This is a genomic window from Cupriavidus sp. GW822-FHT02D05 (assembly GCF_058802485.1).
This window is the reverse complement of sequence record NZ_JBXAOE010000011.1, coordinates 112,504-168,225: the sequence shown is the minus strand read 5'-3', so window position 1 is coordinate 168,225 and position 55,722 is coordinate 112,504. Positions and strand designations below refer to the sequence as shown.

The following is a 55,722-nucleotide window of genomic DNA, read 5'->3' as shown; positions in this document are numbered from 1 at the left end:
CATGGCTGACAGCATTGAGGCCGAGCAAGGAAACGGCCAACAGGATGCCAGCCACCGAGTCGCGCAGGAGGGTGCGGGGGAGCATGCGGAATCCCAGTATCCTGTCGCGTGGTGAGGTTGTTCGAGATATGGGTTCATGGTACGCACGCGTCTTCGGTGCGCCTATGCTAAAGCCGTTACCGGTGTAACGGATTGTTTCTCCACTGTCCTGGGGGCCGGGCTGTATCCGGCGCGCGGCAAGGGCTCAGGGTGCGTAGCGGATGCGATAGACCGCGCCCGCCATGTCGTCGCTGACCAGCAGCGAACCGTCCGGGGCAACCTGGACATCGGCAGGCCGGCCCCAGGGTTTGTCGCCCTGCAGCCAGCCTCGCGCGAACACCTCCTGGCGCACCGCCTGGCCGCGCTCATTCAGTACCACCCGGACGACGCGGTAGCCGACCGGCTTGGTCCGGTTCCAGCTGCCGTGTTCGGCAATGAAAATGCTGTTGCGGTACTCGGCGGGGAATTGCGTGCCGGTATAAAAGCGCATGCCGAGCGCGGCGACATGCGCGCCCAGCTTTGCGGCCGGCGGCTCGAACTCGGAGCAGGCGCGCTGCTTGCCGAACTCGGGGTCGGGGACGCTGCCGGCGTGGCAGTACGGGTAGCCGAAATGCTGGCCCGCCCGGGTAAGGTGGTTGAGCTCGTCGTCGGGCACATCGTCCCCCAACATGTCGCGCCCGTTGTCGGTGAACCAGAGCTGCCGGGTGGCCGGGTGCCAGTCAAAGCCTACCGAGTTGCGCACCCCCCTGGCCACGACCTGCAAGTCGGTGCCGTCCGGCTTCATCTTCATGATGTTGGCGTAACGGTTCTCGTCGGGCGCGCAGATATTGCACGGCGCGCCGACCGGCACGTACAGATATCCATCCGGGCCAAAGGCGATAAACTTCCACCCGTGGTGCGTTTCGGAGGGAAAGCGATCACTTACCACGATGGGTTTGGGCGGGTTGTCCAGGCGGGCATCGATATCATCCAGCCGGACGATCTGCGAGGTCGAGGAGGCGTACAGCGCGCCGTTGCGGAAGGCCACGCCCACCGGCATGGTCAGGCCGGTGGCGATAGTCTTCACCTTCGGGGCGGGCGCCAGCGGGTTGCGGATCGCATACACCTTGCCTTCGCTGCGGGTGCCGATGAAGAGCGTGCCTGCCGGCGACAGGGTCATGCCACGGGCTTCCGGCACCTCCGCGCTCAGCAATTCGATGTGAAAGCCTGGGGGCAGCTGGATCTGATCCAGCGGCAGGGCGGCGTTGGCATTGGGGCTGAACCAGATCGCGGCTGCGAACGCCGAGAAAGTGCTCGCGAGCAGGGTTCGGAAGCTGCGAATGTGAAGATGAAATCGCATGGCGCGCGCTCCTGTCGGGGTTTTCACCACGATGCCTGCGGCCGGGTGTCGCGTCAATCGCTCTAAGTGTTTGTTTGGCCTCGGAATTTGGTCTATACTCTTGCGTTTCGTGTTCGAACATCAAGTTTTCTGAGGAATCAAACCCATGGTCGTAATCCGTCTGGCTCGCGGTGGCAGCAAGAAGCGCCCCTTCTTCAATATCGTCGCTGCTGACTCGCGTAATCGTCGCGATGGCCGTTTCATCGAGCGTATTGGTTTCTACAACCCCCTGGCTTCGGCAAGCGAAGAAGGCCTGCGTCTGGTGCAAGACCGCCTGACGTACTGGACCGGCGTTGGCGCCCAGCTGTCGCCGACGGTTGCCCGTCTGGTCAAGCAAAACGCCGCCAAGGCTGCAGCCTGATTGTTGTGACGCGCGTTTCGCGACGCGTGGCAAACGACACGTGACAGAACGCAAGCAAGGCGCCCCGGCGCGGCGGCCACTCAATGTGCCGCTCGAGCCCTCGGCCCGGCGCGAGGCCGGTGAGCAGGAAAAGCCCAGTCTCAAGCGCGGTGCAACCGGGTTGCCGGCTGCGCTGGCGTATACCGATAAGCTGCCGGACGACCTGATCGAGGTCGGTTATATCGGTGCGGCTTATGGGATACGGGGCTGGATCAAGGTCCAGCCGCATGCCGACGATGCAAGCGCGCTGTTGCACGCGCGCCGCTGGTGGCTGCTCAAACCGCCGCCAACCGGCCTGGTTGGCGCGGCAGATGCCGTGGCCTCCGAGGCCTTGTGCGTGAAGATCGTGCAGTCCCGCGAGCACAGCGGTACCGTAGTGGCCCAGGCGAGCGGCGTGTCCGAGCGCAACCACTCGGAGGCGCTCAAGGGGCGCCGTGTCTGGATTCGTCGCGAGGACTTCCCCGCGCCGGATGAGAACGAATTCTACTGGGTCGATCTGATTGGCTGTGCCGTGTTCAATGAGCAGGGCGAGTCGCTGGGCGAAGTGTCCGGGCTGATCGACAACGGTGCGCACCAGATCCTGCAGGTGGCGCATGCCTTGCCCGATGGCAAGGCGGGTGAGCGCCTGATTCCCTTTGTCGACGCATTCCTGCGCTCGGTCGATATCTCGGCCCGGCGCGTGGTGGTGGACTGGGGCCTGGATTACTGAGCGGCCCGAGCTGCTGAAGGCAAGGGTGCTTGGCCGGCGATAGCCGGTGGGCGAGTGGTGGGCAAGTAAAGGGAGAGGCGGATGCAGTTCGACGTGATCACGCTGTTTCCCGAGATGTTTCGCGCGCTGACCGACTGGGGCATTACCAGTCGGGCGGCAAAGCAGCAGCGCTACACGTTGCGCACCTGGAATCCACGCGACTTCACCAGCGACAACTACCGTACCATCGACGATCGCCCCTACGGCGGCGGCCCTGGCATGGTGATGCTGGCCAAGCCGCTGGAAGATGCCATCGACGCGGCGTGTTCCGCCCAGCAGGCGGCGCAGGCCAAGCCGGAGGGCCAGGAGGCGCCGGTGCGGCCGCACGTGGTGCTGATGTCGCCGCAAGGCGCGCCGCTGACGCACCAAAAGGTGATGTCACTGGCACAGCGTCCAGGCCTGGTGATGCTGTGCGGACGCTACGAAGCGATTGACCAGCGGTTGATCGAGCGTCGGGTCGATGAGGAAATCAGCCTCGGCGATTTCGTGCTATCCGGTGGCGAGCTGCCGGCCATGGCCGTGATCGACGCGGTGGTCAGGCATTTGCCGGGTGTGTTGGGCGATGCCCAGTCGGCGGTTCAGGACAGCTTCGTCAACGGGCTGCTGGATTGTCCGCACTACACGCGGCCAGAAGAATACGAAGGTGTGCGGGTGCCCGATATCTTGCTCGGGGGCCATCATGCCGAGATCGAGAAGTGGCGGCGCCAGCAGGCGCTGGCCAATACTGCGAAGAAGCGCCCCGATCTGATCGAGGCAGCGCGCAGTCAAGGGTTGCTGAGCCGGGTCGACGAGAAATTCCTGTCGACATGGCTGGCGAAAGAAGGGCGGGAGCTCGCTCCCGCCAAGTGAAACCCCATCCTCTGCCGGGGCCCAGGCCATGCCTGGGGCATACAACGTCGGCATGATGGACAAGGAGAAGAAACGATGAACATCATCGAGCTGATCGAGAAAGACGAAATCGCGCGTCTGACCGCGAACAAGACCATCCCCGCATTCGCACCCGGCGACACCGTGATCGTCAGCGTGAACGTGGTGGAAGGTAACCGCAAGCGCGTCCAGGCTTATGAAGGCGTCGTGATTGCCAAGCGCAATCGTGGCCTGAATTCGTCCTTCATCGTGCGCAAGATTTCGTCGGGTGAAGGCGTGGAACGTACGTTCCAGCTGTACTCGCCGCTGATCGCAGCGATCGAAGTGAAGCGCCGTGGCGACGTCCGCCGCGCCAAGCTGTACTACCTGCGTCAGCGTTCGGGCAAGTCCGCGCGGATCAAGGAAAAGCTGGCATACAAGTCGGCACCGGCCAAGGCTGCTGCCAAGGCTGCTGCTGCTCAGTAAGCCGCCAGTCGCCTCGATCGGCTTGCCGGTCGAGGCTGCGCAAAAAGGGCACCTTCGGGTGCCCTTTTTGCATCTCCGCGTGCCACGTTTGCCGCGTCGCAGCACAAACGGTTTGGCCGGCTTCTGTCATACTCGCAACGATTATGCGTCCTGCCTTTGATCCCGAATCCCTCCCCATCGTCGCCACCGACACGCGGCACCCGCCGCTGGCCGACGTGCGCCTGCGCCCGGAATTCATCCGCCATCGGCTCCAGTCGCCCCCTGCCTGGGACCCCGAGCTGACCGATGAGTCGCGCGCCTATGACCGCAGCCTGAAGCTGCGCGATGCAGCCGTGCTGGTACCGTTGGTGGAGCGTGAGGATGGGCTGACCGTGCTGCTGACCGAGCGCAACGCCAACCTGAGCGCGCACGCCGGGCAAATCAGTTTCCCCGGCGGCCGCCACGAAGCGTTCGATATCGACCGGACGGCGACGGCACTGCGCGAAACGGAGGAAGAGGTGGGGCTGGCGCGCGATTATGTGGAGGTGCTGGGCAGCTTGCCCGACTACATCACCGGCACCGGCTTCCATGTGAGCCCGGTGGTGGGCCTGGTCCGCGACGGCTTCACGCTGCGGCCCGATGCGCGCGAGGTTGCCGATGTGTTTGAAGTGCCGCTAGGTTTCCTGATGGACCCGTCGCATCACGAGCAGCGCCTGTTTCGCTGGGTGGACGGCGAGCGGCTGTTCTACGCCATGCCGTTCCCGCGCGAGGATGGCGGCCACCGGTTTATCTGGGGCGCCACCGCCGGCATGCTGCGCAACCTCTACCACTTGCTGGCCGCCTGAGGGACGCCAGCGCGCTCAGGCGGCCGCCGCTGCCGTCCCGGTGCCTTCCCCGATGCAGTGCGGGCAGCTCTGGCCCACCACGTAGTGCGGGCTTTGCTGCTCTTCGGCGGTGACCACGGCGCGGCAGGCAAAACACTGCTTGGGGCCAGCCGGCTCCAGGTTGGGGTTCAGCGCGGTGCGGTAGTCGAAGACAAAGCAGTCGCCCTGATAGTGGCTGCCACCCACTTCCTCGAAATACTTCAGGATGCCCCCCTCTAGCTGGTAGACATGCTCGATGCCGGCTTCCTGCATGTGGATGGCGGCCTTCTCGCAGCGAATGCCGCCGGTGCAGAACGACACGATGGTCTTGCCCGCGAACTCCGCCTTGTGCGCGGCAATGGCTGGCGGAAAATCGCTGAACTTGGCGATGTCGTAATCGACCGCCTGCTCGAACGTGCCGACGGCGACCTCAAAGGCGTTGCGTGTATCCAGCATCACCACAGGGCGGCCGGCATCGTCGTGGCCCTGGTCCAGCCAGCGCTTGAGCTCGACTGGCGTCACCGCCGGCGCCCGACCGGCTTCGGGGCGGATCAGCGGCATCTTCATGGTGATGATTTCCTTCTTCTCACGCACCAGCATGCGCTTGAAGGGCTGGTTTTCCGACAGGCTCTCCTTGGGCTCGATATCGGCAAAGCGCGGGTCGGCATGCAGCCAGGCGAGGAAGCCGTCGATGGCCTCGCGCACGCCGGCGAGGAACAGGTTGATGCCTTCCGGCGCGAGCAGGATCGTGCCCTTGAGCCCGTGTGCTTCACAGCGCGCGCGCATTTCCGGGCGCAAGACCGGGATATCGTCCAGTGAGACGAACTTGTAAGCGGAGATGTTTACGATCTGCATAGGTGGCGCGCGACGGGACCGCGCCTTGCGAGCGCGCGGTAACTGCCTGATTGGAAAGGCGAAATTATAGCGCCTCGCAGGCCTCCTGCCGGGCTTTTCCGAGCGCCTGGCTCAGTCTTGCCGTCGGGCTCGTAGCGCAAAGAAGGCAGGCGCGGACATGCCGAGCCGGTACAATTACGGCCATGTCTGCACCTCGCTTCGTTCATCTCCGTCTTCATTCCGAATACTCCGTCGTCGACGGCATCGTGCGCCTGGACGATGCCGTCAAGGCTGCGGCCGCCGATGGCATGGGCGCGCTCGCCCTGACTGACCTGGCCAATGCCTTCGGCCTGATCCGCTTCTACAAGGAAGCGCGCGGCGGCGGCGTCAAGCCCGTGGTTGGCGCCGACGTCTGGCTGACCAACGCCGACGATCGCGACAAGCCGACGCGCTTGCTGCTGTTGGTCCGGGACCGGATTGGCTACCTCAATCTCTGCGTGCTGCTGTCGCGCGCGTGGCTTTCCAACCAGTACCGCGGCCGCGCCGAGATCGACCCCGCCTGGTTCGACGAAGCCGGCGAAGAGGGCCAGCCGCTGGCCACCGGCCTGATTGCGCTGTCTGGCGCGATGGGCGGTGACATCGGCATGGCGCTGGCCAATGGCAACGATGCGGCCGCGGCGCAGGCCGCCGCGCATTGGGCAAAGGTGTTCCCGCAGCGCTTCTATATCGAGCTGCAGCGTGCAGGCCTGCCCGGCACTGATGCCTATGTGCAGCAGGCGGTGCAGTTGGCGGCCAGGCTGGGCTTGCCGGTGGTGGCGACGCACCCGGTGCAGTTCATGACGCCTGACGATTTCACGGCGCACGAGGCTCGCACCTGCATCGCCGAAGGGGAGCTGCTGGCTAACCCCCGCCGCGTGCGGCGCTTCACCACCGACCAGTATTTCAAGACCCAGGACGAGATGTGCGCGCTGTTCGCCGACATCCCGTCCGCGCTGGAAAACGCGGTGCAGATCGCGCGCCGCTGCAACCTCACGCTGGAACTGGGCAAGCCGCGCCTGCCGCTGTTTCCGACGCCCGACGGCATGTCGCTCGACGATTACCTTGTGCACCTGGCCAAGGAAGGCCTGGAAAAGCGCATGGTGGTGCTGTTCCCCGACGAAGCCGTGCGCGAGGCCAAGCGCCCCGAGTACTACGCGAGGCTGGAGTTCGAGACCGGTACCATCATCAAGATGGGCTTCCCCGGCTACTTCCTGATCGTGGCGGACTTTATCAACTGGGCTAAGAACAACGGCGTGCCGGTCGGGCCGGGACGGGGCTCCGGCGCTGGTTCGCTGGTGGCCTATGCGCTCGGTATTACCGATCTGGATCCGCTCAAGTACGCGCTGCTGTTCGAGCGGTTCCTGAACCCGGAACGGGTTTCAATGCCCGACTTCGACATCGACTTCTGCCAGCAGGGGCGCGATCGCGTTATCACGTACGTGAAGGAGAAGTACGGCCACGCCGCGGTATCGCAGATCGCCACCTTCGGCACCATGGCCGCCAAGGCCGCGGTGCGCGACGTGGGCCGCGTGCTCGACCTGGGCTATGGCTTTGTCGACGGCATCGCCAAGCTGATTCCTTTCAAGCCGGGCAAGCTCGTCACCATCGAGGAAGCCAAGAAGGAAGAGCCGCTCCTGACCGAGCGCGAGAAGAACGAAGAAGAAGTGCGCCAGCTGCTGGAGCTGGCGCAGCGCGTGGAAGGCATGACGCGTAACGTCGGCATGCACGCCGGCGGCGTGCTGATCGCCCCGGGCAAGCTGACGGATTTCTGCCCGCTCTATACCCAGGGCGCGCAGAACGACGGCATGAGCGGTGTGGTCAGCCAGTACGACAAGGACGACGTGGAAGCCGCCGGCCTGGTCAAGTTCGACTTCTTGGGCCTGACCACGCTGACCATCCTGGACTGGGCCGAGCGCTATATCCGCAGGCTCGATCCGTCCATGGCGGACTGGAACTGCAGCCACATCCCGCTCGACGACAGCAAGGCATTCGACATCCTCAAGACGGCCAACACGGTCGCCGTGTTCCAGCTGGAAAGCCGCGGCATGCAGGGCATGCTGAAGGACGCCAAGCCTGACCGCTTTGAGGACATCATCGCGCTGGTGGCACTCTACCGCCCAGGCCCGATGGACCTGATCCCCAGCTTCTGCGCCCGTAAGCACGGCCGCGAGAAGGTGGAGTACCCGGACCCGCGCGTCGAGCCGGTGCTCAAGGAGACCTATGGCATCATGGTCTACCAGGAGCAGGTGATGCAGATGGCGCAGATCATCGGCGGCTACTCGCTGGGCGGCGCCGACTTGCTGCGCCGCGCCATGGGCAAGAAGAAGGCCGAGGAAATGGCCCAGCACCGCGAGCTGTTCCGCGAGGGTGCGGCCAAGAACGGCCTGACCGCCGAGAAGGCGGACGACACCTTCGACCTGATGGAAAAGTTCGCGGGCTACGGCTTCAACAAATCGCACGCGGCCGCTTACGCGTTGCTGGCCTACTACACGGCCTGGCTCAAGGCGCACCATCCAGCCGCGTTCATGGCTGCGAATATGTCGCTCGCCATGGACGACACCGACAAGGTCAAGATCCTCTTTGACGATTGCAAGCTCAACAAGCTCCAGGTGCTGCCGCCTGACGTCAACGCCAGCGAATACCGCTTCGCGCCGACCGACGCCAAGACCATCCGCTACGGCCTTGGCGGAATCAAGGGCTCGGGGCAGGGTGCCATCGAGGACATCCTGCGCGCCCGCGAGGAAAAGCCCTTTGCCGACCTGTTCGATTTCTGCGAGCGCGTCGACCGCCGCCAGGTCAACCGCCGCACCATCGAGGCGCTGATTCGCGCCGGCGCCTTCGACAGCCTCAACGCCAATCGCGGCCAGTTGCTGGCCTCGGTGTCGCGTGCCATGGAAGCCGCCGAGCAGAAGGCCGAGTCAGCCAACCAGGTGTCGCTGTTCGACCTGATGGCTGACGCCGGCGAATCGCACCGCCCCTCGCTGGTCGACGAACCGGCCTGGGCGCCCAAGCGCATGCTGCAGGAAGAAAAGCAGGCGCTGGGCTATTACTTCTCCGGCCACCTGTTCGACGCCTATCGGGACGAAGTCGGCCGCTTCCTCAAGGGCACGCTGGCCGGCCTGGAAAAGGAAGTGCAAGGCAATGGCGGCGGCTACGGCCGCGACGTGCGTGGCAAAGTCATCGCTGGTGTCATCACCGGCATGCGCACCCAGATGACGCAGCGCGGCAAGATGCTGATTGTCTTGCTTGACGACGGTACCGGACAGGTCGAGATGACGGTGTTCAACGAATTGTTCGATGCCAACCGCCATATGTTCCGCGAGGACGAGATGGTGATCGTGCAAGGCAACGCCCGTCACGACACCTTTACCGGTGGCGTGCGCTTCACCGCTGAATCGGTGATGGACCTGGTGGCGGCGCGCGCCAAGTACGCCGAGGCGGTCGGCCTGGCGTTCAACGGCAATGCCTCCACGGAACTGCTGCGCGAGTTGCTCACGCCCTACTTGGCGAGTGTGGCCAATGCGCCAGGCGTGCCGGTGCGCGTGAGCTACGCCACCACCGGCGCGCGCTGCGAGGCGGAACTGGGGCGGCAGTGGCTGGTCACGCCATCCGACGATGCCCTGGCAAGCTTCCGCGCGGCCCTGTCGGGCGAGAACGTCCGCATGCTCTACGGCTGACCCGGGGCTTGCCGGCGGGGCGGTACCGGCATAGCGCCGCCCTGACCGGCATTGCTGCCGTCCATCCCGTCTTTTCATGGATCACACAAGCCCCGCATGGCCAAGCAACGCATCCTCTTCCACCTGACCCACTTCCTGCGCGGCGGCATCGAGACCTCGCTGGTGTCGCTGCTGGCCTCGCTGGATCGAGAGCGCTTCGAGATCGGCCTGACGCTGACCTATCCGACCGAAGCGCTGGAGACGCATTTCCGCGCTATGTTGCCGCCGGACGTCAAGATCCATATCCTCGCGCCGGAGGCCTGGCTCTCGCGCTGCCGGCAATTGAAAAAAGCCGGCAAGCTGGGCCCGTTGGGCAAGATCTATGAAGAAGTGTTGTTGCCGCCGCTGCGCAAGCCGCTGGTCAACCGGCGCTTTCGCGGTATCGCGCGGGACTATGACCTGGTGATCGACTACGACATGTCGCTGTCGCGGCTGACCGGTCGCCTGCCGGTGCCGATGATCGGCTACCAGCATTTCAGCGTGGCACACCTGGAGCGCGAGAACCGCCGCAAGCTGCGCAAGCTGCGACGCCAGTGCCGTGAGCACTATGACCGCATCGTGGTGCTCAACGACAGCATGCTGGCCGATGCGCGGGCGCTGATTCCCGAGGCCGCCGACAAATTCATCCGCCTGTACAACGCCACTGACCTCGATCGCATCCGTGCGCTCGGCAAGGCGCCGTTCAAGCCGCCGGCGCATCCCTACATTGTTTCGGTGGGGCGGCTGGAAGAAAGCCAGAAGGATTTCACCACGCTGCTGCGGGCCTACGCGGCGCTGGTCAGGGGCACGGGCTTGTGCGAGCGGCTTGTGCTGGTGGGCGACGGCGCTTCGCGCGGCCGGCTCGAAGCGCTCGCGCGCGAGCTCGGCATCAGCGAGCGCGTCAGCTTTGCCGGTTTCCAGGCCAATCCCTATGCATGGATCCACCATGCGCGGCTGATGGCGTTCAGCTCCAAGATGGAGGGGCTGCCCAATGTGCTTCTTGAAGGCATGGCGCTGGGCCAGTTGGTGGTGAGTACCGATTGCCCGGTGGGCCCGCGCGAGATCCTGGCCGAGGGCAAGGCTGGCCTGCTGACGCCGGTTGGCGATGTGCCCGCGCTGGCGGAGGCGATCCGCCGCGGGCTCGAGGACGCGCCGCTGCGCGCCCGGCTGCTGGCCTATGCGGCTGTGCACATCGAGCAGATGGGCTTTGGCCCCACCTCGGCGGCCTTCAGCGCTTGCGTTGAGGACTTGCTGGGCGTGCCTCAGGCAGGCGCGGCAGCCCCTACCGTGGGGGCGCCTGCTGCTCGCTCTTCTGCTGCAGGTACCATAGCTTGATGTACTTGTAGTAGCTGGCCTGGCCATTCATCAGCGCCACACCGAGCCCCTGCGCGCCGTCCAGGAAACCGCGGCGCAGCAGGTAGGTGCGCAGGAACGCCCAGGCGCCATGCAGCAAGGCGCTGGCGGGCGACGCCGTCTTGCCGCGCGCGAAGCCCTGCTGGGCGCCGAGGCTGGAGTATTTGTCGATCTTTTGCAGCACCTGCGAGAAATCGTCATAGGTGTAATGCAGCAATGGCGAATTGAGCCTGCCGACTGGTGCATCGGCTATCACGCGCTCATGCACGAGATCGTCGGTGAAGCGGGCGTGGCCACGGCGGAACAGCCGTGTGACGTAGTCGGGGTACCAGCCGCCGTGGCGGATGAAGCGGCCGCAAAAGCGCGACAGCCTAGGTACCTCGTACGCATCGGACTGGCCGGACGCCACTGCGGCGAGAATTTCGTCGCGCAGCTCGGGGGTGACCCGTTCGTCCGCGTCGATGGAGAAGATCCAGTCGCCGTCGGCCTTGGATACCGCCAGGTTTTTCTGGACGCCGAAGCCAGGCCAGTGCTCGGTTTCGAAGACCTCCGCGCCCAGGCTCCGGGCCAGCTCGACCGTGCCGTCCCGGCTACCTGAATCCACTATAATCGCGCGGTCGCACCAGGACACGCTTTCCAGGCACTCCCGGATGTTGTGTGCCTCGTTTTTTGTAATCAGTACGACTGAGATTTTCATAGAGCTTGTTTATGATGTTTCGTGCCGGAAAAGTGACCGCTTTTACCAATGCGCTAGTTCTGGCATTTCCAATCCTGCTGCTCTGCGTGCCGAAAGGCGCCGGTATTTTCCTGGGCGCCATCTTGCTGCTGGCGCTGGTTGTCCATCGCGGCTTGAGGCCCATGTTTGCGCAGTATCGCGCCACGCTGTACCCCATCGGGCTCGCTATTCTAGCTTTGGTGCTTGTCTTTCTGGGTTCCAAGCTCTATTTCCACGTTCCCTGGAACGTGATGGATAACCCTTCTCGCATTCTCCTGTTGTTGGTGACATGCCTGGTTATCCTCAAGATCGCGCCAGACCCGCGGCGGCTCTGGAGTGGCATCACAATCGCTTTGGCGATGAGCCTGGTGATTGTCCTGTTCCAGCGCTGGGTTCTCGACGATCCACGGCCGTCGGCCTGGACCCAGGCCATCGCGTTTGGGAACATGGTTGCCGCATTGGGGTTGATTGGTTTCGTGCGGCCAGGGATCAGCCGCAAGGCGCATCTGCTTGCCTGGCTGGATCTGGCGCTCGCCGGTTCGGTGCTGATTGTGAATGGCACGCGCGGAGCGTGGCTGGCATTGTGTATCACGATGATCCTGCTGCTCTTTGTTCGTTACCCGAGCATGAGGCCGGCGAAGTTCTTTGGCGCCGTGGCGCTTATCGCGGCCTTGGCTGCGGGACTCTATCTGGCGCCTGGCAGCCCCGTCGCGCAGCGGGTTGACCTTGTGCGGGGACAGTGGGAGCAGTTCCAGCAGGGGAATACCGAGACTTCGGTAGGGGCACGGCTGAAGCTTTGGCAAATGGCGGTGGAATCGATCCACTTGCATCCCTGGCTCGGCGTCGGGGTCGGACAGTTCGCGCGGATTCCCCAAGCTTCCATCTTCTGCAAGGAGCATGGGTCGTCTGACGTTTGCACTCTTGAGCATGCGCACAACGATGTGCTCGAGGCGGCAGCGACAATGGGCATGCCGGGCATGCTGGCATTGCTGGGCTTGTTCCTGGTTCCTGGTGTCCTGTTCTGGCGGCTGCTGCGCGTATGCTGCCGCAATGCCAATTCACTTGGCGTCAGCGTGTGCGCTTCCGGCATCGGCGTCGTCATGGCCAGCCTGATCAGCGGCCTGACACAGGTGACGATGGCGCACCAGGCAAATATTGTTTTTTATGCCGGCATCATCGGGCTGTTGCTCGGGCTGGCCGCGGTACAAGCAAAGTATCCCCGCGCCGACGGGGTGGAGAAAACGTGAAAGTCCAAGAACAAAATGCGCCCCCGGCACAGGAAGCCGACACCCTGAAGCGAGTCTGGTCCTACCTGCGTCCGGAAATGCGCGTCTTCATCGTTGCCATTATCGCGATGGCGGCTGTGGCTGGCGCCGAAGGGATCATGCCCAAGGTCGTCAATGACCTGCTCGACAACGGTTTCGGCGGCGCATATGCCGGCAAGCTCTGGCACGTGCCGGCCCTGCTGATTGGCGTGGCGCTGGTACGCGGGGTGGCGCAGTTCGCCTCCGGCTACCTGCTCGCCCTGATCTCCAACCGGGTGCTGCTGAAAATGCGTATGCAGATGTTCGAGCGCATGCTGCATGCGCCCGCGCTGTTCTACCACCGCAATACCGCGGCCTCGCTGATCAATGCGGTGATCTTCGAGGTCAACCAGGTCATGCAGATCCTGACCGGCGTGCTGATCACCCTGGTGCGCGATTCGCTCACCGTGTTGGCGCTGCTGGTCTACCTGTTCTATACCAACTGGAGCCTGACGCTGGTGGTGGCGGTGATCCTGCCGGTGATCGGTTTCGTCATGGCCAAGGTCAATCGCCGCCTGCGGCGCCTTAATCGCGATCACCAGGCGCTGACCAACACCGCGGCCTACGTGGTCGAGGAAGCCGCTGGTGGCTACAAGGTGGTCAAGCTGCATGGCGGCGAGGCTTATGAGACGTCGCGTTTTGCGGCCATGGCCGAGCGCCTGCGTGGCTATTCCATGCGCATGGCAGTGGCAGGCGGGCTGAACCAGCCCGTCACGGCATTCCTGGCGGCGCTGGCGCTGTCTGTCATCCTCACCATAGCGATGATCCAGTCGCAGACCAACCACACCACGGTGGGCAGCTTCACCGGCTTTGTGATGGCGATGCTGCTGCTGGTCTCGCCGCTCAAGCACCTGACCGACCTGAACCAGCCGCTGCAGCGCGGCCTGACCGCGGCCGAGATGATCTTCGGCCTGATCGATGAGCCGATCGAGCCGCAAGATGGCGGCCTGCCGCTCGAGCGCGCGCGTGGCGAACTGGTGTTCGAGAAGGTGGGCTTTCGCTACGGCGAGGCCGCCCGCCCGGCATTGGACAACATCAACTTCAACGTCAGCGCCGGTGAAGTCGTGGCGCTGGTGGGGCCGTCGGGCAGCGGCAAGACCACGCTGGTCAACCTGGTGCCGCGCTTCTTCGACCCGACCGAGGGCCGCATCTTGCTGGACGGCAAGACCATCGACGCGTTCTCGCTGCATGACCTGCGCCGCCAGATTGCCTTTGTCAGCCAGGACGTGGTGCTGTTCAACGACACGGTTGCCGCCAATGTGGCCTATGGCGTGCATCCGGCGGCGCAGATCGACATGGCGCGTGTCGAGCGCGCGCTGGCCGCCGCTTACCTGACCGATGTGATCAAGGGCCTGCCGCAAGGGCTCGAGACCAATATCGGCGACAACGGCATGAAGTTGTCTGGTGGCCAGCGCCAGCGCATGGCGATCGCGCGCGCGCTGTACAAGGACGCGCCGATCCTGATTCTCGATGAAGCCACCTCGGCGCTCGACTCCGAATCGGAGCGCCAGGTGCAGGCCGCGCTGGAAGCCCTGATGGTTGGCCGCACAACGCTGGTCATCGCGCACCGCCTGTCCACCATCGAGAACGCCGATCGCATCGTGGTGCTAGACCACGGGCGGGTGGCGGAGCATGGCACCCACGACGAACTGCTCTCGGCCGAGGGACTCTACGCCGGGCTGCACAGGATCCAGTTCGCCACCCAGTAAGCCGGCGCAGCCGGCCAGATTCCCGCTGCCCGCGGCAGCTAGCGCGGGCGGTTCATGCGCAGTGCAAAGAGGGGAACACCCCGAAGGAGACCACCATGACCGCATCGCCGCCACTGAGCCGTTACCCGGTTCCCGCCATCGCCGACCTGCCCGAGGACATCCGGGCTCGCATCGTGGAAGTCCAGGACAAGGCCGGCTTCGTGCCGAACGTGTTCCTGACGCTGGCCCACCGGCCGGATGAGTTCCGCGCCTTCTTTGCCTACCACGATGCGCTGATGCTCAAGGAGGGCGGCCTCTCCAAGGGCGAGCGCGAGATGATCGTGGTGGCCACTTCGGGCGCCAACCAGTGCCTGTACTGCGTGGTGGCGCACGGCGCCATCCTGCGCATCTACGAGAAAAAGCCGACGCTGGCCGACCAGGTGGCCGTCAATTACCGCAAGGCCGACATCACGCCGCGCCAGCGCGCCATGCTCGACTTCGCCCTCAAGGTCTGCGAGGCCTCGGCCGAGGTTGGCGATGCCGATTTCGCGGCATTGGCCAAGCATGGGTTCAGCCACGAGGACGCCTGGGATATCGCTGCCATCACCGCCTTCTTCGGCCTGTCCAACCGCATGGCGAATACCATCAGCATGCGGCCGAACGAAGAGTTCTACCTGATGGGGCGCGTGCCGAAGGCTAAGTAGCGCCTCTGGATGCACGCTCGGTGGGCGCCTGGCGCGCCCGCCTCCTTGTTCCACTTCTCTCGATCCGCCCGTCGCCTTGAATCCCGTCTCGCTCTTCTTTGCCCAGGCCTGCCTGGTGGTCGGTACACCGTTCATCCTGTGGCGCGGGCTGCGCATCGGCAGCATTGTGCCGCTGGTGGCCATGCAGATCGTGGGTGGTATCCTGCTCGGGCCATCCCTGCTTGGCGCGCTGTGGCCGCAAGGCTGGCAGGCCCTGTTCGGGCCGGCGCAGCTATCCGCGCTCTCCGGGCTGCAATGGCTGGCGGTGGTGCTGTTTGCCTTTCTCTCTGGCTTGCACATCGGTGGCGCGCAGCAGCCAGGGATACGGCGCATAGCGATGGCGGCCGCGCTGGGCAGCGTGCTGGTGCCGTTCGCGCTCGGCACGGCAGCCGGCGCCTGGCTGGCCTACGCCACGCCGGGTGCCGTGGGGCATGCGGCATCCGCCTGGCAATTCGCTTTCGCCGTGGGGGTTTCCATGGCGGTGACGGCGCTGCCGGTGCTGGGGGCCATCCTGCGGGAAATGAAGCTGTCCGACTCCGTGCCGGGCCAGCTTGCGGTCGGCTGCGCCGCCTTCAGCGATGCGGCCATCTGGCTGGTGCTGTCGGGCATCCTTGCCAGCGCGGGCCGTTCCTCTACCTATGACTTCCTGCGGCTGGCTTGCCTGGGCCTTGCCTACGTTGGTGCGATGCTGTGGCTGGTACGCCCGCTGCTGGCGCGCATGCTGCCGCGGATGGCCACCAACGACGCGCGCCTGGCGCTGGTCGCGGTGCTGATCTTCGGCTCGGCGCTGATTTCCGAATCGATCGGCCTGCACTACATCCTCGGTGGCTTTCTCGCTGGCGTCGTGCTGCCGCGCGATGCGGCCGGCGAGCTCCGGCGCCAGCTCGAGCCCGCCACCGTGGTGGTCCTGATGCCGTTCTTTTTCCTGATGACCGGGCTGCGTACCGACATCGCCATCGGCGGTCAGGCGACGCTTTTGGTGTTCGGCCTGAGTACCATGGTCGCGGTGGCCGGCAAGGTGGTCGGAACCGCATTGCCGGCGCGCCTGGCCGGCCTGCCGCGGCGCGAGGCCTGGATGCTGGGCGCGCTGGTCCAGACCAAGGGGCTGATGGAAGTGGTTGTGCTGGGAATCTTGTTCGAAGCCGGGCTGATCGGCATGACGGCCTTCTCCGGCCTGCTGCTGATGGCGCTGGCCACCACCGTACTGGCCAAGCCGCTGACGCGCACGGCGGCGCGCTTGCGCGAGCGCTGAGCCGCGCTTGCCGTCAACAGCCCGGCAGCGCTAGCGGATCTGCGCGCATGTGCCGCTGCGCGGATCGAACAGCACCGGCCACGCCTGTTCGTAGATACCCGGGGTGCAATGCTGCTCGCAATGCGCATGCGCCAGCGTGACGCGCCGCGGGTCCTGCCAGACCATTAGCGTGCAACCGCTGCCATCGATCGCCTGCAGTTCGATATGCGGGGTCTTGCGCACCTGGCGGAACTCGGTGAGATCGAAGTGGCAGGAACCATGCCGGCCCACCCACAGCTTCCAGCTCAGGCTGCGCACATCGTTGCTGGCCACCCGCATATGGGCATCCTCGCGAAAGCCGTCTTCCTCCGTGCGCTGGCAATCGGCGGCGATATCGATGTCGTGCGGGGGAATGGGCGTGGCGCGTTCCCGCGCCACGGGGGCGGGGGCCTTTTTTGTCTCGGGTACGCGCGCAGCCGGCGGGGAGGGGGGAGGCAATGTCACCGTGCATGCCGCCAATGCGGCAGCTAACGGCCACAACAGCAAGCGCTTCTTCTTCATGGTGACTCCTTGCGCCCGGTGCCCGCGAGGAAATCTGAATGCGGCCACCTGTCTCCATATTTATAGAGGATGGGGCAAGGAAGGCGAGAGGAAAGCGTGCGCACGCGCACCGCTCTCGCTACTTCGGCGAGGCGCCGCTGCCCTTCGAGGCAAGCGGGCGGACAAGCGTGAGCTGACGGCGAAGCGCTTCGGTGGTGTGGCCCTGTCCGTCGGGGCGCCAGCCGGGCGGCAGGAAGAGAAAGCCGAGCATCGCCCCCAGGCTGCGTGCTTGCGCGAGGTCCCGTCCAAGGTCGAGCCACTGCTGGAACTCGACACGCAGCGGATTGCGCGAGCGCATCGGGGTGACCAGCCCATAGCGGCACGGCACCTCGTCGCGCTCGGCCACGTAGGTGCCGAAGAGCCTGTCGAAGACGATCAGCACGCCGCCGAAGTTGGCATCCAGGTATTCGATATTGGCGGCGTGATGAACCCGATGCGCGGACGGCGTATTCAGGACATATTCCAACCAGCCGAGCCGCGGGATCCAGGTCGCGTGAATCCAGAATTGATAGAGCAGGTTCAGCGACAAGGTCGCGATCACCACCTCGGGCGGAAAGCCCAGCCACACCAGGGGCGTGAAAAACAGCGTGGTGCCTGTCAGCTTGCCGGTCCAGCCAAGGCGGTAAGCCGTCGACAAGGTGAGCTGGTTAGGCGAGTGATGGACGGCGTGCGTAGCCCAGAAGAAGCGCACGCGGTGCGCCGCGCGGTGGTACCAGTAGTAGCAGAACTCCTGGCCGATGAACAAGACCAAACCCAGCAGCCAGCTGTTGAGCACGATGGTTTGCAGGCGGTGCTCCCAGGCTAGCGCGAATATGGGCGCCGCCAGCGACAAGGGCAGGAAGACCAGGATCTTGCGCCCGGCCAGGTCTACCAGCGACAGCCACGCCTCATGCCAGTCGAACGTGCCGGGCTTGCGCCAGTGCAGCACCAGCGCTTCCATCAGGGACGCGCCGATCACCACCGGCAAGGCATAGAGCTGAAGGATTTCCAGACGGGTCATGACCGCTCCCGGAGCATGAAGGGGATAGTATGCGGACGATTATATGAGCTAGTATCATGTTTGCTTACTCGCGTTCCGGAGTCCACGCCATGACCCTGCAAACCCCTGTAGACAACGGCCCGAAGCGGCGCCGGCCGATGCAAGCGCGGTCCCTGGAGAAGCTGGAACTCATATTTGAGTCGACCATCCGCCTCCTGGACAAGGAGGGGCTGGAGGGGGTGAGCACCAACCGGATTGCCGAGGTGGCCGGCATCAGCATCGGTACGCTTTACCAGTATTTCTCGAACAAGCAGGAAGTGATGGAAGCACTGGGGCGTCGGGAGATCGAGAGCGTGATGGGGCGCCTGGGCCTCTTGCTCAGCACGCCCGGCACGCCCGATCCGACGGCGCGCGCCAGGCTGTTGGTGCGTGCATTGCTAAGTGCGTTTGGCGGCCGTCACCGCGTGCGCAAGCTCTTGCTGGAGGTAGCGCTGGCCTCGGGCAGCAGGCAGGCGCTGGAAGGCTCCGCGGCGCAGGTCGCGCAGTGGCTCAGTTCGGGCCACGCCGTGGACGCCGAGAACCGCGCGCTTGTCATGCGGCCGATGGCCGCCTTCGTCCTGACGCAGGCCGTCATGGGCGTGATGCGCAGCGCGCTGGCGGCGGACGAAACCCTGCTGGCCGATCCTGAACTGGAGGACAACCTGGTGCGCTTGATCCGGGGATTCCTGAATGAGGGTGCCGCGCAGCATCAGGCAGCCGCGAGGGGTGCCTGATGCCGTTCCTGATCACATCAAAATGATGTCGTACTGTTCCTGGTGGAACGTCGATTCCACCTGCAGCGAGATTGGCTTGCCGATGAAGTCGCCGAGCATGGCCAGATGCTGGCTTTCTTCCTCCAGGAACAAATCGATCACGTGCTGCGAGCCAAGGATGCGGAACTCGCGCGGGTTGAACTGGCGTGATTCGCGCATGATCTCGCGCAGGATGTCGTAGCAGACCGTGCGCGGCGTCTTGACCTGGCCCTTGCCCGTGCACACGGGGCACTGCTCGCACAGCACGTGCGCGAGAGACTCGCGCGTGCGCTTGCGGGTCATCTCCACCAGCCCGAGCTGCGAGAAGCTGTTGACTGTGATGCGGGTGCGGTCGCGCGACAGCGCGCGCTTGAGTTCCGAGAGCACCTGGTCGCGGTGCTCGGTGTTTTCCATATCGATGAAATCGATGATGATGATGCCGCCCAGGTTGCGCAGCCGCAGCTGGCGCGCAATCGTATGCGCCGCTTCCAGGTTGGTCTTGAAGATCGTGTCGTCGAAGTTGCGCGCGCCGACGTAGCCACCGGTGTTGACGTCGATGGTGGTCATGGCTTCCGTCTGGTCGATCATCAGGTAGCCGCCGGACTTCAGGTCGACCCGGCGCGACAGCGCCTTCTCGATCTCGGCGTCGATATTGAAGAGGTCGAAGACGGGGCGCTCGCCGGTGTAGTGCGACAGGCGTGGCAGCACCGCGGGGGTGTACTCCTGGGCGAACTCGACCAGCTTCTGGAAGTTCTCGCGCGAGTCCACCTGGATCACGTTGGTGGCATCGTTGACGAAGTCGCGCAACACGCGCTGGGCCAGGTTGAGGTCCTGGTAAAGCAGGTTGGGCGCGGGCAGCGTGGTGGCGTTCTGGCGGATCGAAGCCCAGATCTTGCGCAGGTAGGCAATGTCGTTGCCGAGTTCTTCGTTGCTGGATTCCTCGGCGATGGTGCGCACGATGAAGCCGCCGCGCTCATCCGCCGGTACCAGCCCTTGCACGCGGGCGCGCAGGGCTTCGCGGTCGACCTCGCCCTCGATGCGCTGGGAGATGCCGATGTGCGGGTCCTGCGGCAGGTAGACCAGGGTGCGCCCGGCAATGCTGACCTGTGTGGACAGCCGCGCGCCCTTGGTGCCGATCGGGTCCTTGATGACCTGGACCATCAGGGCCTGGCCTTCGTAGAGTGTCTTCTCGATGGCAAGTGGCGCGGCGTTGGCGTTCTTGTCCGGATCGCGCGGGTGCCAGATGTCGGCGACGTGGAGGAAGGCGGCGCGCTCCAGCCCGATATCGATGAAGGCGGATTGCATGCCGGGCAGCACGCGCACGACCTTGCCAAGGTAGATATTGCCGACGAGCCCGCGCGACAGCGTGCGCTCGACGTGGAGTTCCTGCACGGCGGCCTGCTGCACGATGGCCACGCGTGTTTCCTGCGGTGTGATGTTGACGAGGATGTCTTCAGTCATAGTGGATGAAACTCGTCGCCGGCTGACCGGCCAGGTGGTTGTCCGCAGTGTGCTGCCATGCTTCCCGCGGGCGCTGCCGTGGCCAGGGTGGCAGCAGCTTGAAGCGCGAACGGATGGGCGGCGGCGGGGTTCTCAGAACCGCAGATGGGCCTGTCTGAGCAGCGAAGCCGTCTCGAACAGGGGCAAACCCATGATACCCGAATAGCTGCCGTCGATTCGCTCGACGAACTCGGCGGCGCGGCCCTGGATGCCATAGGCGCCGGCCTTGCCGGCCGGTTCACCACTGGCGACGTAGGCGGCAATCTCGTCGGCGGCCATGGTGCGAAAGCTCACCTCGGAAACCGACAGCGCGTGGCGCTGGCCGAGCGCGGAAACCACGGTTACCGCGGTCAGCACGCGGTGGGTGCGCCCGGACAGGGCGCCCAGCATGCGGGCGGCATCGGCATTGTCGGCGGGCTTGCCGAGGATTTCGCCGTCCAGGCAGACGGTGGTGTCCGAGGTCAGGATGGGGGCATCGGCCAGGGCGCGCCGCTCGCGCCGGCGCAGCGCGGCTTCGGCCTTGAGCGCGCATACGCGCTGCACGTAGTCGTCCGGGCTCTCACCCGGCAAAACAACTTCCAGCGCCTCGGCGTCTTCGTCGCCGTCGGCCAGCAGCAGTTCGTAGGCAACGCCAAGCTGGGTCAGCAGCTCGCGCCGGCGCGGGCTCTGGGAGGCGAGATAGAGGAAGGTATGGGTCACGGCAGGGCAGTGGGGGGTAGGGCACGCCAAATGCGGCTGCAGCGCATGCGCCGCTTCGGTCGCATTGTACCCTCGGCCTCGCCCGGTGCGCGACACGGGCGCGCGCCTGGTTTCAGGCGCGGTGGTAGGGGTGGTTCTGCGTGACCGACCAGGCGCGATAGAGCTGCTCAGCCAGCAGCACGCGCACCATGCCGTGCGGCATGGTCAGGCTGGACAGCCGCAGCAGGGTCTGAGCGCGAGCCTTCAGGGCGGGATCGAGGCCGTCGGCGCCGCCGATCAGGAAGGCGACATCGCCGCCTTCACGCTGCCAGTCGCCCAGCTGGGCGGCGAGCTGCACCGTGGTGAGGTCGCGCCCGCGCTCGTCCAGCGCCACAATGCGGCATTGCTTGGGCAGTGCTGCCTCGATGCGGGCCGCCTCGCGTTGCATCACGGTGGTGGCGTTATTGCTCGACGAGCGTGTCTCGGGCTTGATCTCGCGCAGCTCGATGCGCAGCTCGGGCGGCATGCGCTTCGCGTACTCCGCGAATCCGGTTTCGATCCAGCCGGGCATCTTGTGGCCAACGGCCACGATCAGCAACTGCATGGCGGGAAGCGGACCGGTCCGGCTCAGGCCGAGCGGGTGGTGCGCTTGCGCGCGACCGGAGCCTTGGCGGCCGCCGTCTTGGCCGGCGCCTTGGCGGCAGTCTTGGTCGCAGCCGTCTTGGTGGCGGTCTTGCGTGCCACGCCGGTGCCGGCTGCGGTCTTGCGCGGCGCGGCCGTCTTGGCCGGCGCCTTGCGTGCCGGTGCCGAGCCCAGCGCGCTGGTCAGGCGTTTTTGCACGGTCGGGGCGCGGTTGGTGGCGATGGCGTCCGGGTCGGTATCTTCGTGGCCAAGCGGCGGCGAAGGCTCTTTCATGCCTTCGGGCAGACGGGCCAATGCCGGGCGCAGGCCGGTGGCGCGGCGCGCGGTGCGCACGACCGGGGCGTCGTCTTCATCTTCGCCGTCGATCGGCTCGCTGGCCTTGGCCAGGCCCTTCTTGGCCGTGGACAGCTTCAGGCGTACCGGCTTGTCACCCCAGAGTTCTTCCAGGTTGTAGTACATGCGCAGCTGCGGCTGCATGATGTGGACGACGGCGTCGCCGCAGTCGACCAGCACCCATTCGCCCGTTTCCAGCCCTTCCACCGCAACGATATGGCCGCCGGCTTCCTTGACGGTATCGCGGACCGAGGCGGCCAGCGCCTTGGTCTGGCGGTTCGAGCTCCCGCTGGCGATCACCACCCGGTCGAACAGCTCGGTCAGGTGGGTGGTGTCGTACACCTTGATGTCCTGCGCTTTGACATCTTCGAGGCCGTCGACGATGGCGCGTTGCAGTTTGCGAATATCCATGGTGCTTTTTTTCAGTTCAGCTGAGATCGGTTTGGGGGCGGGCCGGGATGGGCAGATCCGACTGCGTCGGCCGATACAGGCCGCGGCTCGCGATGTAGTGTGCCACGCCGGACGGCAGCTGGTCATCTGCCGGTTGTCCGGCAGCCAGGCGTTGGCGTAGGGCGGTGGAGGAGAGGTCGACGGCGAGCGTCTGGTCGATCCACATGCGGCCGGAGGGCATGGATTGTATCAGGTCGGTGGACGCACGCCGTTGCGCGAGCTCCTGGCGCACCGGACCGTCCAGTTCCGCGAGGTCGAAACCGGGCCGCGTCGCCACGCAAAGATGGACGTGCGCGAACAGTTCTTGCCAGCCATGCCAGGTGTGCAGGCGCAGCAACTGGTCGGCGCCCATGAGCCACGCCAGCGAGGCATCGGGGCCATAGTGCTCGCGCAGTTCATGCACGGTATCCACGGTGTAGCTGGGGCCGGCGCGGTCGACTTCCATGCGGCTGGCATGGACCAGCGCGCGGGTGTCGGACAATGCCTGCGCGGCCAGTTCGGTCATGGCGAGGCGGTCGGCCGCAGGGGTGACGTCGTCGCCTTTTTGCCACGATTGGCCGGTCGGGATCCAGACCAGCTCGTCGAGTTCGAGATGTTCGATGCACAGGCGGGCGAGCGCCACGTGGCCGATGTGGGGCGGATCGAAGGTGCCGCCGAGAATGCCGAGGCGGTAGGGGCGGTGGCTCTTGGTCGAGCCTGCTGCGTCTGCCGCGTTGGCGGTGAGCGATCGTGCGATGTCGTGTGCCATGGGGTTGCCGTCAGGCCCACTCGCGCACGGGCAGGAAGTCCGTGTACAGCGCTGCCTCCGCGCTGCCCGGTTCCGGTTGCCAGTCATAGCGCCAGCTGGCCAGCGGCGGCATCGACATCAGGATCGACTCGCTGCGGCCGCCCGATTGCAGCCCGAAGTGCGTGCCGCGGTCGAACACCAGGTTGAACTCGACATAGCGGCCGCGCCGGTAGGCCTGGAACTCGCGCTCGCGCTCGCCGTAGGCCGTGTCCTTGCGCGCCTGCAGGATCGGCAGGTAGGCGTCCAGGAAGGCGTCGCCAACCGATTGCATCATGGCAAAGCTGCGCTCGAAGCCGAGCGCGGAGAAGTCATCGAAGAAGATGCCGCCAATGCCGCGCGCTTCGCCGCGGTGCTTGAGGAAGAAATACTCGTCGCACCATTGCTTGAAACGCGGGTAGAGGTCATCGCCATAGGGGGCGAGGGCGTCGCGGCAGGTGGCGTGGAAGTGTGCGCAGTCACCAGTGTTGCCGTAGTACGGCGTCAGGTCCATGCCGCCGCCGAACCACCACACCGGCTCGGCGCCTTCCTTCACCGCCATCAGGCAGCGCACGTTCATATGCACGGTGGGGACAAAGGGGTTGCGCGGGTGGAACACCAGCGACACGCCCATTGCCTCGAAGCCCCGCCCGGCGAGCTCCGGCCGGTTGGCGGTAGCCGATGGCGGCAGCGCATCGCCCCGCACATGCGAGAAGCCCACGCCGGCCCGCTCCATCACGGCGCCGCCTTCCAGGATCCGGGTGCGGCCGCTGCCGCGCAGGCGCTCGGTGGGCGGCTTCTCCCAGGCATCGGTCGAAAACGCCTTGCCGTCGATGGCGGCAACAGCGTCGGTGATACGGTCTTGCAGACCGAGCAGATAGGCACGGACTGCCTGGGAATCGATCATGGTATGCGGGCGGGTGAGCCGGAGCGGTGACGGCCGGGCAGGTCAGTCAACCTGCCCGGCCGTCATAGCGATGTCATGATTGTACTGGCTGAGGCAACGCCTGGCCGGATTCGGCAAATTCAGCACGAACCATCGTAAAGGGCGAAGAAATCGTAGTGGGCGGCCCATGGCGGGCACCGCAGGGCTCGCCATGGGTCGTGCAGTAGATTTATCGTCCGTTACCGCTTGATGGCTCGGTAGCCGATGTCGGTACGGTACTGCATGCCGTCGAAGTGGATCTTCTCGGCCGCGCCATAAGCCGCGCGCTGTGCCGCCTTGACGGTATCGGCCAGCCCGACCACGCACAATACGCGCCCGCCCGTGGTCAGCAGCGTGCCATCCGTGAGTGTGGTGCCGGCGTGGAAGGTCACGCTGTCGTCGGTCTCGGCCGGGATGCCTGTAATGGCATCGCCCTTGCGCGGCGCATCGGGATAGCCAAAGGCGGCCATCACCACGCCCAGCGCGGTGCGGCGGTCCCAGTCCAGTTCGATCTCGTCGAGCTTGCCGTTGACGGCGTGCTCCATCACGTCGACCAGGTCGGTCTTCAGGCGCGCCAGGATCGGCTGGGTTTCCGGGTCGCCCATGCGGCAGTTGAACTCCAGCGTCTTCAGGTTGCTTTCGCTGTCGATCATCAGGCCGGCATAGAGGAAACCGGTGTAGGTGATGCCGTCTTTTTCCATGCCGCGCACGGTCGGCATGATGATCTCGCGCAGCGCGCGGGCATGCAGCGCGGGCGTGACCACCGGGGCCGGCGAGTACGCGCCCATGCCGCCGGTATTGGGGCCGGCGTCGTGATCGAGCAGGCGCTTGTGGTCCTGGCTGGTGGCGAGTGCCAGGACGTTCTTGCCGTCTACCAGCACGATGAAGCTGGCTTCCTCGCCCTCAAGGAATTCCTCGATCACCACGCGTGCGCCGGCGTCGCCGAGGCGGTTGTCGGCCAGCATCATGTCGACCGCGGCGTGCGCTTCTTCCAGCGTGGCGGCAACCACCACGCCCTTGCCGGCGGCCAGGCCGTCGGCCTTGATCACGATCGGCGCGCCTTGCGCATCGATATACGCGTGCGCGGCGGCGGCGTCGTTGAAGGTCTGGTAGGCGGCGGTCGGGATGCCGTGGCGCTGCATGAAGGCCTTGGCGAAATCCTTGGAGGATTCCAGCTGGGCTGCCGCCTGCGTCGGGCCGAAGATGCGCAGGCCCTTGGCACGGAAGATATCGACGATGCCGGCCGCCAGCGGCGCCTCGGGGCCGACCACCGTGAAGCTCACGCCTTCGCGCTCGGCGAAGGCGGCGAGCACTTCCGGATCGGTCAGGGGAACGTTCTGCAGCCGCTTGTCGAGCGCGGTGCCGCCATTGCCCGGCGCCACGTACACCACCTGCACCTTGGGCGACTGGGCCAATTTCCAGGCCATCGCGTGTTCACGACCACCCGAGCCGACAACCAATACTTTCATGATCTACTGCCAGAAAAAATGACGCATGCGAAATGCGAAAAGCGGCAGCCATGGCTCATCGAACCGCGCTGCCGCCGTGAGGCGAGGTCTTACCCGATCCGCGCCTTACTCCTCGATCACCGCGTTGGTGAAGACTTCCTGCACGTCGTCCAGGTTTTCCAGGGCGTCGAGCAGCTTTTGCATCTTGATGGCGTCGTCGCCGACGAAGCTGACTTCGTTCTGCGGCTTCATCGTGACGTCGGCCATCTCGGCCTTGAAGCCCGCGGCTTCCAGCGCGGCCTTGACCGTGCCGAAATCATTGGGCGGGCACAGCACTTCGATCGAGCCGTCGTCGTTGGTGACCACGTCGTCGGCGCCGGCTTCCAGCGCGGCTTCCATCAGCTTGTCCTCGGGCGTGCCGGGGGCGAACAGGAACTGGCCGCAATGGGTGAACATGAACGCCACGGAGCCTTCCGCCCCCATGTTGCCGCCATTCTTGGAGAAGGCATGGCGCACTTCGGCGACGGTACGGGTACGGTTGTCGGTCAGGCAGTCGACGATGATCGCCGCGCCGGCAAGGCCGTAGCCCTCGTAGCGGATTTCTTCGTAGTTGACGCCTTCCAGGCCACCCACGCCGCGCTGGATGGCGCGCTGGATGTTGTCCTTGGGCATGTTCGCATCCATTGCCTTGTCCATGGACAGGCGCAGGCGCGGGTTGGAGTCGGGGTCAGCGCCGCCGAGCTTCGCGGCGACGGTGATTTCCTTGATCAGGCGGGTCCAGACCTTGCCGCGCTTGGAGTCAGCCGCGGCCTTCTTGTGTTTGATATTGGCCCATTTTGAGTGACCGGCCATGATTCTCTCCGAAGCGGAAAATGTTTGACGCGCGCGCCTTGGCTTTGCGCGCCGGCTGTGCCGGGCGGGCAACGGGTGCTCGCTGGCGGCGCGCCGGGTGGTTTATGTGTCTGTGAGCCGGCCTTGGGGGCTGGCATAATCAGCCCAGCATTTTATCACGCGGCCCCGCCGCCGCTGGCCTCCCGATCACGGGAGCCGCCGGGAAGGGCGGGGACGGTCGCGGCGAAAGCGCCGCGCGGCTTGCCAACCAGAGAGACCATGGCCGAACCCATCATCATCGCCAAGAACGCCGAGCTGGAACTTGCCCTGCTGCCCGAGATGGGCAACCGGCACGGCCTGATCACCGGCGCCACCGGCACCGGCAAGACCGTGACCCTGCAAAGCCTGGCCCAGGGTTTCTCCCGGCTGGGCGTGCCGGTCTTCATGGCCGACGTCAAAGGTGACCTGACCGGCATTTCCCAGCCGGGCAAGCTCTCCGACAAGCTCAAGGCCCGGCTGGCCGAGCTCGGCCTGCCCGAGCCGGTGTGGGGCGCCTGCCCCACCACCCTGTGGGATGTGTTCGGGCAAAAGGGCCATCCCGTGCGCGCCACGGTCTCCCATATGGGGCCGCTGCTGCTGTCGCGCATGCTGGAACTCAACGACACCCAGCAGGGCGTGCTCAACCTGGTTTTCCGCATCGCCGACGCCAACGGGCTGCTGCTGCTCGACGCCAAGGACCTGCGCGCCATGCTGCAGTACGTGGGCGACAACGCGGGCCAGTTCACCACCGAATACGGCAATATCTCCGCGGCCTCGATCGGGGCCATCCAGCGCGGGCTGATGGCGCTGGAGTCACAAGGCGCAGACGTGTTCTTCGGCGAACCCATGCTCAACCTGGACGACTTCATCCAGACCGAGAACGGGCAGGGCGTGGTGAATATCCTGGCCGCCGACAAGCTGCTGAATTCGCCCAAGCTCTACGCCACTTTCCTGCTTTGGCTGTTGTCGGAGCTGTTCGAGAAACTGCCCGAGGCGGGCGATCTTGACAAGCCCAAGCTGGTGTTCTTTTTCGACGAGGCGCACCTGCTGTTCAACGACGCGCCCAAGGCCCTGCTCGACAAGATCGAGCAGGTGGTGCGGCTGATCCGCTCCAAGGGCGTTGGCGTGTATTTCGTTACGCAGAATCCTGTCGACATCCCCGATACCGTGCTGGGCCAGCTCGGCAACCGCGTGCAGCACGCGCTGCGCGCCTTCACGCCGCGTGACCAGAAGGCCGTCAAGGTGGCGGCCACCACCATGCGGGCCAAGCCGGGGCTGGACCTGGAAAAGGCCATCGGGGAGCTCGGTGTGGGCGAAGCGCTGGTGTCGTTGTTGGACGCCAAGGGCATCCCCGGCATCACGGAACGCGCCTGGGTGCTGGCGCCCGGCAGCCGGATCGGCCCGATCACCGACGACGAGCGCAAGCAATTGCTGGCGAACTCGCTGGTGGCCGGCACCTATGAGCAGACCATCGATCGCGAGTCGGCCTACGAGAAGCTCAAGGGCCGCGCCGCCGCGCCTGGGTCTGCCCCCGCCGCTGGCGGCGGCGCACCCGCGCCCGCGCCTACGGCTGGCCAGCCCGAAGCGCCGCCCGCGCAGGGCGGCGGCTGGCTGGACCAGGCGGGCGAGATCTTCGGCGGGCTGACCAAGGGCACGGGCAAGACCGGGCGCGGCGATTCCATCCTGGAGTCGATGGCCAAGTCGGCCGCGCGCACGGTGGGCTCGCAGGTCGGGCGCGAGCTGATTCGCGGCGTGCTGGGCAGCTTGCTGGGCTCGGGCAAGAAGAAGTAGGAGGCGCCGGCCGTCGGCCGCTCCGGTGTGCCACGTCCGGCGAGATCGGCGGGCGCGGCGCATAGCCATGGCGTGGTATCGGCCAGCCGGTCCGTCGGCGATAACGCCAGCGGGCGGGACTTGCGTCTTAGCGGCGTTGCGCCGCTGCCTCGTCTTCCCGCATCTTGCGCAGGAACAGCCGGGTGAAGAACCAGCCCATGCCGATGATGAAGGCGATGACGGCCAGGCTCATCAGCCCGGTGGGGGTCGAAAACAGGATCTTCAAGGCTGCCATGTGGGTCTCCCAGGTCAGGCGAGGCACACCGGACGGTGTGCCGCTGCCGATAGTCTAGGGAGCGCCGCGGCCGGCGGGATTGAGGCCGGTCAAGCCGGGCGCAGACAGTGCCCGGCTTGCCAGGAAAACTCAGTTCTTGGTGCCGAACAGCCGGTCGCCCGCGTCGCCGAGGCCGGGGATGATGTACGCGTGCTCGTCCAGGTGGCTGTCCAGGGAGGCGACGAACAGTTTCACGCCGGGATGTGCCTTCTGGAATACTTCGACGCCTTCCGGCGCTGCCACCAGCGCCACGAACGTAATCGCATCATCCTTGACGCCGCGGCGCTTGAGCACATCCACCGCATGCGCGGCGGAGTAGCCGGTGGCGACCATCGGGTCGCACAGGATAAAGCTGCGGTCTTCCACGTCGGGCAGGCGCACCAGGTATTCCACCGGGCGGTGCTGGTCGTCGCGGTAGACGCCGATATGGCCGATGCGGGCCGAGGGAATCAGCTCGACCAGGCCGTCGCTCATGCCCACGCCGGCGCGCAGCACCGGCACGATGGTGAGTTTCTTGCCGGCGATCACCGGCGCGTCCAGCTCCACCAAGGGCGTCTCGATGCGGCGCGTGGTCAGCGGCAGGTCGCGCGTGATTTCATAGCCCATCAGCAGCGTGATTTCCCGCAGCAGCTCGCGGAACGTGCGCGTGGAGGTGTCCTTGTCGCGCATATGGGAGAGCTTGTGCTGGATCAGCGGGTGATCGAGGATGTACAGCTTGGGGAAACGCGGATCTTGCTTCATGGCGGGTAGTCGGCAGGAGTGGGCGCGAGGGCCCGTTGCAGCCGGATTGTAATGGATGCGGGGCTGCGCGCCCCCGGCGATCCTCCCGCCGCAAGCGCGCAGCCCCGCCTGCGCTCAATCCACCGAGATGCTGGCGCTCTTGGCGACCTTGCCGAATTTCTCGTACTCGGACAGCGTCAGCGACTGCAGGTCAGCCGCGCTCGAGCCCTTGGGGTTGAAGCCTGCCTGCCCGAGTTTGTCCTTCACGTCCGCATTGCCCAGCGCCGCGATGAAGGCGGCATTGAGTGCCTGCACCACCGGCGCGGGTAGCCCGGCCGGGCCGTACACGCCGAACCACGGCTCGACGGCGTAGCCCGCCAGGCCGGCCTCGGCCAGCGTCGGCACGTTCGGCAGCGCTGGCGAGCGGCTCTTGCCGGCCACCGCCAGCGCGCGCAGCTTGCCGCCCTGGATGTGCGGCAGCGAGGCGGGCAGGTTGTCGAACATCACCTGCACGTGGCCGCCCAGCATGTCGTTGATGGCCGGGCTGCTGCCCTTGTATGGCACATGGGTCAGGCCCGTTTGCGTCATCTGCGCGAACATCGCGCCCGCCAGGTGCATGGACGTGCCGGTGCCCGCGGTGGCGTAGGTCAGGCCGGGATGGGCCTTGGCGTAGCTGACCAGCTCGGCCACATTCTTTACCGGCAGGCTGTTGCTGACTTCCAGCACAATGGTGGAGGTGCCAAGCAGGCTGACCGCGGTGAAATCCTTGCGCGGGTCGAACGGCACGTGCTTGTAGATATGCGGGTTCAACGCATTGGTCGAGATGGCGCCGAAGCCGATGGTGTAGCCGTCAGGCGCGGCCTTGGCGACCGCCTCCATGCCGATATTGCCGCCAGCGCCGGGGCGGTTCTCCACGACCACGGGCTGGCCGAGCTTCTCCGCCACCTTCTGGCCGACCGTGCGCGCCACGAGGTCAGTGGTGCCGCCAGCAGCGTAAGGCACGATGAAGCGGATTGGCTTGACGGGGTAATCGGCCGCGCTGGCGGCCGAGGGCAGCCAGCCGCTTGCGAGCATGGCAACCGCGGCGGCGATCAGCAGCGGGCGGGCGGCGGTCTGCTTTTTGACTGGAACGGGAATGCGCGAGGAAAGAATAGCGAGGGGTGCTGCCGTCATGAATGCTCCTGGTTTTTCTTATGCGGCGCGCGTTTGACGCGCCGACCGGCGAGCTTACGGCAGTTTCAGGCTGGCTGCCAGGGTTGCCAGCCAGCCAGGCAGGCTGGCTAGCCAGGCAACGGCATGGCGGCTAGATATTCTGCCCGCGCTGCGCCGCTGGCAGCGCCGGGTGCCCGAGCAGGCCGCGCACCCGCTGGGTATTGCGTTCGAACACCCAGTAGACGGCAAAGGCGTAGGCATAGCAGCCCAGCAGGATCAGCGCGGCCAGGCCCAGGCTGCCGGCGCTGACAGGCAGGCGGACCTTGACCAGGGTCGCGGCGATGAACAGGGTCAGCGGGAAATGCGTCAGGTAGAGCGAGTACGAAAACCCGGACGCCAACGTAGCCAGGCGCGACAAGCCGGCGTGGCCGATGCGGATGCGGGTCGACAGCACGGCCAGCAACAGCACGAAGAAGCCCAGCGCGACAGCGGCATCGGCGTACGGCTTGTGCTTGGTCAGTGCAATGGCGGCCAGGAACACCAGCAGCGCCGGCAGCACCAGCCACTTGCGCCGCGCGATCGCTGCGATCTGCGCCAGCCGCGCTTCCAGGGCTTGCGCCAGCACGCCCAGCAGCCAGAAGAGGAAGCCTTCGACCAGGCCGTGGAACAGGCCCATCGTGACCAGCACCGCCAATACGCACAGCAACGCCTGCGGCGTGCGGCGCAGGTGCCAGGCACCGTATAGCGCAGGGAACCAGAGGTAGTACCAGAATTCGTTGGCCAGGCTCCACAACGGCCCGTTGGAGCCATAGGTATCGCAGGCAAGGGTTTGCAGGAACGCCGCGTTGCAAACCAATCCCGCGACACCGAGGTTATGCGAGATATCGATCTGCTGGGCCGCGTTGCCCTCGGTGCCCTGGTAGAACGGCCCCCACGCCAGGTGGATCCCGGCACTGTCCCAGAACAGACCGAGCAGCAGCGCGGGCAGCAGTACGATCCATAGCCGCGTCATGCGGTCGGCCAGATAACTGCGCCAGGACCAGTCGCCACGCGTCATCTTGCGGCGCACGGTGCCGCCTACCAGGTAGCCCGAGAGCAGGAAGAACACGATTACGCATTCGTGGCCGACGCTGCACAGCGCATAGAACAACTGCAGCGCCACGCCGGCCGCGCCGCCATGCGGCCCGCTCGCCGCATAGTCGACGATGACCAGCGCGCGGACATGGCCAAGGCAGACCAGGCCCGCGGCCAGCGCCCGGATCAGGTCCAGTACATCGTATTGCTTGCTTCGGTCCGTGCCATCCACGACCAGTCTCCCGGTTCCGGCTCGCCAGGGCTGCGGTTGGCACAAGGCGGCACGCAGCGCGGGACTCTCCTTGGCAGAGCTTAGCCGGGCGGCTACGGCGTGAAGGTGCGCCGTCCCACATAGCGAAAGCCGAGGCACGGGAAGCAGGCACCGCCGCCATTGGCACTGCATGGGTTTGGCCACGCGGGTTGGGGTACGCCGCCCAACACCTGTGCGCAGCACAATGTGCCTCGGATGCAGTTGCCTCTTTTCGAATACAATGGCTCGCGTCCCTGGCGGGCCGCCCGCGTCCAGCGGCGCGCTGCCCCACTATCCGGCTTCTCCCTTGTCTGCATCCCAACTTTCCCGCACCGTGCCTGCCGCCGAGCCGGCAGCGCAGCGCGCCGGCCTGGCCGTGGCTGCCGTCGGCGCCATCCTTTTTTCCGGCAAGGCGATCGTCGCCAAGCTGATGTACCGCTACCAGGTCGATGCGGTCATGGTCATCAGCCTGCGCATGCTGTTTGCCGTGCCGCTGTTCATGGCGATCGGCTGGTGGCAGTCGCGGCGCCTGCCGGCGCTGTCCTGGGCTGATCGCGGCCGCATCGTGTTCCTCGGCATCATCGGCTACTACCTGTCCAGCTTCCTCGACTTTCTCGGCCTGCAATACATCACGGCCGGGCTCGAGCGGCTGATCCTGTTCCTCACGCCGTCCTTCGTGCTGCTGGCCAGCGCCGTGCTGTTCAAGCGGCGCATCAGCTTGCGGCAGTGGCTGTCCCTGGCGCTGGCCTATATAGGCATCGTGCTGGTTTTCGCGCATGATCTCGACGTGAGCGGCGGCCAGGTGTGGCTCGGTGCCGCGCTGGTGCTCGGCAGCGCACTGACCTACGGCATCTACCTGATCGCGTCAGGCGAATTGGTGCAGCGCATCGGTTCGTTGCGGCTGGTGGCCTATGCGATGTGCGTTTCCACCGCGTGCTGCGTGGTGCAATATCTGGTGCTGCGCCGCCCGCTGTCGGAGCTGCTGCAGCCAGCCCCCGTGATGTGGCTTTCGCTAGTCAATTCTGTGTTTTGCACGGTGCTGCCGGTGTCGCTGACGATGGTGGCGGTGGCGCGCATCGGCGCGCCGATGGCTTCGCAGGCGGGTATGCTCGGACCGGTATCCACCCTGTTCCTGGGCTTCTGGCTGCTGGGCGAGCCGATCACCGGCGTGCAGCTCGCCGGCAGCGCGCTGGTGATGGGCGGGATATATTTGCTGTCGGCGCGCAAGGTGGTCAAGAGCGGGGCCGCGGGCAAGGCCCAGGCTGCTCGTCGCGGCGGCAAGGCGATGGATACGCTGGATAACAAGCAGGCGGGTGGCCGCCTCGATGACACAAGGAGTCGATGAGATGGATCTAGGATTGCGCGGCAAGCATGCGCTGGTGTGTGGCGCCAGCAAGGGCCTCGGTTTTGCCTGCGCCGACGCGCTGGCTGCCGAAGGCGTGGATGTGGTGATCGTGGCGCGCGGCGCCGAGGCGCTGGAAAAAGCCGCGGCGGACCTGCGCGCGCGCCACGGCCGGCGCGTGATGGCGGTCGCCACCGACATCACGACCCCGGCGGGGCGAAAGCTGGCGCTGGAAGCCGTCGCCAAGCTGGGCGACCTGGACATCCTGGTCAACAATGCCGGCGGCCCGCCTCCGGGCAATTTCCGCGACTGGGACCGCGATGCCTGGCTGGCAGCGATCGACGCCAACATGCTGACCCCGATCGAGCTGATCAAGGCCACGGTGGACGGCATGATCGCGCGCAAATGGGGCCGCATCGTCAACATCACCAGCGGCGCCGTGAAGGCGCCGATCGATGTGCTCGGCCTGTCCAACGGCGCGCGCTCGGGCCTGACCGGCTTTGTCGCCGGCCTGGCGCGCGAAGTGGCGCAGCACGGCGTGACGGTGAACAACCTGCTGCCCGGCCCGTTCAATACGGATCGCCTCTACAAGACCATGGAAGGCGGCGCCAGGCAGGCTGGCCTGTCGATCGAGGAAGTCTCGAAGCGCCGCGCCGCGCAGAACCCGAGCCGCCGCTTTGGCGAGCCGGCCGAGTTCGGCGCCACCTGCGCCTTCCTGTGCAGCCGCCACGCCGCTTACATGACCGGGCAGAACGTGCTCCTCGACGGCGGCGCTTACCCCGGCACGTTCTAAGCCGCTGCCGCACCCAACCCGCGACGCGCGCGCGGCCTGGCGGCCGTGCCGGCGCCGCGGGCGTTTTCCGGCCGGGCCATGCCGGCCCGGTTTTTCCCTGATTGGCCAGGATGATGCCGATGACTCCCCCTCGTATTGCGCTGATTGCGCACGACCACAAGAAAGATGACATCGTGGCTTTTGCTGGCCGCCATCGCGATTTCCTGTCACGTTGCGAACTGCTCGCCACCGGTACCACGGGTGGCCGCCTGAGCGACGAAATCGGGCTGACGGTGACGCGCATGCTCTCCGGCCCCTGGGGCGGCGACCTGCAGATTGGCGCGCAACTGGCCGAAGGCCGCGTGGGCGTGGTGATTTTCCTGCGCGACCCCATGACGCCGCAGCCGCACGAGCCCGATATCAATGCCCTGGTGCGCGCCTGCGACGTGCACAACGTGCCCTGTGCCACCAATGTGGCCACCGCGGATCTGCTGATCGCGGAGCTGCGGCGCCTGTATCCGGAGTAAGCGGCTTCGGCCCGAGGCATTGCCGCCCCCACACATACCCACCGTACCAACACGCATCAACAGGACAAGGAGAGAGACATGAGCAAAGCCATCCGCATTTTCGAGACCGGCGGCCCGGAGGTGATGCAGTGGGTTGACGTCGAGGTGGGGGATCCCGGCCCCGGCGAGGTGCGCGTGCGGCACGAGGCGGTCGGCCTCAACTACATCGACGTGTATTTCCGCACCGGGCTGTACAAGCAGCCGCTGCCGGGTGGCCTCGGCATGGAAGGCGCCGGCGTGGTGGAGGCGGTTGGCGCCGGCGTGGGGCACCTGAACGTGGGCGACCGTGTTGCTTATGCCGGCCGTCCCACGGGCGCCTATGCGCAGGTGCGGGTCATGCCGGCCGATATCGTGGTGCGCCTGCCGGACGCCATCTCGTTCGAGCAGGGCGCGGCGATGATGCTGCAGGGCCTGACCACGCAGTACCTGCTGCGCGACAGCTACCGCGTGCAGGCAGGAGATACCGTGCTGCTGCACGCCGCCGCGGGTGGTGTTGGCCTGATTGCCAGCCAGTGGCTCAAGGCGCTGGGCGCCACCGTGATCGGCACCGCCGGCAGCGATGAAAAAGCCGCGCTGGCGCGCGCGCATGGGTGCGATCACACCATCGTCTACACGCGTGAATCCTTCGTCGACAAGGTCAAGGAAATCACCGGCGGCAAGGGCGTCGCCGCGGTCTACGACTCGGTCGGCAAGGACACTTTCAACGGCTCGCTGGATTGCCTGAAACCGCGCGGCACCATGGTGGTGTTCGGCAATGCATCCGGCCCGGTGCCGCCGTTCGATCTGTCCGTGCTGGGCAACAAGGGCTCGCTGCGCATCACGCGGCCAACGCTGATGACCTATGTGGTCCATCGCGAATTGCTGGAGCCGATGGCGGCCGAGCTATTCGAGATGGTGACCAGCGGCCGTGTGAAGATTGAAGTCCGCCAACGCTACGCGCTGGCGGATGTGGCGCAGGCGCATCGCGATCTGGAAGGCCGCAAGACCACTGGCACGACCGTCCTGCTGCCCTGAAGCGCAAGCCTGGTGCGAGCCGCCTGGCCTGCTAGCGGGCTCGCACTGTCTGGGCGCCGGCGCGCGCCTCGGCCTGCCGCAGCACGTGCGCGGGCAGGCGCCTGAGGATGAAGTGCACCGCCAGCGGGATCAGCACCACGTCGTCCATCAGGCCCAGGCCGGGGATGAAGTCGGGAATCAGGTCAATGGGCGAAATGGCGTACAGCACCAGGCCTAACGCGGCCGGCTTCAACCAGCGCGGGGCGTCGGGATGGCGCAGCGCGTACCACAGCAGGCGGCCGTCGCGCCGCACCAGGGTCCACAGTGCCGAAAATCGTTTCCACATGAGAGGCCTCCTTCACTTTTCACAAACGCCAAGCGGCGTGGCCGATTGCGCCACTCGCAGATAGCTTGGGCCAATCTTCGGCGCTTCAAGTTCCGCGGGGCGTTCAGGTGGGGGAGGGGGTGAGCCGAAGGACATCCAGTGACGGACATCCAGTGAAGGACGTGCAGGGCAGGTGGCGGGGCGCGGGAAGCGCCACGCCACCGTGCCGGCAGCGCTGCGAGCGCAGGCTGCCGGCAACCGCTAAACCGGCGCTGGCGATCAGCCCGGGATCTTGCCTTCCACGCCTTCGACGTAGAACTTGATGCCGTGCAGGAAGCCGTCGTCGGCTGCCTGGTCCTTGGCCAGTTGTTCCTTGCCGGTGTTGTCCTTGAGCGGACCCTTCCAGATCGGAGCCGAGCCGTCGGCGATGCCCTTCTTGCGCTCTTCCACCAGTGCCTTGACGTCATCCGGCACCACGGCGTTGAAGCCCTTCAGGTCGATCATGCCTTCCTTGACGCCCCACCACGTGGTGCCGTTCTTCCACTGGTTAGCCAGCACGTCGCCGACCACCTTGTTGTAGTACACGCCCCACGAGATCACCGAGGCGGCCAGGTGGGCCTTCTCGCCGAACTTGCTCATGTCGCTGTCCCAGCCGAATGCGTACACGCCCTTTTCCTGCGCGGTCTGCACCACGGCGGCGGAGTCGGTGTTCTGCATCAGCATGTCCACGCCCTGGCCGATCAGCGTGGTCGCGGCTTCGCGCTCCTTGCCCGGATCGAACCACTTGTTCACCCACACCACCTTGACGGTGGCCTTGGGGTTGACGCTGCGTGCGCCGATGGTGAACGAGTCGATGTTGCGGATCACCTCGGGGATGGGCACCGATGCCACCACGCCCATCTTGCCGGTCTTGCTCATCTTGCCGGCGACCACACCAGCCAGGTAAGCGCCTTCATAGGTGCGCACGTCGTACTGGGCCAGGTTGTCGGCGGTCTTGAAACCGGTGGCGTGCTCGAACTTCACGTCCGGGAATTCCTTGGCGACCTTGAGCATCGATTCCATGTAACCGAAGCTGGTGCCGAAGATGACCTTGTTGCCTTGCGCGGCGAGATCGCGGAACACGCGTTCTGCATCGGCGGCGGATTCGGGCACGTTCTCGACGAAGGACGTCTTCACCTTGTCGCCGTATTTTTCTTCCACGGCCTTGCGCCCGGCGTCATGGGCGTAGGTCCAGCCGGCATCGCCGACCGGGCCGATGTAGACGAAGGCGACCTTGAGCGGCTCGGCCTTTTGCTCGGCAGCGGGAGCGGAGGCCGGAGCCGCGCTTTCCGCCGGCTTTTCGGCTTCTTTCTTGCCGCAGCCCGCGAGAGCCAGCACGGCGGTGGCAGCCAGTGCGGCAAGGGTTTTCCTGCGCGTGACGATCATGATTTCTCCTTGTAATGACCGTGGTACTGAGTACCGATGTTTTGATTAAGGTTGCAACTGTGGCTCTGAACAACGAGGGATTGAAGCCTGAAGTCTCTGACGGACTTTATAAAAGCGAAACAAAAACGGAAAACACGGCGCAGCGCCGGGAGAGGCGCGGCGGCGGGATCGGTCAGGCGGCACCCGGGCGGAACGGCTTGCCCAGCGAGGCCGGCATGTTCAGGCGGATCCACGCCGGGTTGCGCGAGATCAGCGCCAGCACGACGATGGTCGCGGCATAGGGCAGCATCGACAGGATCTGCGACGGCACCGATACGCCAATGCCCTGCAGGTAGAACTGCAGGATGGTGACGCCGCCAAACAGCCAGGCTCCGGCCCAGACGCGGCCCGGGCGCCAGGTGGCGAAGGTGGTCAGCGCCAGCGCGATCCAGCCACGGCCGGCCACCAGGTTTTCCACCCACATCGGCGTGTACACCAACGACAGGTAGGCACCGGCCAGCCCGCAGCAGGCGCCGCCGAACAGCAGCGCGCCAAAGCGGATCAGGCGCACCGGATAGCCCAGCGCATGCGCGGATTCCGGCGATTCGCCGATCGCGCGCAGCGTCAGCCCTGCGCGCGTGCGAAACAGGAACCACATGATGGCGCAGCACAGGAACAGGCTGAAATACACCATCCAGTGCTGCTGGAAGAAGGCCGGCCCGAAGAAGGGAATATCGGCCAGGAAGGGAATCGACTTGGCCTGCGACGGCATGGCGAAGCCGACGAAGCGCTGACCCATGAATGCCGACAGCCCGGTGCCGAAGATCGACAGCGCGAGGCCGGTGGCGACCTGGTTGGTGGCCAGCACCAGCGCCAGCCACGAGAAAAGCGTGGCCATCAGCATGCCAGCCAGCGCGCCGGCGGCAAAGCCGATCAGCGGCGACTGGGTCTGGTAGCCGACCATGAAGCCGAACGCGGCGGCGACCAGCATCATGCCTTCGGCGCCCAGGTTGAGCACGCCAGCGCGTTCGTTGATGAGCAAGCCAAGCGCCGCCAGCAGCAACGGCGTGCCGGCGTTGATCGCGGTGGCGATAAGAGGGGCGAGTTGTTCCATGTCTTGGGGGTTCCGCTCAGGCGGCCTTGGCGCGCCAGCGCAGGCGGTTGTCGATCAGCGTATCGCTGGCCAGCAGGAAGAACAGCAGCATGCCCTGGAACACCGAGCCCAGCGCCGAAGGCAGGCCCAGGCGCGACTGAGCCATTTCGCCGCCGATATAGAACAGCGACATGACGATGCCGCCGAACACGGTGCCCACCGGATGCAGGCGGCCCACGAAGGCCACGATGATCGCGGTGAAGCCGTAGCCGGGTGAGATCGAGGGCAGCAACTGGCCGATCGGGCCCGTGACTTCGAACGCGCCCGCCAGGCCGGCGGTGCCGCCGGAGATCATCAGCGCGCTCCACAGCGAACGGCGCGCCGAGAAGCCGGCATAGCGCGCCGCCGCCGGGGCGGTGCCGCCCACCTGCAGGCGGTAGCCCGCGAAGCTGCGGAAGATGAAGACGGTCATCAGCACCACCAGCACCAGCATCACCACAAAGCCCGCGTGCAGGCGCGAGCCCGACATCAGGTTAGGCAGCAGGAACTCGGAGGAGAACACCTTGGACTGCGGGAAGTTCATGCCGTTGGGATCCTTCAGCGGCCCGTTGACCACGTACAGCATCAACTGCTGCGCGATATAGGTCAGCATCAGCGACACCAGGATCTCGTTGGCGTTGAACTTGTCCTTGAGCGCGGCGGTGAGCGACGCCCAGAACATGCCGCCGACCACGCCGGCCAGCGAGGCCAGCACCAGCACCACGGTGCCGTTCACGCCATTGCCCGGCACATCGAAGTGCAACACGGTGGCGCCGGCGAAGATGCCGCCGACGATGAGCTGGCCATCCGCGCCGATGTTCCAGATATTGGCGCGATAGCACACTGAAAGCCCAAGCGCGCACAGTACCAGCGGCACGGTCTTGAGCAGCACCTCGCCGATGGCGCGGCGGTCCTTGAGCGGGTCGACCAGGAACACCTTGAGCGCGGCTACCGGATCCTTGCCGAGCAGCAGGAACAGCAGCGCGCCGAAGGCCAGCGTCAAGGCCAGCGCGATGAAGGGCGAGGCATAGGCCATGCGGCGCGAGGGCAGCCCGCGCGGTGCCAGCGACAGCGGTGAGCGAAGGAGGAAATCAGCCATGGTGCACGGCCTCCTCTTGTTCGCGCCGGCCGCCTGGCCCACCTTCCCAAAGACCGCTCATCCACAGGCCCACCTGCTCTCGCGTGGCGTCCTGGGTTGGAATCGACGGCGACAACCGGCCCTTGGCGATCACGTGCAGGCGATCGCAGATGGCGAACAGTTCGTCCAGTTCTTCCGACACCACCAGCAAGGCGCAGCCGGTGGCCTTGAGCGCCAGCAGCTCGTTGTGGATCTGCGCCGCGGCGCCCACATCCACGCCCCAGGTCGGCTGGGCCACAATCAGTACCTTCGGGCCGCTTTCGATCTCGCGGCCGACAATGAATTTCTGCAGGTTGCCGCCCGACAGGCTCTTGGCCAGCGCGTGCGGCCCGCTGGCCTTCACGCGGAAGCGCCCGATCACGGCCTGCGCCAGGCCGGCGGCGGCTTTGGGCGAAATCATGCCGCGCCGCACATAGGGTGCGGACTGGTGCGAAAGCAGGATATTCGCGGCCAGGCTCATGCCCGGCACGGCGCCACGGCCGAGGCGTTCCTCGGGCACGAAGGCTAGCCCGGCACGGCGCCGCTGGCGCGCGTCCAGCTTGCCCACCGGTTTGTTGTCCAGCGTGATGGCATCGCGCGCGGCGCGCACATCCTCTCCCGACAGCGCCGCCAGCAATTCCTGCTGGCCGTTGCCGGACACGCCGGCGATGCCAACGATCTCGCCGGCGCGCAGGTCCAGCGAGATGCCGGCAAGTTCCGTCGCGAACGCATGCGAGCGCGGCAGCGAGAGTCCGCGCACCGCCAGCCGGCAGGCGCCGGGCTCGGTCTGCACGCGCGCCTCGCGCGGCGGCTCGCCGCCGATCATCAGGCGCGACAGCGAGGCCGCGCTTTCCTGGCGCGGATCGCACACACCGGTGACACGACCCATGCGCATCACCGTGGCGCTATGGCAAAGCTCGCGGATCTCGTCGAGCTTGTGGCTGATGTAGAGGATGCTGGTACCTTCCGCCGCGAGCTGGCGCAGCGTGATGAAGAGGGTCTGCACCGCTTGCGGCGTCAGCACGGAAGTTGGCTCGTCCAGGATCAGCAGTTGCGGCTTGGCCAGCAGCGCCCGCACGATTTCCACGCGCTGGCGCTCGCCGACCGACAAGGTGTGCACATGGCGGTTCGGCTCCAGCGGCAGGCCATAGCGCTGGGCGGTCTCGCGGATCTGGTCGGCCAGCTGCTTCATATTGGTGCCCGCATGCGGGCTGCCGGCGGCCGTCTTGCTGCTCCGGGGCAGGCCAAGGGCGATGTTCTCGGTCACTGTCAGCGTATCGAACAGCGAAAAGTGCTGGAACACCATCGCGATGCCCAGGTTTCGTGCGTCGTGCGGATTGTGGATCGCGGCGCGCGCACCGTTGAAGTGCATGTCGCCGGCGTCCGGCTTGACCGCGCCGAAGATGATTTTCATCAGGGTGGACTTGCCGGCGCCGTTCTCGCCGAGCACGGCGTGGATTTCGCCGGGGGCGACGACGAGGGACACGTCGTCGTTGGCGGTCACGCCGGGGTAGCGCTTGCTGATATGGGCAAGCGCCAGCCTTGGGGTTGTGCTTAAGGTCACTGAGGCGGCTCGAGTTGTTATGGCAGCAACGTGGATCAATGTTCGTTATGTATCGGGCAGCACCTGCTGCAGTGCGTGGGGCAGGATCGCCGTTACGCATTGCAGCAACCATCACTGGGCGGTGATGCCGTTTATTAACCGTGGATTATATAAGTGTGTGGGGTTCGGACGACCTGGTCAGGCCAGTATTCTCGGCCCCACAACGGATACAGGCAGATTGCAAGTCGCATGCCGGGCGATTTGGGCGGGGGCGCGGACGGCCGGGCGGCCGACGGCGGCCTGCACGGCCGATTGGCGGGAAGGGGGAGGGGGCGGAACGGAAAAAAGGGGCGGATTGGCGGCCAGAGCAGAGCGCCTCGGCCTACACCGGAACGGCGGCGGCGCGATGCCGCCCCCGGGTGCTTCACAGCATGTCAGGCGCCGTGGCTGACCGCGATCTGGTTGAAGCGGCCTTCTCGGAAATCGGCCAGGGTCTGGTAGATCTCCTCCTGGGTGTTCATCACGAACGGCCCATATTGCGCGATCGGCTCGCCTAGCGGCTTGCCCGCGATCAGCAGGAAGCGCGCATCGGCCGTGGCCGTGACATTGACCCCGTCAGCGCCGGCGGCGTTGTCCAGCACGCCCATGCGCTGCGCTTCCAGCACCGCGGCGTTGCTGCCCGCGCCGACCGCGATCTCGCCGCGATAGGTGTACAGGAAGGCGTTATGCCCTTGCGGCAGCGCTTGCGAGAAGGTCTGCCCCGCCGGCAGCGAGACGTCCAGGTAGAGCGGCTCCGTGACCGGGCGCGTGACCGCGCCAGCCACCCCGTGCGAGGCGCCCGCCAGCACGCGCACCGTGGCGCCGCCCGGCAGCGCTACCGTGGGCACGGCGGCGGCCGGCAGGTCGCGGTACCAGGGCGCCGTCATCTTGTCCGCGGCGGGCAGGTTCAGCCACAGCTGGAATCCTTCCATGCGGCCGTCTTCCTGCTCGGGCATCTCCGAGTGCACCACGCCGGCGCCGGCCACCATCCACTGGGCGCCACCGTTTTCCAGCAGGCCCTCGTTGCCGGCGCTGTCGCGATGGCGCATACGGCCGGCCAGCATATAGGTGATGGTCTCGAAGCCGCGGTGCGGGTGGTCGGGGAAACCGCCGATATAGTCGTCGCGGCTATCGGTGCCAAACGCGTCCAGCATCAGGAACGGGTCCAGGCGGCGCTGCAGGTTCTGCGTGAGCACGCGGGTGAGCTTGACGCCGGCGCCGTCCGAGGTGGCGATGCCGCGCACCACGCGGTCGACCGCGCGCGAGCGCTGCACGGTTTCCGTGGCGGTGGCCGGGACGGTGGGGGCGGTAGGGATGGCAGTGCGTTGTTCCATGATCGATCTCCTGTTGGCTGGGGATGGCGGCAATGGCGCGCGGCCCCAAAGGCTACCCTCGTAATTTAAGGGTTTGGGCCAGAACCGGTAGAGGCCATCCGGGCAAAAGATTGTTCTGCCCATGGTACGGCTGATCCCTTGTGATGCTTCAATTCTGGAACAACGCGAGTGACGCCGGGATGCCGGGCGAAGCCTGATAAATACGGCCAGAAAGTGGCGCGAAAGCGCGGAGAAGGCGTAAAGATGACAAGATCGCTGTAGTTGGGTATAATAGCGCTCTCGTTGTCATCCGATGCTGCGTAATCAAGTCGGGTTGGCAGGGTCCGGGCAGGCGTTTTTGAGTGCCGCCCCAACTCCTTGCTTGCCCAAGCGTGGCACCGGCCGATTGATCCGGCGGCGCGTCGGAACCACCAAATTTGCGCTGCCACTGGCCTCCCGTTCCTGCATCTCGCAGCGGGTTGCGCCGCTCCCGGGACTCCCGCCCTTACCGGCACGGTGTCCTTTCAATTGGGTTTCCCGCTCTCCAGCGTGAAACCCGGCGCCCGTCCACCGGCTCATCTGCTGGTCATGGCGGGCAAGGCAATCTAGTCAGGGCCGGCGGGCCCCCAATTGCACCCGCCTGAGCCCACTTTGTTCGTCCGTCAATCCGGATGTGGTTTCTCGTGCCCACATCTGGCATGCGGACAGAGGGGAATATGTCCAAGCAATCCGTACAGGCGCTGGCCTGGGGATGTCTCACGCTCGCTGCGCTGGCCGCTCTGGTCACCTGGATCGGCGTGGATGTCATCCTGCAATATCAGGACCGCCTGTGGTACGACGTTGCCGACCACCTGCGCCTGGTGGCGTGGTCGATGGCGCTGGCGCTGGTCACCGGCATCCCGGCTGGCATCGGCCTGAGCCGTCCGTGCATGCGCCGCTGGGCCGACCGCCTGATGCAGGTCTTCAATATCGGCAACACCGTGCCGTCGCTGGCGGTGCTGGCGCTGGCCCTGGCCGTGCTCGGCATTGGCGAGCGGCCCGCCATCCTGGCGCTGTGGCTGGCTTCGCTGCTGCCGATCGTGCGCAATACCTGCGAGGGCTTGCTCGGCGTTTCCCCGGCACTGACCGAGGCCGCGCGCGGCCTTGGCATGACCGCCATGCAGCGCCTGTTCCGGGTCGAGCTGCCCAACGCGCTGCCGGTGATCCTGGCGGGCGTGCGCATCAGCCTGGTGATCAATGTCGGCACGGTGCCGCTGTCCTTCCTGATCGGCGCCAACAGCCTGGGCGAATTGATTTTCCCCGGCATCTACCTGAACAACCAGCCCCTGCTGTTGCTGGGCGCCGCGGCCACCGCGCTGCTGGCACTCGCTCTCGATGGCCTGTTTGCCGCCGCCGGCTATTGCTACCTGCGCCGCCGCGGGCTGGCGCGCTAAGGCGCGCAAGGGCGCACCGAACATGAAGGAGAAACCGATGCATTTCATCACAAGCGCGCTGGCCCGCGCGGGCCGCGCGGCCCGTGGCCAGGCACGCATGCTGGCGAGTGTCGCCGTGCTTGCCGCAGTGGCAGCCATGGCGCTGCCGGCGCACGCCGACACCGTTCGCGTAGGCGGCAAGAACTTCACCGAGCAGTTGATCCTGTCGTCGATGACCACGCAGTACCTGCAGGCCAAAGGCCTCACCACTGAGCTCACCGCCGGCCTGGGCAGCACGCTGATGCGCCAGGCCATGGAAAGCGGCCAGCTCGACGTGGTGTGGGACTACACCGGCACGGCGCTGATCGTGTTCAACAAGGTCGAGGAAAAGCTCGGCGCCGCCGAGAGCTACGAGCGCGTCAAGACGCTCGACGCCGCGCGCGGCCTGATATGGCTCGATGCTTCCGGCATCAACAACACCTATGCGCTGGCGATGCCGAGAAAGCGCGCCGAGGCCGCTGGCGTGACCACGTTGTCGGCCTTCGCCGAGACGATGCGCGCCGCCGGCGAGGGCACCGCCCATCCGTTCGCGGTCGATATGGAGTTCGCCGCGCGTCCCGACGGGCTGGAGCCGCTCAAGGGGCTCTACAAGCTGCCGTTCTCGCGCCGCGACGTGATCCAACTCGATCCCGGGCTGGTCTACACCGCGCTGAAGAACGACCAGGTCGAGCTGGGTCTCGTCTACACCACCGACGGCCGCGTCAAGGGCTTCGACCTGGTGCTGCTGGAAGACGACCAGCACTTCTTCCCCGCCTATAACGCGGTGCCCGTGGTGCGCAAGGCAACGCTGGATGCGCATCCCGAGCTCGCGGGCCTGCTCAACGCGCTGGCGGCCCGGCTCGACAACGCGGCCATGACCGAGATGAACTACAAGGTCGATATCGACCAGCAGCCGGTCGACAAGGTGGCGCAGGAATTCCTGCGTGGCCACGGCCTGATCTGAAGAGGGCCGCATGGACTTGCTGACTTACCTCCAACACAGCTGGCCGACGCTGCTCAAGCTCACCGGCCAGCACCTGGCGCTGGTGGGGTCCGCGGTGGGCCTGGCGATCGTCGTCGGCGTGCCGCTGGGCATCCTGTGCGCGCGCTTTCGCTTTCTCGCCACGCCGCTGCTGACGCTGGCCACCATCGTGCTGACCTTGCCGTCGATCGCGCTGTTCGGGCTGATGATCCCGATCTTCGCGCGCTTTGGCCACGCGCTGGGCTACGTGCCGGCGGTGACCGCGGTGTTCCTGTATTCGCTGCTGCCGATCATGCGCAATACCTGCGTGGCGCTCGCCAATGTCGACGACGGCATCCAGGAAGCCGGACGCGGCATCGGCATGACCACCTGGCAGCGCATGCGGCTGGTGGACCTGCCGCTGGCCGTGCCCGTCATCCTCGGCGGCGTGCGCACCGCCGTGGTGATGAATATCGGCGTGGCCACCATTGCCGCCATCATCGGCGCGGGTGGCCTCGGGGTGCTGATCCTGCAAGCGATCAGCCAGAGCAACATGAGCAAGCTGGCGATCGGCGCGGTGCTGGTCAGCGTGCTCGCCATCGTGGCCGATGCCTGCCTGCAGTGGTTGCAGCGGGCGCTGACACCGAAAGGAATTCGCTGAACATGATTGAACTCGACCAACTCACCAAGACCTTCAGGCAAAAAGACGGCGCCGAAGTGCGCGCCGTCGATGCCGTTTCGCTCACTGTGCCCAAGGGCGAGATCTGCGTCTTCCTAGGCCCCTCGGGCTGCGGCAAGACCACCACGCTCAAGATGATCAACCGCCTGATCCAGCCCAGCTCCGGCCGGGTCCTGATCGACGGCGAGGACACCACCCGCGTGGACGAAGTCACGCTGCGCCGCAAGATCGGCTACGTGATCCAGCAGATCGGCCTGTTCCCCAACATGACCATCGAGGAGAACATCATGGTGGTGCCGCGGCTGCTGGGCTGGGACAAGAAGCGCAGCCGCGAGCGCGCACGCGAGCTGATGTCGATGGTGCAGCTCGACCCCGGCAAGATGCTCACACGATATCCGCGCGAACTCTCGGGCGGGCAGCAGCAGCGCATCGGCGTGATCCGCGCGCTGGCGGCGGATGCGCCCGTGCTGCTGATGGACGAGCCGTTCGGCGCGGTGGACCCGATCAACCGCGAGAGCATCCAGAACGAGTTCTTCCAGATGCAGCGCCAGCTCGGCAAGACCGTGATCATGGTCTCGCACGATATCGACGAGGCCATCAAGCTGGGCGACCGCGTGGCCGTGTTCCGCGGCGGCAGGCTGGTGCAGTTCGACCATCCCGACGCACTGCTGGCGCGTCCGGCCGACGATTTCGTGCAGGCCTTCATCGGTCACGACAACACGCTCAAGCGCCTGCTGCTGGTGCGCGCCGGCGATGCCGCCACCATGGCGCAGACCTGCAGTCCCGGCATGCCGCTGGCGCAGGCGTTTGCCATCATGGACGAGGCCGACGTGCGGCACCTGCCGGTGGTGGATGATGCGCAGCACGCGCTGGGCTACGTCACGCGGCGCGATGCGCGCGCGGGGCAGGGCATATGCGCGGATGCGACGCGGCCATTCATGGCGACCGCCGCGTTCGACGAGCATCTGCGCATCGTGCTCTCGCGCATGTACCAGCACAACACCAGCTGGCTGCCGGTGGTCGATGCCGATGGCGTCTACCTGGGCGAAGTCACGCAGGAGTCGATCGCCGACTATCTCAGCTCGGGCCGCTCGCGCGGGAATGCGCCGGTGATCCAGCCGCCGCAGGCACCGGCTGCCATCGAGCGCATTGCTGCGTAATGCTCAGCTAGGGAGATAGAAAAAGGGCCGGATTTCCGGCCCTTTTTCCATGGGTGCGCGAGATTAGTCGCGGGCCAGTTGCCCGTCGGTGAGGCGCCACACGTTCAGCGGGTTGCCATCCTGCAGCGCGGGCGGCAGCAGTTCCGCCGGCACATTCTGGTAGCACACCGGGCGCAGGAAGCGCTCGATGGCCGATGCGCCGACCGAGGTGGCGCGCGTGTCGGACGTAGCCGGGAACGGGCCGCCGTGCACCATGGCGTACGACACTTCCACGCCCGTCGGATAGCCGTTGAACAGCACGCGACCGGCCTTGCGCTCGAGCACGGTCAGCAGGATGGCGGCCTCGGCACGATCCCCCGCATCCGCTTGCACGGTGGCGGTCAGCTGGCCCTCCAGGCGGCGCGCCACCGCCAGCATCTCCTCGTGGTCGCGGCATACGACCAGCACCGAGGATGGGCCAAACACTTCGGCTTCCATGCGGTGGTCCGCAAGAAAACGCTCCGCGGTGGTTTCGAACAGCGCGGGGCGGGCCTGGTTGGGGCCGCTGGCGGCCTGGCCACTGCCGATGCGGCGCAGCCCTTCGATATCGCTGAGCTGGGCCACGCCGTTGTCGTAAGCCTGGCTGATTCCGGGCGTCAGCATGGTCGCCGCCGCCTTTTCCGCCAGCGCCGCAACCGCGCCCTGGCGGAACACGTCCAGCGCCGGGCTTTCCACCGCCAGCAGCAGGCCCGGGTTGGTGCAGAACTGGCCTACGCCCATCACCAGCGAATCCACCAGATTGCGCGCGATCTCCGCGCCGCGCGCGGCCAGGGCCGCCGGCAGCAGGAACACGGGGTTGATGCTGCTCATTTCCGCGTAGACGGGGATCGGCTGGGGACGGCTGTTGGCCGTCTGCACCAGCGCCAGGCCGCCGCTGCGCGAGCCGGTGAAGCCCACTGCCTGGATCGACGGATGCGCGACCAGGGCCGTGCCCACGGCAACGCCCGCGCCCACCAGCAGCGAGAACACGCCTTCGGGCAGGCCAGCATCGGCCACGGCCTTCTGGATCACGCGCCCGACCAGCTCGGAGGTGCCGAGGTGGGCCGAGTGCGCCTTGACGACGACCGGGCAGCCGGCCGCCAGCGCGGATGCGGTATCGCCGCCCGCCACCGAAAACGCGAGCGGGAAATTGCTGGCGCCGAACACCGCCACCGGGCCGACCGCGATCTTCTGCAGGCGCAGGTCGGGGCGTGGCGGCGTGCGCTCCGGCAGGGCGGAGTCGAGTGTGGCGGCTTGCCAGCGGCCATCGCGCAGCACGCTGGCGAACAGGCGCAGCTGGCCGGCGGTTCGGGCGCGCTCGCCCTGCAGACGCGCAACAGGCAATGCGCTCTCGGCGTGGGCGCGCTCGATCAGCTTGTCGCCCAGGGCTTCCAGGCCGCTGGCGATCGATTCCAGGAACCTGGCGCGGATCTCCGGCGAGGTGTTGCGGTAGGTGTCGAACGCGGCTTCGGCCAGCGCGCAGGCACGCTCGGCCTCGGCGGCGCCGCCGCCATGGAATTCCGGTGCCAGGACTTCACCCGTGGCCGGGTTGGTGGCATGGAGGATCTTGGTGGTGCCGCGCACTGCGCGGGCGCCGATCAGCATTTCGCCGGTAATGGTCATTAGCGTTTCCTGCTTTTCAACTGCAATCAAGTGGGGAGTGCGCCATAGCTTGCGCTAGAGGCGGCGTGTATGTGGTCCCGGGCTGACACGCGGGACGCATAAATGGGGACATAGCCTTGCCGCGCTTTATTGTAAGACATCCTATAACATGAGGCGCTCGTTGGGCAAGCAGGAAATCCCGGATCCCGCCGGGATGCGCCGGCAGCCCGCCCCTAGCCGGCTTCCACCGCCGCCGACGCCTTGCGCAGGCGTTCGCGGCTGTTGGTCAGGTGCATGCGCATGGCGGCCTTGGCGCCTTCGGGGTCGCGCCGCTCGATGGCGTCAAAGATGTTCTCGTGCTCGATATTGACGCGCTCAAGGTACTGCTCCCGCTCCTGCGCGCTGACATGCAGCCGGCTGCGCGGGATCACCATGGTGCCGAGGTGGCCCATGATGTCCGTGAAGTAGCGGTTGCCGGTGGCGCGCGCAATCAGCAGGTGGAACTCGAAATCGGCACCGACAGAATCCTCGCCGCCCGCCGCCGTGCGCTTGAGCTCATCGAGCGCGCCACGCATCGCCGTCAGTTGCTCATCGCTGCGCCGCGATGCCGCCAGGCTGGCTGCCTCGGCTTCCAGGCTGACGCGGAATTCCAGCATGGCCAGCACGTCCATGGCAGTGCCCATGGTGGCGGGATCGATGCGAAAGGGCGAGCCGTTCTCGGCGCTGCGCGCCAGCACAAAGGTGCCGATGCCGTGGCGGGTTTCCACCAGCCCGCTGGCCTGTAGCCGCGACAGCGCTTCGCGCACCACGGTGCGGCTGACGCCGAGCGCGGCCATGATCTCGGACTCGGTCGGCAACTTGTCGCCCGGCTTGAGCTGGCCTTGCTGGATGCGCTCGCTCAGGTTGCTCACCGCCTCTTCGGCAAGCGTACGGCCGCGGCGCCGCAGCGGGGGAGTGGAGGCAAACATCGGGTTTGACATGGTGATGGGCTGGGACTTGACCGGATCGCAATGGCCTCATTATACTGCGTCATAAGTTATATGACGACAGATAACAGGTGTCTCCCGTTGCATGGGCTGTAGCAGCCGCTTTGGGACCTGGCAAGCACCGCACACAAGGATCCGGCAGCAGCCGGCGTATCCAACCCGAGACAACCCGCAAGGGCCGGCAGCCAAGGCGGCGAGCCGCTCTTCCTGCTGGAGTTCAACATGACCCAATCATCCCTTTGCGCCGCGCCCATGGCAGACACGCCCGTCATCACCGAGCTGACCGTCGTGCCGGTGGCCGGCCACGACAGCATGCTGATGAACCTGTCCGGCGCGCACGGTCCGTTCTTCACCCGCAATATCGTCATCCTGAAAGACAGCGCGGGCAATATGGGCGTCGGCGAGGTGCCCGGCGGCGAAGCGATCCGCCAGACGCTGGAGGATGCGCGCGAACTCCTCGCCGGCCAGTCGATCGGCAACCACCAGGCGCTGCTCAATCGCGTGCGCACCGCCTTTGCCAGCCGCGACGCGGGCGGGCGTGGCCTGCAGACGTTCGACCTGCGCATCGCCATCCATGCGGTCACCGCGCTCGAGGCGGCGCTGCTCGACCTGCTGGGCAAGCATCTGGGCGTGCCGGTGGCCGCGCTGTTGGGCGAAGGCCAGCAGCGCGACGCCGTGGAGATGCTGGGCTACCTGTTCTATATCGGGGACCGTAACCGCACCACGCTTGCCTATCGCAGCGAGCCCGAGGCGGACAACGACTGGTTCCGCCTGCGCAATGAAGCCGCGATGAATGCCGAGGGCGTGGTACGCCTGGCGCAAGCTGCCTATGAGCGCTATGGCTTCAACGATTTCAAGCTCAAGGGCGGCGTGCTGCGCGGCGACGAAGAGATGGAAGCCATCCTGGCGCTCGCCGAGCGCTTCCCCAAGGCGCGCATCACGCTGGATCCCAACGGCGCGTGGTCGCTGGCCGAAGCCGTGCGCCTGTGCCGCGACAAGCATGGCGTGCTGGCCTATGCCGAAGATCCTTGCGGCGCGGAGGAGGGCTACTCGGGCCGCGAGGTCATGGCCGAGTTCCGTACCGCCACCGGCCTGCCCACCGCCACCAACATGGTCGCGACCGACTGGCGCCAGATGGGCCACGCGGTGCGCCTGCAATCCGTGGACATCCCGCTGGCCGATCCGCATTTCTGGACCATGCAGGGCTCGGTGCGGGTGGCGCAGATGTGCGCCGAGTGGGGCCTGATCTGGGGCTCGCACTCGAACAATCACTTCGATATTTCGCTGGCGATGTTTACCCACGTGGCCGCCGCCGCGCCGGGCCGCGTCACCGCCATCGACACCCACTGGATCTGGCAGGACGGCGAGCGCCTGACCAAGGCGCCACTGAAGATCGAGAACGGCAAGGTGGCCGTGCCGACGGAGCCGGGCCTGGGCGTGGAGCTCGACATGGCGCAACTCGCGTTGGCGCACGAGCGCTACAAGAGCATGGGGCTGGGTGCGCGCGACGACGCCGTGGCCATGCAATTCCTGATCCCGGGCTGGACCTTCAACAACAAGGCGCCCTGCATGGTCCGGTGAGCCGCATCTGCGGCCCCCGCACGAATACAAGACAAGAAAACCACCAAGCACAAGGAGACAACCATGAACAAATTTGATGGCCGGCCGGCTGCCGCGGGCATGCTCGCCGCACCCGCGCGGCGCAAGTTCGGCCGGCTTGCCGCAGCCACGCTCGCTGCCATGGCGGCACTGGCCGCCGCAGGCGCCGTGACCAGTGCCGCGGCCGCCTCGCCGGCATGGCCCCAGAAGGCCGTATCCGTGGTGGTGCCGTTCCCTGCGGGCGGCTCCACCGATACCATCGCGCGCATGCTGGCGGTGCCGCTCAATGAAAAGCTGGGCCAGCCGTTCGTGATCGACAATCGCCCCGGCGCTACCGGGGCCATCGGCGCGACCATGGTCAAGCGCGCGCCTGCCGATGGCTACACCTTGCTGGTGGCATCGATCGGCGTCTATGCCGTGAACCCGTTCCTGCAAAAGAACCTGGGCTATGACCCGGCCAAGGACTTCGACCTGCTGACGGTGGCCGTGCGCGCACCCAACGTGCTGGTCACCAAGCCGGACTTCCCTGCGAAGAACTTGCAGGAGCTGGTCGCGTACATGAAGAAGAATCCGGGCAAGGTGGCGTTCGCCAGCTCCGGGGCAGGTTCGTCGGACCATTTGACGGCCGCGCTGTTCTGGCAAAAGTCCGGCACCGACGGCCTCCACGTTCCTTATAAGGGTGGGGCGCCGGCCATCTCCGACCTGCTCGCCGGCCAGGTGGACGTCTCGTTCCAGAACGTCAACGCGGTGCTGCAGCATATCCGCAGCGGCAAGCTCAAGGCGCTGGCGGTGACCGGCGACAAGCGCTCGGCGGTGCTGCCGAATGTGCCTACCATGGCGGAGGGCGGGGTGAAGGACGTGGACGTGTATTCGTGGCAAGCCGTGGCCGCGCCGCGCGGGCTGCCGAAGGACGTCAAGACGAGACTGCATGCCGCGCTGGTCGGCTCGCTCAACGAGCCGCAGATGCGCCAGAAGCTGGCCGAGAACGGTTTCGAGGTGGTCGCCAATACACCGGAGCAATTCGAGCAGTTCGAGAAGCAGGAACTCCAGCGCTGGAAGGGCGTGATCGAAGCCGGCAAGATCAGCATCGACTAAGCACACGCGATCCATCCAGGCATTGCTCTTTGCCCCGCCAAAAGCGGGGCGTTTTTATTTTGGCGGGTAGGTTTGGACGCGGGCCTGCGCGACCTGATAGGCTTGGGCTAACACGCCTATGCACGCCCATGCGCGCCTTGCGCTATCGCACCGCTGTCACCTGCCATGATCCGCTTCTGCAAATCGCCCCCCTGCCTGCTGATCGAGACCAAGTCCCGGTGGTTGATTCCGCGCGGGTTCGATGGCTTCGCGCCGGGGCCGCTGATCCTGGTGCGGCCCGGCGTGAGCCACGCGCTGATCGAGCATGAGAAGGTGCACGTGCGCCAGTTCTGGCGCTGGTGCGGCCTGATGGGCGTGCTCTACCTAGCGAGCCCGCGCTGGCGGCTGCGTTTCGAGTTGGAGGCCTACCGCGAGCAGTTGAGGCACTGCGAGCCGGGCGCCGCGCATCACTTCGCGCGCATGCTGGCCCGGCACTACCGGCTGGATATTACGCAGGAGCAGGCGTATCGCTTGCTGACGGCGCCGGTCGAGCCAGGGTGAACCGGGCAGCGCGGACCGGTTCAGCCGAGATCGCCGCACTTGTGGATGATCAGCGCGAGCGCCACGATGCCAAGGGTCAGTGCTAGGAGGTCTAGCACTGCGGCTCCGTGCGGCGATGTCTTGAGGGGAGGCGTCATGTCCGGCGAAATGAAGCAGCCAGGATGGCGCCGTGGGTGGCGCTGACGGCGACGCTGATCGTGGCGTACCTGCCCTCTCTCCGTGAGTGGCACCTTCGCAAGCACTGGCGAAACGAGTGGGCTGCAGAAGAAATCAAAAGTGATTGCGATCAATGTTGCGATAACGGCTCTTGGCCATCGCCACCTGCTTGGCATTCACCTCACGTTCTAGGCCACCCACTGGCGGCGCGCGGCGCATCGCAGTGGGGTCCATGCAACGCTCCCCGAAGGACGCTCATTGACACCTTTGACCATGACTTGAATCGCGACTACACTCGCCGCGTAAGACTTCGGAACTGGGTCATCCGGGGAAAATAAAAAGGAGCGCGAGCATGGGCCACAGAAGCCCGGCGGTGCGATATAGCCGAGAGCATCGGCTATTTCGGGAGTTTGGGGTAGCCACGGCGTGCGGCGGTTCGGGTCGCCACGCTCGGCTAGGGGGCGGCTTTACGCTCATCGAGTTGATGGTCACCGTGGCAATCATCGGCATCCTTGCCGCTGCCGCTTATCCCTCCTATGTCCAATACGTCGTGCGCTCCAATCGCACAGCGGCAGAGTCGTTCTTGCTGGAAGTCGCCAGCATGCAGGAGCGCTTTCTGGTGGACAACCGGAGCTATGCCACAAGCCTGGCCGCACTCGGCTATGCAAGTCTTCCCGCGGCGATTTCCTCCAACTATCAAATCACTGTCACCGCGGTCGCAGGTCCGCCGCTTGGATATGTCCTGACGGCGGCGCCGCAGGGCACGCAAGCCACGAACGACACCGCGTGCGGAACGCTGACGCTGTCGAGTACCGGGGACAAGAGCGTCTCCGGCACGGGATCGAGCTGCTGGAAGTAGCCTATGCGAAATACTCGTGCATCGAATATAGCCTGCGCGCTCGCAGATCGCGGATTCACACTAATAGAATTGTTGGTAACACTGACGGTGTTTGCCATCGTAGCGTTTGCCGCAGCCCCGTCGTTCTCGAGCCTGATCGCGACACAACGCGCACGGAATGCCTCGCTGGATCTTTCCGCTGCGCTGACATTGACGCGCAGCGAGGCGGTCAAGCGCAACAGCAGCGTCACCATGGCCACCTCCGGCACTTGGGCCGGGGGCTGGGCCGTAACGGCGGGAACCGAAAAGGTGCGCAGTTTCGGTCCGTATGACGGCATTTCGATCACCGCCAGCGCAGGCAACTCCCTATCGGTCGGCAACGACGGCAGGCCCGCTACCGGCAGCCTGACGTTCCAGGTAGCGCCAGCGGTATCGCCCCAGGCGGCTTCGACGATCTGCGTACAGGTGAGCGGAACTGGCCGCGTCGCTCTGGTATCGGGAACATGTACATGAACTCGCGTGCACCACGTACGTGCAAATGCCTATGCCAGTCCGCGCAGTGCGGCGCCACGCTGATCGAGGTCTTGGTATCGATCGTGATCCTGCTGGTGGCACTACTTGGCACCGCCGGCCTGATCGCCCGCTCCGGGCAGTCGGAAATGGAATCCTATCAACGCGTGCAGGCGCTGACCCTGCTTCAGGACATGGCGGCTCGGCTCAATGCGAACCGCCAGGCCGTGGCCTGCTATGCCAGCGGGACCACCATGACTACAGCGGGAACCGCCACTGTTCCGGCTCCAGCCTGCACAGTTGGTTCCGCCGCCCAGCAAGCCACCGCAAACGCCGACCTGGCAGCTTGGGGGACGGAATTGCTGGGTAGCGCGGAAAACAACGGCGGCAAGGCGGTCGGGGGCATGATCGGTGCGCTTGGCTGTATCGAAGCGCTCGATGCCACGAACCAGATCTATCGCATCACAGTGGCCTGGCAGGGCCTTGCAAAGACAACCGCGCCGGCGCTGCCATGCGGCAACGGACAGTTCGGCAATGACAGCTATCGCCGCACAGTGAGCATTCAGGTCCGCATTGGAGTTCTCTCGTGAATCGGCCGCGAATTGCAATACTCCACCGGCAGCGTGGGATTTCCCTTGTCGAGTTGATGATCGGGATGACGCTCGGGCTGCTGCTGTTGACGGCGCTGGGGAGTCTGTATTTCTCCACCACACGGTCACGCTCGGAGTTCTCCAACGGCGCCGACCAAGTGGAAAACGGGCGCTACGTGCTAGACACGCTAGGCCGTGAGATTGAACTTGCCGGCTTCTTTGGTGCCGCCAGCGTAGCGAACGGCGCAACCGTAGCAAGTCCCGCTCTGTGCGCCGCAGCGCCGAATGCCTTGGGTTTTGTCAACTCGCCCGCGACAGTGCCTCTCGCTCTCCAAGGCTACGCACCGGGCACTGTGGCCTCATGCTTGCCGAACCTGGCGCCGGCATCGGAAATACTTGTGGTAAGGCGCGTGTCGACGACGCCGGCGGCGGCCGCCGCCGCCGGGCAGTCCTATATGCAGGTATCGTTCTGTTCCAGCGACGCCACATCGTTCGTGTTCGGTGCCAGCGCCCCGGCCTTCACCATGCGCACCAAGGCATGTGACCCGACCGTTGCCGCGGAGTTGCGCCCGGCGGTAGTCCGTATCTTTTATCTTGCCGCCTGCGATGTGTGTTCCGGCGCTGGTGACGGCGTGCCGACGCTGAAGATGGCCGAACTGTCCGGCGGAGCCTTTCAGGTCAATTCGGTGGCACAAGGCATTCAGGACATGCATTTATCTTACGGCGTGGATCTCGACAATAACGGTTCCGCCGACTGCTACGTCAGCGACCCCGGCGTGAACAACAGCGCGATCTGTACCTCGGTACCCGCATATGATTGGACGACCGCCCTTACCAACTGGCAGAACGTCACCTCTGTACGCATTAACGTCCTTGCCCGCACGCAAAGGGCCTCACTCGGCTGGACAGACAGCCGCACCTATGATCTCGGACGTGCCACCGTAAGCGGCCCGTTCAACGACGGCTTCAAGCGCCATGTCTACGCCCGGGTGGCAAGGCTGGCCAATGTGGCAGGCCGCCGGGAGTAAGCCATGCAAATCGCGCTGCGCCGGCAGTCCGGCGCCACCCTGATCGTCACGCTGATTTTCCTGGTGATCTTTTTGCTGATGACGATATCGCTGGTCAGCTCCAGTGTCATCAATGTGAAGGTCGCCGCTAACCAGCAGCACGGCGTGGAAGCGCAGAATGCCGCGCAACAAGGCATTGAGCAGGTTATTAGCAATGACTTCACTGCCAACCCCACGGCAGCGGCGGCTAGCGTGCCGGTCGATGTGAACGGCGATGGCCGCGCTGACTATACGGCGCAGGTTGCGGCGCCGGTGTGCCAGACCAGCAAGCCGGTAAAGAATACGGATCTCGATACGTCCAATG

Annotated in this window: 55 protein-coding genes (2 of these 55 cut by a window edge); 29 read left to right on the top strand and 26 right to left on the bottom strand. The window is 65.9% G+C overall.

Translation table 11 applies throughout. The annotated features are described in order from the left end of the window. Both AC1RQK_RS16715 and AC1RQK_RS16710 read right to left on the bottom strand, forming a co-directional pair. A protein-coding gene (locus tag AC1RQK_RS16715) for a hypothetical protein (RefSeq protein WP_492373979.1) crosses the window boundary here: on the bottom strand, positions 1–85 show its 5' portion. The gene continues 323 nt to the left of window position 1, outside the view; 85 of the gene's 408 nt are visible here — the first part of the coding sequence; its start codon is at positions 83–85; its stop codon lies off the left edge, out of view. A gap of 159 nt (positions 86–244) precedes the next feature. After that, a complete protein-coding gene (locus AC1RQK_RS16710) occupies positions 245–1,378 on the bottom strand; it encodes a PQQ-dependent sugar dehydrogenase (protein ID WP_492373980.1) in 1,134 nt (377 codons plus the stop codon). Between the two features lie 145 nt (positions 1,379–1,523). Here AC1RQK_RS16710 and rpsP point away from each other — a divergent pair, with 145 nt between their 5' ends. The 5 genes from rpsP to AC1RQK_RS16685 all read left to right on the top strand — a co-directional run bounded on the left by rpsP (position 1,524) and on the right by AC1RQK_RS16685 (position 4,721). Then, positions 1,524–1,778 carry a 30S ribosomal protein S16 gene (gene rpsP / locus AC1RQK_RS16705; RefSeq protein WP_043344523.1) on the top strand — a complete coding sequence of 85 codons (255 nt, stop codon included), beginning with the start codon at positions 1,524–1,526 and terminating at the stop codon, positions 1,776–1,778. A gap of 160 nt (positions 1,779–1,938) precedes the next feature. Continuing rightward, entirely contained in the window at positions 1,939–2,526 is a 588-nt protein-coding gene (gene rimM / locus AC1RQK_RS16700; protein ID WP_241754494.1) for a ribosome maturation factor RimM, read from the top strand. A gap of 81 nt (positions 2,527–2,607) precedes the next feature. Next, positions 2,608–3,414 carry a tRNA (guanosine(37)-N1)-methyltransferase TrmD gene (trmD, locus tag AC1RQK_RS16695; RefSeq protein WP_043344527.1) on the top strand — a complete coding sequence of 269 codons (807 nt, stop codon included), beginning with the start codon at positions 2,608–2,610 and terminating at the stop codon, positions 3,412–3,414. 75 nt (positions 3,415–3,489) lie between these two features. Then, positions 3,490–3,897 (top strand): 50S ribosomal protein L19, encoded by a 408-nt coding sequence (gene rplS / locus AC1RQK_RS16690; protein WP_150986317.1) that lies wholly within the window; start codon positions 3,490–3,492, stop codon positions 3,895–3,897. Positions 3,898–4,040: 143 nt separating this feature from the next. Further along, complete coding sequence (locus AC1RQK_RS16685; RefSeq protein ID WP_416047866.1) at positions 4,041–4,721, top strand: NUDIX hydrolase; 681 nt, start codon at positions 4,041–4,043, stop codon at positions 4,719–4,721. Between the two features lie 15 nt (positions 4,722–4,736). Here AC1RQK_RS16685 and AC1RQK_RS16680 read toward each other — a convergent pair whose 3' ends face one another. Then, the gene (locus AC1RQK_RS16680) at positions 4,737–5,594 is read right to left on the bottom strand and encodes a sulfurtransferase (protein WP_492809929.1); all 858 of its coding nucleotides are present in this window, start codon (positions 5,592–5,594) and stop codon (positions 4,737–4,739) included. Between the two features lie 182 nt (positions 5,595–5,776). On the opposite strand from AC1RQK_RS16680, the gene dnaE reads away from it, so the two are divergent. Both dnaE and AC1RQK_RS16670 read left to right on the top strand, forming a co-directional pair. Then, on the top strand, positions 5,777–9,289 hold the full coding sequence (dnaE, locus tag AC1RQK_RS16675; protein ID WP_492373982.1) for a DNA polymerase III subunit alpha: 3,513 nt from the start codon (positions 5,777–5,779) through the stop codon (positions 9,287–9,289). 96 nt (positions 9,290–9,385) lie between these two features. Next, positions 9,386–10,642 carry a glycosyltransferase gene (locus tag AC1RQK_RS16670; RefSeq protein ID WP_492373983.1) on the top strand — a complete coding sequence of 419 codons (1,257 nt, stop codon included), beginning with the start codon at positions 9,386–9,388 and terminating at the stop codon, positions 10,640–10,642. Here the strand turns inward: AC1RQK_RS16670 and AC1RQK_RS16665 are convergent. Continuing rightward, positions 10,590–11,357: a glycosyltransferase family 2 protein gene (locus AC1RQK_RS16665; protein ID WP_492809926.1), complete on the bottom strand. Its 768-nt coding sequence runs from the start codon at positions 11,355–11,357 to the stop codon at positions 10,590–10,592. The two genes, AC1RQK_RS16670 and AC1RQK_RS16665, sit on opposite strands and share 53 nt — an antisense overlap. An 11-nt stretch (positions 11,358–11,368) precedes the next feature. Here AC1RQK_RS16665 and AC1RQK_RS16660 point away from each other — a divergent pair, with 11 nt between their 5' ends. The 4 genes from AC1RQK_RS16660 to AC1RQK_RS16645 all read left to right on the top strand — a co-directional run bounded on the left by AC1RQK_RS16660 (position 11,369) and on the right by AC1RQK_RS16645 (position 16,362). After that, positions 11,369–12,622: an O-antigen ligase family protein gene (locus AC1RQK_RS16660; protein ID WP_492809924.1), complete on the top strand. Its 1,254-nt coding sequence runs from the start codon at positions 11,369–11,371 to the stop codon at positions 12,620–12,622. Next, complete coding sequence (gene msbA, locus AC1RQK_RS16655; RefSeq protein ID WP_492373986.1) at positions 12,619–14,388, top strand: lipid A export permease/ATP-binding protein MsbA; 1,770 nt, start codon at positions 12,619–12,621, stop codon at positions 14,386–14,388. Before AC1RQK_RS16660 ends, msbA begins: the two co-directional genes overlap by 4 nt. Before the next feature lie 95 nt (positions 14,389–14,483). After that, positions 14,484–15,071 carry a peroxidase-related enzyme gene (locus tag AC1RQK_RS16650; protein WP_492373987.1) on the top strand — a complete coding sequence of 196 codons (588 nt, stop codon included), beginning with the start codon at positions 14,484–14,486 and terminating at the stop codon, positions 15,069–15,071. Positions 15,072–15,147: 76 nt separating this feature from the next. After that, positions 15,148–16,362, top strand: coding sequence for a cation:proton antiporter (locus AC1RQK_RS16645; RefSeq protein WP_492809921.1), 1,215 nt, complete (start codon positions 15,148–15,150; stop codon positions 16,360–16,362). 30 nt (positions 16,363–16,392) lie between these two features. On the opposite strand, the gene AC1RQK_RS16640 is transcribed toward AC1RQK_RS16645, so the two are convergent. Both AC1RQK_RS16640 and AC1RQK_RS16635 read right to left on the bottom strand, forming a co-directional pair. After that, complete coding sequence (locus tag AC1RQK_RS16640) at positions 16,393–16,902, bottom strand: hypothetical protein (RefSeq protein ID WP_492387116.1); 510 nt, start codon at positions 16,900–16,902, stop codon at positions 16,393–16,395. A 118-nt stretch (positions 16,903–17,020) separates the two neighbouring features. Continuing rightward, positions 17,021–17,941: a sterol desaturase family protein gene (locus AC1RQK_RS16635; protein ID WP_492809919.1), complete on the bottom strand. Its 921-nt coding sequence runs from the start codon at positions 17,939–17,941 to the stop codon at positions 17,021–17,023. 89 nt (positions 17,942–18,030) lie between these two features. Between AC1RQK_RS16635 and AC1RQK_RS16630 the strand changes: the two genes are divergently transcribed. Continuing rightward, positions 18,031–18,693, top strand: a complete 663-nt coding sequence (locus AC1RQK_RS16630; protein ID WP_492376118.1) for a TetR/AcrR family transcriptional regulator — start codon at positions 18,031–18,033, stop codon at positions 18,691–18,693. A gap of 12 nt (positions 18,694–18,705) precedes the next feature. On the opposite strand, the gene rng is transcribed toward AC1RQK_RS16630, so the two are convergent. The 8 genes from rng to AC1RQK_RS16590 all read right to left on the bottom strand — a co-directional run bounded on the left by rng (position 18,706) and on the right by AC1RQK_RS16590 (position 26,302). Then, a complete protein-coding gene (rng, locus tag AC1RQK_RS16625; protein ID WP_043344550.1) occupies positions 18,706–20,172 on the bottom strand; it encodes a ribonuclease G in 1,467 nt (488 codons plus the stop codon). 132 nt (positions 20,173–20,304) lie between these two features. Next, positions 20,305–20,910, bottom strand: coding sequence for a Maf family protein (locus AC1RQK_RS16620; protein ID WP_492376119.1), 606 nt, complete (start codon positions 20,908–20,910; stop codon positions 20,305–20,307). A 112-nt stretch (positions 20,911–21,022) separates the two neighbouring features. Beyond that, on the bottom strand, positions 21,023–21,493 hold the full coding sequence (gene rlmH, locus AC1RQK_RS16615; RefSeq protein WP_043344552.1) for a 23S rRNA (pseudouridine(1915)-N(3))-methyltransferase RlmH: 471 nt from the start codon (positions 21,491–21,493) through the stop codon (positions 21,023–21,025). 23 nt (positions 21,494–21,516) lie between these two features. Continuing rightward, positions 21,517–22,275 carry a ribosome silencing factor gene (gene rsfS / locus AC1RQK_RS16610; protein WP_183036055.1) on the bottom strand — a complete coding sequence of 253 codons (759 nt, stop codon included), beginning with the start codon at positions 22,273–22,275 and terminating at the stop codon, positions 21,517–21,519. Positions 22,276–22,291: 16 nt separating this feature from the next. Beyond that, complete coding sequence (locus AC1RQK_RS16605) at positions 22,292–23,062, bottom strand: nicotinate-nucleotide adenylyltransferase (RefSeq protein ID WP_253930161.1); 771 nt, start codon at positions 23,060–23,062, stop codon at positions 22,292–22,294. Positions 23,063–23,072: 10 nt separating this feature from the next. Next, positions 23,073–23,984: an oxygen-dependent coproporphyrinogen oxidase gene (gene hemF, locus AC1RQK_RS16600; protein ID WP_492376120.1), complete on the bottom strand. Its 912-nt coding sequence runs from the start codon at positions 23,982–23,984 to the stop codon at positions 23,073–23,075. A 218-nt stretch (positions 23,985–24,202) separates the two neighbouring features. Beyond that, the gene (gene purD, locus AC1RQK_RS16595) at positions 24,203–25,471 is read right to left on the bottom strand and encodes a phosphoribosylamine--glycine ligase (RefSeq protein WP_477134028.1); all 1,269 of its coding nucleotides are present in this window, start codon (positions 25,469–25,471) and stop codon (positions 24,203–24,205) included. Between the two features lie 105 nt (positions 25,472–25,576). Beyond that, positions 25,577–26,302, bottom strand: a complete 726-nt coding sequence (locus AC1RQK_RS16590) for a YebC/PmpR family DNA-binding transcriptional regulator (RefSeq protein ID WP_416047880.1) — start codon at positions 26,300–26,302, stop codon at positions 25,577–25,579. 258 nt (positions 26,303–26,560) lie between these two features. Here AC1RQK_RS16590 and AC1RQK_RS16585 point away from each other — a divergent pair, with 258 nt between their 5' ends. Further along, a complete protein-coding gene (locus tag AC1RQK_RS16585) occupies positions 26,561–28,111 on the top strand; it encodes a helicase HerA-like C-terminal domain-containing protein (RefSeq protein WP_492376122.1) in 1,551 nt (516 codons plus the stop codon). A 127-nt stretch (positions 28,112–28,238) separates the two neighbouring features. Here AC1RQK_RS16585 and AC1RQK_RS16580 read toward each other — a convergent pair whose 3' ends face one another. The 4 genes from AC1RQK_RS16580 to AC1RQK_RS16565 form a co-directional block, all read right to left on the bottom strand. Next, positions 28,239–28,385, bottom strand: coding sequence for a DUF3149 domain-containing protein (locus AC1RQK_RS16580; RefSeq protein ID WP_006158366.1), 147 nt, complete (start codon positions 28,383–28,385; stop codon positions 28,239–28,241). 129 nt (positions 28,386–28,514) lie between these two features. Continuing rightward, entirely contained in the window at positions 28,515–29,165 is a 651-nt protein-coding gene (gene upp, locus AC1RQK_RS16575) for a uracil phosphoribosyltransferase (RefSeq protein ID WP_043344561.1), read from the bottom strand. A 114-nt stretch (positions 29,166–29,279) separates the two neighbouring features. Continuing rightward, the gene (locus tag AC1RQK_RS16570) at positions 29,280–30,218 is read right to left on the bottom strand and encodes a Bug family tripartite tricarboxylate transporter substrate binding protein (protein ID WP_492376128.1); all 939 of its coding nucleotides are present in this window, start codon (positions 30,216–30,218) and stop codon (positions 29,280–29,282) included. Between the two features lie 229 nt (positions 30,219–30,447). Further along, positions 30,448–31,602 (bottom strand): acyltransferase family protein, encoded by a 1,155-nt coding sequence (locus tag AC1RQK_RS16565; RefSeq protein WP_492376123.1) that lies wholly within the window; start codon positions 31,600–31,602, stop codon positions 30,448–30,450. Between the two features lie 352 nt (positions 31,603–31,954). Between AC1RQK_RS16565 and AC1RQK_RS16560 the strand changes: the two genes are divergently transcribed. The 4 genes from AC1RQK_RS16560 to AC1RQK_RS16545 all read left to right on the top strand — a co-directional run bounded on the left by AC1RQK_RS16560 (position 31,955) and on the right by AC1RQK_RS16545 (position 35,314). Then, the gene (locus AC1RQK_RS16560; RefSeq protein WP_492376129.1) at positions 31,955–32,965 is read left to right on the top strand and encodes a DMT family transporter; all 1,011 of its coding nucleotides are present in this window, start codon (positions 31,955–31,957) and stop codon (positions 32,963–32,965) included. Between the two features lies 1 nt (position 32,966). Further along, positions 32,967–33,755, top strand: coding sequence for an SDR family oxidoreductase (locus AC1RQK_RS16555; protein ID WP_043344562.1), 789 nt, complete (start codon positions 32,967–32,969; stop codon positions 33,753–33,755). A 119-nt stretch (positions 33,756–33,874) separates the two neighbouring features. Next, the gene (locus tag AC1RQK_RS16550; RefSeq protein ID WP_006162443.1) at positions 33,875–34,261 is read left to right on the top strand and encodes a methylglyoxal synthase; all 387 of its coding nucleotides are present in this window, start codon (positions 33,875–33,877) and stop codon (positions 34,259–34,261) included. A gap of 78 nt (positions 34,262–34,339) precedes the next feature. Next, positions 34,340–35,314, top strand: a complete 975-nt coding sequence (locus AC1RQK_RS16545) for a quinone oxidoreductase family protein (protein ID WP_492376124.1) — start codon at positions 34,340–34,342, stop codon at positions 35,312–35,314. A 31-nt stretch (positions 35,315–35,345) separates the two neighbouring features. On the opposite strand, the gene AC1RQK_RS16540 is transcribed toward AC1RQK_RS16545, so the two are convergent. The 6 genes from AC1RQK_RS16540 to AC1RQK_RS16515 form a co-directional block, all read right to left on the bottom strand. Continuing rightward, positions 35,346–35,639, bottom strand: a complete 294-nt coding sequence (locus AC1RQK_RS16540; protein WP_043344566.1) for a YkvA family protein — start codon at positions 35,637–35,639, stop codon at positions 35,346–35,348. Between the two features lie 258 nt (positions 35,640–35,897). After that, positions 35,898–37,043 (bottom strand): BMP family ABC transporter substrate-binding protein, encoded by a 1,146-nt coding sequence (locus tag AC1RQK_RS16535; RefSeq protein WP_006162440.1) that lies wholly within the window; start codon positions 37,041–37,043, stop codon positions 35,898–35,900. Between the two features lie 172 nt (positions 37,044–37,215). Continuing rightward, positions 37,216–38,136 (bottom strand): ABC transporter permease, encoded by a 921-nt coding sequence (locus AC1RQK_RS16530; RefSeq protein WP_492376125.1) that lies wholly within the window; start codon positions 38,134–38,136, stop codon positions 37,216–37,218. 16 nt (positions 38,137–38,152) lie between these two features. Then, a complete protein-coding gene (locus AC1RQK_RS16525) occupies positions 38,153–39,253 on the bottom strand; it encodes an ABC transporter permease (protein ID WP_492376126.1) in 1,101 nt (366 codons plus the stop codon). Continuing rightward, positions 39,246–40,835: an ABC transporter ATP-binding protein gene (locus AC1RQK_RS16520; protein WP_492809910.1), complete on the bottom strand. Its 1,590-nt coding sequence runs from the start codon at positions 40,833–40,835 to the stop codon at positions 39,246–39,248. Before AC1RQK_RS16520 ends, AC1RQK_RS16525 begins: the two co-directional genes overlap by 8 nt. Before the next feature lie 413 nt (positions 40,836–41,248). Continuing rightward, positions 41,249–42,187: a pirin family protein gene (locus tag AC1RQK_RS16515; protein WP_492809908.1), complete on the bottom strand. Its 939-nt coding sequence runs from the start codon at positions 42,185–42,187 to the stop codon at positions 41,249–41,251. A 695-nt stretch (positions 42,188–42,882) separates the two neighbouring features. Here AC1RQK_RS16515 and AC1RQK_RS16510 point away from each other — a divergent pair. The 4 genes from AC1RQK_RS16510 to AC1RQK_RS16495 all read left to right on the top strand — a co-directional run bounded on the left by AC1RQK_RS16510 (position 42,883) and on the right by AC1RQK_RS16495 (position 46,417). Continuing rightward, on the top strand, positions 42,883–43,599 hold the full coding sequence (locus AC1RQK_RS16510) for an ABC transporter permease (protein ID WP_174423121.1): 717 nt from the start codon (positions 42,883–42,885) through the stop codon (positions 43,597–43,599). Positions 43,600–43,696: 97 nt separating this feature from the next. Beyond that, on the top strand, positions 43,697–44,581 hold the full coding sequence (locus AC1RQK_RS16505; RefSeq protein ID WP_492809997.1) for a glycine betaine ABC transporter substrate-binding protein: 885 nt from the start codon (positions 43,697–43,699) through the stop codon (positions 44,579–44,581). 10 nt (positions 44,582–44,591) lie between these two features. Next, positions 44,592–45,239: an ABC transporter permease gene (locus AC1RQK_RS16500; RefSeq protein WP_006162433.1), complete on the top strand. Its 648-nt coding sequence runs from the start codon at positions 44,592–44,594 to the stop codon at positions 45,237–45,239. 2 nt (positions 45,240–45,241) lie between these two features. After that, entirely contained in the window at positions 45,242–46,417 is a 1,176-nt protein-coding gene (locus AC1RQK_RS16495) for an osmoprotectant ABC transporter ATP-binding protein OsmV (protein ID WP_492809905.1), read from the top strand. A 63-nt stretch (positions 46,418–46,480) separates the two neighbouring features. Here AC1RQK_RS16495 and AC1RQK_RS16490 read toward each other — a convergent pair whose 3' ends face one another. Next, positions 46,481–48,058 (bottom strand): aldehyde dehydrogenase (NADP(+)), encoded by a 1,578-nt coding sequence (locus AC1RQK_RS16490; RefSeq protein WP_492809903.1) that lies wholly within the window; start codon positions 48,056–48,058, stop codon positions 46,481–46,483. Between the two features lie 212 nt (positions 48,059–48,270). After that, positions 48,271–49,017 (bottom strand): FadR/GntR family transcriptional regulator, encoded by a 747-nt coding sequence (locus AC1RQK_RS16485; RefSeq protein ID WP_254615405.1) that lies wholly within the window; start codon positions 49,015–49,017, stop codon positions 48,271–48,273. A gap of 228 nt (positions 49,018–49,245) precedes the next feature. Between AC1RQK_RS16485 and gudD the strand changes: the two genes are divergently transcribed. The 8 genes from gudD to AC1RQK_RS16445 form a co-directional block, all read left to right on the top strand. Further along, entirely contained in the window at positions 49,246–50,604 is a 1,359-nt protein-coding gene (gene gudD, locus AC1RQK_RS16480) for a glucarate dehydratase (protein ID WP_492809901.1), read from the top strand. Positions 50,605–50,763: 159 nt separating this feature from the next. Beyond that, positions 50,764–51,717: a Bug family tripartite tricarboxylate transporter substrate binding protein gene (locus AC1RQK_RS16475; protein ID WP_492809995.1), complete on the top strand. Its 954-nt coding sequence runs from the start codon at positions 50,764–50,766 to the stop codon at positions 51,715–51,717. A gap of 165 nt (positions 51,718–51,882) precedes the next feature. Then, complete coding sequence (locus tag AC1RQK_RS16470; RefSeq protein ID WP_492809899.1) at positions 51,883–52,257, top strand: hypothetical protein; 375 nt, start codon at positions 51,883–51,885, stop codon at positions 52,255–52,257. A gap of 508 nt (positions 52,258–52,765) precedes the next feature. Then, a complete protein-coding gene (locus AC1RQK_RS16465) occupies positions 52,766–53,272 on the top strand; it encodes a type IV pilin protein (RefSeq protein WP_492809897.1) in 507 nt (168 codons plus the stop codon). Positions 53,273–53,275: 3 nt separating this feature from the next. After that, positions 53,276–53,764 (top strand): GspH/FimT family pseudopilin, encoded by a 489-nt coding sequence (locus tag AC1RQK_RS16460; protein WP_492809895.1) that lies wholly within the window; start codon positions 53,276–53,278, stop codon positions 53,762–53,764. Continuing rightward, the gene (gene pilV / locus AC1RQK_RS16455) at positions 53,761–54,351 is read left to right on the top strand and encodes a type IV pilus modification protein PilV (protein ID WP_492809893.1); all 591 of its coding nucleotides are present in this window, start codon (positions 53,761–53,763) and stop codon (positions 54,349–54,351) included. The genes AC1RQK_RS16460 and pilV overlap by 4 nt, the downstream gene beginning before the upstream one ends. After that, on the top strand, positions 54,348–55,379 hold the full coding sequence (locus AC1RQK_RS16450; protein ID WP_492809891.1) for a PilW family protein: 1,032 nt from the start codon (positions 54,348–54,350) through the stop codon (positions 55,377–55,379). The genes pilV and AC1RQK_RS16450 overlap by 4 nt, the downstream gene beginning before the upstream one ends. Before the next feature lie 3 nt (positions 55,380–55,382). Next, positions 55,383–55,722, top strand: the 5' portion of a protein-coding gene (locus AC1RQK_RS16445; protein WP_492375002.1) for a pilus assembly PilX family protein. It continues 206 nt past the right edge of the window; the window shows 340 of its 546 coding nt (coding positions 1–340); it begins with the start codon at positions 55,383–55,385; its stop codon lies off the right edge, out of view.

Bases quoted from the DNA above. Each gene is read 5' to 3' on its own strand.
- AC1RQK_RS16650 (WP_492373987.1), top strand. From the start codon at position 14,484: ATGACCGCATCGCCGCCACTGAGCCGTTACCCGGTTCCCGCCATCGCC.
- AC1RQK_RS16710 (WP_492373980.1), bottom strand. From the start codon at position 1,378: ATGCGATTTCATCTTCACATTCGCAGCTTCCGAACCCTGCTCGCGAGC.
- AC1RQK_RS16580 (WP_006158366.1), bottom strand. From the start codon at position 28,385: ATGGCAGCCTTGAAGATCCTGTTTTCGACCCCCACCGGGCTGATGAGC.
- AC1RQK_RS16535 (WP_006162440.1), bottom strand. From the start codon at position 37,043: ATGATCGTCACGCGCAGGAAAACCCTTGCCGCACTGGCTGCCACCGCC.
- AC1RQK_RS16505 (WP_492809997.1), top strand. From the start codon at position 43,697: ATGCTGGCGAGTGTCGCCGTGCTTGCCGCAGTGGCAGCCATGGCGCTG.
- AC1RQK_RS16500 (WP_006162433.1), top strand. From the start codon at position 44,592: ATGGACTTGCTGACTTACCTCCAACACAGCTGGCCGACGCTGCTCAAG.
- AC1RQK_RS16665 (WP_492809926.1), bottom strand. From the start codon at position 11,357: ATGAAAATCTCAGTCGTACTGATTACAAAAAACGAGGCACACAACATC.
- rng (WP_043344550.1), bottom strand. From the start codon at position 20,172: ATGACTGAAGACATCCTCGTCAACATCACACCGCAGGAAACACGCGTG.
- purD (WP_477134028.1), bottom strand. From the start codon at position 25,471: ATGAAAGTATTGGTTGTCGGCTCGGGTGGTCGTGAACACGCGATGGCC.
- AC1RQK_RS16490 (WP_492809903.1), bottom strand. From the start codon at position 48,058: ATGACCATTACCGGCGAAATGCTGATCGGCGCCCGCGCAGTGCGCGGC.
- AC1RQK_RS16590 (WP_416047880.1), bottom strand. From the start codon at position 26,302: ATGGCCGGTCACTCAAAATGGGCCAATATCAAACACAAGAAGGCCGCG.
- AC1RQK_RS16465 (WP_492809897.1), top strand. From the start codon at position 52,766: ATGGGCCACAGAAGCCCGGCGGTGCGATATAGCCGAGAGCATCGGCTA.
- AC1RQK_RS16555 (WP_043344562.1), top strand. From the start codon at position 32,967: ATGGATCTAGGATTGCGCGGCAAGCATGCGCTGGTGTGTGGCGCCAGC.
- AC1RQK_RS16470 (WP_492809899.1), top strand. From the start codon at position 51,883: ATGATCCGCTTCTGCAAATCGCCCCCCTGCCTGCTGATCGAGACCAAG.
- AC1RQK_RS16525 (WP_492376126.1), bottom strand. From the start codon at position 39,253: ATGGCTGATTTCCTCCTTCGCTCACCGCTGTCGCTGGCACCGCGCGGG.
- AC1RQK_RS16685 (WP_416047866.1), top strand. From the start codon at position 4,041: ATGCGTCCTGCCTTTGATCCCGAATCCCTCCCCATCGTCGCCACCGAC.
- trmD (WP_043344527.1), top strand. From the start codon at position 2,608: ATGCAGTTCGACGTGATCACGCTGTTTCCCGAGATGTTTCGCGCGCTG.
- AC1RQK_RS16585 (WP_492376122.1), top strand. From the start codon at position 26,561: ATGGCCGAACCCATCATCATCGCCAAGAACGCCGAGCTGGAACTTGCC.
- AC1RQK_RS16670 (WP_492373983.1), top strand. From the start codon at position 9,386: ATGGCCAAGCAACGCATCCTCTTCCACCTGACCCACTTCCTGCGCGGC.
- pilV (WP_492809893.1), top strand. From the start codon at position 53,761: ATGAACTCGCGTGCACCACGTACGTGCAAATGCCTATGCCAGTCCGCG.
- AC1RQK_RS16635 (WP_492809919.1), bottom strand. From the start codon at position 17,941: ATGACCCGTCTGGAAATCCTTCAGCTCTATGCCTTGCCGGTGGTGATC.
- AC1RQK_RS16475 (WP_492809995.1), top strand. From the start codon at position 50,764: ATGGCGGCACTGGCCGCCGCAGGCGCCGTGACCAGTGCCGCGGCCGCC.
- rsfS (WP_183036055.1), bottom strand. From the start codon at position 22,275: ATGGATATTCGCAAACTGCAACGCGCCATCGTCGACGGCCTCGAAGAT.
- AC1RQK_RS16630 (WP_492376118.1), top strand. From the start codon at position 18,031: ATGACCCTGCAAACCCCTGTAGACAACGGCCCGAAGCGGCGCCGGCCG.
- AC1RQK_RS16550 (WP_006162443.1), top strand. From the start codon at position 33,875: ATGACTCCCCCTCGTATTGCGCTGATTGCGCACGACCACAAGAAAGAT.
- AC1RQK_RS16485 (WP_254615405.1), bottom strand. From the start codon at position 49,017: ATGTCAAACCCGATGTTTGCCTCCACTCCCCCGCTGCGGCGCCGCGGC.
- AC1RQK_RS16530 (WP_492376125.1), bottom strand. From the start codon at position 38,136: ATGGAACAACTCGCCCCTCTTATCGCCACCGCGATCAACGCCGGCACG.
- AC1RQK_RS16460 (WP_492809895.1), top strand. From the start codon at position 53,276: ATGCGAAATACTCGTGCATCGAATATAGCCTGCGCGCTCGCAGATCGC.
- dnaE (WP_492373982.1), top strand. From the start codon at position 5,777: ATGTCTGCACCTCGCTTCGTTCATCTCCGTCTTCATTCCGAATACTCC.
- AC1RQK_RS16540 (WP_043344566.1), bottom strand. From the start codon at position 35,639: ATGTGGAAACGATTTTCGGCACTGTGGACCCTGGTGCGGCGCGACGGC.
- rpsP (WP_043344523.1), top strand. From the start codon at position 1,524: ATGGTCGTAATCCGTCTGGCTCGCGGTGGCAGCAAGAAGCGCCCCTTC.
- AC1RQK_RS16570 (WP_492376128.1), bottom strand. From the start codon at position 30,218: ATGCTCGCAAGCGGCTGGCTGCCCTCGGCCGCCAGCGCGGCCGATTAC.
- AC1RQK_RS16545 (WP_492376124.1), top strand. From the start codon at position 34,340: ATGAGCAAAGCCATCCGCATTTTCGAGACCGGCGGCCCGGAGGTGATG.
- rlmH (WP_043344552.1), bottom strand. From the start codon at position 21,493: ATGCAGTTGCTGATCGTGGCCGTTGGCCACAAGATGCCCGGCTGGATC.
- gudD (WP_492809901.1), top strand. From the start codon at position 49,246: ATGACCCAATCATCCCTTTGCGCCGCGCCCATGGCAGACACGCCCGTC.
- AC1RQK_RS16510 (WP_174423121.1), top strand. From the start codon at position 42,883: ATGTCCAAGCAATCCGTACAGGCGCTGGCCTGGGGATGTCTCACGCTC.
- AC1RQK_RS16640 (WP_492387116.1), bottom strand. From the start codon at position 16,902: ATGAAGAAGAAGCGCTTGCTGTTGTGGCCGTTAGCTGCCGCATTGGCG.
- AC1RQK_RS16605 (WP_253930161.1), bottom strand. From the start codon at position 23,062: ATGGCACACGACATCGCACGATCGCTCACCGCCAACGCGGCAGACGCA.
- rplS (WP_150986317.1), top strand. From the start codon at position 3,490: ATGAACATCATCGAGCTGATCGAGAAAGACGAAATCGCGCGTCTGACC.
- upp (WP_043344561.1), bottom strand. From the start codon at position 29,165: ATGAAGCAAGATCCGCGTTTCCCCAAGCTGTACATCCTCGATCACCCG.
- hemF (WP_492376120.1), bottom strand. From the start codon at position 23,984: ATGATCGATTCCCAGGCAGTCCGTGCCTATCTGCTCGGTCTGCAAGAC.
- AC1RQK_RS16515 (WP_492809908.1), bottom strand. From the start codon at position 42,187: ATGGAACAACGCACTGCCATCCCTACCGCCCCCACCGTCCCGGCCACC.
- AC1RQK_RS16495 (WP_492809905.1), top strand. From the start codon at position 45,242: ATGATTGAACTCGACCAACTCACCAAGACCTTCAGGCAAAAAGACGGC.
- AC1RQK_RS16680 (WP_492809929.1), bottom strand. From the start codon at position 5,594: ATGCAGATCGTAAACATCTCCGCTTACAAGTTCGTCTCACTGGACGAT.
- AC1RQK_RS16660 (WP_492809924.1), top strand. From the start codon at position 11,369: ATGATGTTTCGTGCCGGAAAAGTGACCGCTTTTACCAATGCGCTAGTT.